The sequence below is a fragment of the Streptomyces sp. NPDC048483 genome, assembly GCF_040651455.1.
In the GTDB taxonomy this organism is placed as follows: domain Bacteria; phylum Actinomycetota; class Actinomycetes; order Streptomycetales; family Streptomycetaceae; genus Streptomyces.
Map to the genome: position 1 here is coordinate 57672 of NZ_JBEZJZ010000017.1, position 57671 is coordinate 115342.

General features: G+C 71.9%; 51 protein-coding genes and 1 tRNA gene (1 of these 52 only partly in view). 39 read left to right on the top strand and 13 right to left on the bottom strand.

The annotated features are described in order from the left end of the window. From hpnD to AB0D04_RS12120, 10 genes are all read left to right on the top strand, one after another. A protein-coding gene (gene hpnD, locus AB0D04_RS12075) for a presqualene diphosphate synthase HpnD (RefSeq protein ID WP_362702074.1) crosses the window boundary here: on the top strand, positions 1 to 385 show its final stretch. The gene continues 569 nt to the left of window position 1, outside the view; only the last 385 of its 954 coding nucleotides appear in the window; its start codon lies beyond the left edge, outside the window; the stop codon is at positions 383 to 385. Between the two features lie 61 nt (positions 386 to 446). Next, entirely contained in the window at positions 447 to 1880 is a 1434-nt protein-coding gene (gene hpnE / locus AB0D04_RS12080) for a hydroxysqualene dehydroxylase HpnE (RefSeq protein ID WP_362702075.1), read from the top strand. 53 nt (positions 1881 to 1933) lie between these two features. Next, positions 1934 to 2998: a polyprenyl synthetase family protein gene (locus tag AB0D04_RS12085; protein WP_362702077.1), complete on the top strand. Its 1065-nt coding sequence runs from the start codon at positions 1934 to 1936 to the stop codon at positions 2996 to 2998. A gap of 106 nt (positions 2999 to 3104) precedes the next feature. Then, the gene (shc, locus tag AB0D04_RS12090; protein WP_362702078.1) at positions 3105 to 5081 is read left to right on the top strand and encodes a squalene--hopene cyclase; all 1977 of its coding nucleotides are present in this window, start codon (positions 3105 to 3107) and stop codon (positions 5079 to 5081) included. Continuing rightward, complete coding sequence (locus AB0D04_RS12095; protein ID WP_362702080.1) at positions 5081 to 5737, top strand: 1-hydroxy-2-methyl-2-butenyl 4-diphosphate reductase; 657 nt, start codon at positions 5081 to 5083, stop codon at positions 5735 to 5737. Before shc ends, AB0D04_RS12095 begins: the two co-directional genes overlap by 1 nt. A 5-nt stretch (positions 5738 to 5742) precedes the next feature. Next, the gene (gene hpnH / locus AB0D04_RS12100) at positions 5743 to 6768 is read left to right on the top strand and encodes an adenosyl-hopene transferase HpnH (RefSeq protein ID WP_362702082.1); all 1026 of its coding nucleotides are present in this window, start codon (positions 5743 to 5745) and stop codon (positions 6766 to 6768) included. Positions 6769 to 6885: 117 nt separating this feature from the next. Continuing rightward, complete coding sequence (gene dxs / locus AB0D04_RS12105) at positions 6886 to 8787, top strand: 1-deoxy-D-xylulose-5-phosphate synthase (RefSeq protein WP_362702084.1); 1902 nt, start codon at positions 6886 to 6888, stop codon at positions 8785 to 8787. Further along, positions 8784 to 10166, top strand: a complete 1383-nt coding sequence (locus AB0D04_RS12110) for an aspartate aminotransferase family protein (RefSeq protein ID WP_362702085.1) — start codon at positions 8784 to 8786, stop codon at positions 10164 to 10166. Before dxs ends, AB0D04_RS12110 begins: the two co-directional genes overlap by 4 nt. 82 nt (positions 10167 to 10248) lie before the next feature. After that, complete coding sequence (locus tag AB0D04_RS12115) at positions 10249 to 11250, top strand: hypothetical protein (RefSeq protein WP_362702086.1); 1002 nt, start codon at positions 10249 to 10251, stop codon at positions 11248 to 11250. A 129-nt stretch (positions 11251 to 11379) separates the two neighbouring features. After that, positions 11380 to 12594, top strand: a complete 1215-nt coding sequence (locus tag AB0D04_RS12120) for a serpin family protein (RefSeq protein WP_362702087.1) — start codon at positions 11380 to 11382, stop codon at positions 12592 to 12594. 57 nt (positions 12595 to 12651) lie between these two features. Here AB0D04_RS12120 and AB0D04_RS12125 read toward each other — a convergent pair whose 3' ends face one another. Next, positions 12652 to 13458 carry a tyrosine-protein phosphatase gene (locus AB0D04_RS12125; protein WP_362702088.1) on the bottom strand — a complete coding sequence of 269 codons (807 nt, stop codon included), beginning with the start codon at positions 13456 to 13458 and terminating at the stop codon, positions 12652 to 12654. Positions 13459 to 13727: 269 nt separating this feature from the next. On the opposite strand from AB0D04_RS12125, the gene AB0D04_RS12130 reads away from it, so the two are divergent. After that, complete coding sequence (locus AB0D04_RS12130) at positions 13728 to 14528, top strand: SGNH/GDSL hydrolase family protein (protein ID WP_362702090.1); 801 nt, start codon at positions 13728 to 13730, stop codon at positions 14526 to 14528. Positions 14529 to 14581: 53 nt separating this feature from the next. Here AB0D04_RS12130 and AB0D04_RS12135 read toward each other — a convergent pair whose 3' ends face one another. Further along, positions 14582 to 14965 (bottom strand): ATP-binding protein, encoded by a 384-nt coding sequence (locus AB0D04_RS12135; RefSeq protein ID WP_362702091.1) that lies wholly within the window; start codon positions 14963 to 14965, stop codon positions 14582 to 14584. A 214-nt stretch (positions 14966 to 15179) separates the two neighbouring features. On the opposite strand from AB0D04_RS12135, the gene AB0D04_RS12140 reads away from it, so the two are divergent. The 3 genes from AB0D04_RS12140 to AB0D04_RS12150 are packed head-to-tail and all read left to right on the top strand — an operon-like array spanning position 15180 to position 17233. Beyond that, positions 15180 to 16046 carry a helix-turn-helix transcriptional regulator gene (locus AB0D04_RS12140; protein WP_362702093.1) on the top strand — a complete coding sequence of 289 codons (867 nt, stop codon included), beginning with the start codon at positions 15180 to 15182 and terminating at the stop codon, positions 16044 to 16046. A gap of 6 nt (positions 16047 to 16052) precedes the next feature. Next, the gene (locus AB0D04_RS12145; RefSeq protein ID WP_362702095.1) at positions 16053 to 16331 is read left to right on the top strand and encodes a DUF397 domain-containing protein; all 279 of its coding nucleotides are present in this window, start codon (positions 16053 to 16055) and stop codon (positions 16329 to 16331) included. Continuing rightward, positions 16328 to 17233, top strand: coding sequence for an SAM-dependent methyltransferase (locus AB0D04_RS12150; RefSeq protein WP_362702097.1), 906 nt, complete (start codon positions 16328 to 16330; stop codon positions 17231 to 17233). Before AB0D04_RS12145 ends, AB0D04_RS12150 begins: the two co-directional genes overlap by 4 nt. Before the next feature lie 24 nt (positions 17234 to 17257). Here AB0D04_RS12150 and AB0D04_RS12155 read toward each other — a convergent pair whose 3' ends face one another. Then, positions 17258 to 18892, bottom strand: a complete 1635-nt coding sequence (locus tag AB0D04_RS12155; RefSeq protein WP_362702098.1) for an FAD-dependent monooxygenase — start codon at positions 18890 to 18892, stop codon at positions 17258 to 17260. A gap of 248 nt (positions 18893 to 19140) precedes the next feature. Here AB0D04_RS12155 and AB0D04_RS12160 point away from each other — a divergent pair, with 248 nt between their 5' ends. The 7 genes from AB0D04_RS12160 to AB0D04_RS12190 are packed head-to-tail and all read left to right on the top strand — an operon-like array spanning position 19141 to position 24418. Next, on the top strand, positions 19141 to 20259 hold the full coding sequence (locus AB0D04_RS12160; RefSeq protein ID WP_362702099.1) for a SchA/CurD-like domain-containing protein: 1119 nt from the start codon (positions 19141 to 19143) through the stop codon (positions 20257 to 20259). Positions 20260 to 20319: 60 nt separating this feature from the next. Further along, a complete protein-coding gene (locus tag AB0D04_RS12165) occupies positions 20320 to 20754 on the top strand; it encodes a cupin domain-containing protein (protein WP_362702100.1) in 435 nt (144 codons plus the stop codon). Then, entirely contained in the window at positions 20751 to 22016 is a 1266-nt protein-coding gene (locus AB0D04_RS12170) for a beta-ketoacyl-[acyl-carrier-protein] synthase family protein (protein ID WP_362702101.1), read from the top strand. Before AB0D04_RS12165 ends, AB0D04_RS12170 begins: the two co-directional genes overlap by 4 nt. Beyond that, positions 22016 to 23287: a ketosynthase chain-length factor gene (locus AB0D04_RS12175; RefSeq protein ID WP_362702102.1), complete on the top strand. Its 1272-nt coding sequence runs from the start codon at positions 22016 to 22018 to the stop codon at positions 23285 to 23287. Before AB0D04_RS12170 ends, AB0D04_RS12175 begins: the two co-directional genes overlap by 1 nt. Positions 23288 to 23303: 16 nt before the next feature. Continuing rightward, entirely contained in the window at positions 23304 to 23561 is a 258-nt protein-coding gene (locus tag AB0D04_RS12180; RefSeq protein ID WP_362702104.1) for an acyl carrier protein, read from the top strand. A 1-nt stretch (position 23562) separates the two neighbouring features. Further along, positions 23563 to 24033 carry an SRPBCC family protein gene (locus AB0D04_RS12185; protein ID WP_362702105.1) on the top strand — a complete coding sequence of 157 codons (471 nt, stop codon included), beginning with the start codon at positions 23563 to 23565 and terminating at the stop codon, positions 24031 to 24033. A 52-nt stretch (positions 24034 to 24085) separates the two neighbouring features. Further along, complete coding sequence (locus AB0D04_RS12190) at positions 24086 to 24418, top strand: TcmI family type II polyketide cyclase (RefSeq protein ID WP_362702107.1); 333 nt, start codon at positions 24086 to 24088, stop codon at positions 24416 to 24418. A gap of 100 nt (positions 24419 to 24518) precedes the next feature. Here the strand turns inward: AB0D04_RS12190 and AB0D04_RS12195 are convergent, their stop codons facing one another. The 4 genes from AB0D04_RS12195 to AB0D04_RS12210 form a co-directional block, all read right to left on the bottom strand. Beyond that, positions 24519 to 25547 carry a methyltransferase gene (locus tag AB0D04_RS12195; RefSeq protein WP_362702108.1) on the bottom strand — a complete coding sequence of 343 codons (1029 nt, stop codon included), beginning with the start codon at positions 25545 to 25547 and terminating at the stop codon, positions 24519 to 24521. Beyond that, entirely contained in the window at positions 25544 to 26686 is a 1143-nt protein-coding gene (locus tag AB0D04_RS12200; protein WP_362702110.1) for a right-handed parallel beta-helix repeat-containing protein, read from the bottom strand. Before AB0D04_RS12200 ends, AB0D04_RS12195 begins: the two co-directional genes overlap by 4 nt. A 124-nt stretch (positions 26687 to 26810) precedes the next feature. Further along, positions 26811 to 27002, bottom strand: coding sequence for a hypothetical protein (locus AB0D04_RS12205; protein ID WP_362702112.1), 192 nt, complete (start codon positions 27000 to 27002; stop codon positions 26811 to 26813). 94 nt (positions 27003 to 27096) lie between these two features. After that, positions 27097 to 27306: a hypothetical protein gene (locus AB0D04_RS12210; protein WP_362702114.1), complete on the bottom strand. Its 210-nt coding sequence runs from the start codon at positions 27304 to 27306 to the stop codon at positions 27097 to 27099. A 241-nt stretch (positions 27307 to 27547) separates the two neighbouring features. Between AB0D04_RS12210 and AB0D04_RS12215 the strand changes: the two genes are divergently transcribed. From AB0D04_RS12215 to AB0D04_RS12240, 6 genes are all read left to right on the top strand, one after another. After that, the gene (locus tag AB0D04_RS12215; RefSeq protein WP_362702116.1) at positions 27548 to 28735 is read left to right on the top strand and encodes an MBL fold metallo-hydrolase; all 1188 of its coding nucleotides are present in this window, start codon (positions 27548 to 27550) and stop codon (positions 28733 to 28735) included. Positions 28736 to 29001: 266 nt separating this feature from the next. Beyond that, a complete protein-coding gene (locus AB0D04_RS12220; protein WP_362702118.1) occupies positions 29002 to 30831 on the top strand; it encodes an ATP-binding protein in 1830 nt (609 codons plus the stop codon). After that, positions 30821 to 31270 carry a roadblock/LC7 domain-containing protein gene (locus AB0D04_RS12225; RefSeq protein ID WP_362702120.1) on the top strand — a complete coding sequence of 150 codons (450 nt, stop codon included), beginning with the start codon at positions 30821 to 30823 and terminating at the stop codon, positions 31268 to 31270. Before AB0D04_RS12220 ends, AB0D04_RS12225 begins: the two co-directional genes overlap by 11 nt. A gap of 2 nt (positions 31271 to 31272) precedes the next feature. Beyond that, on the top strand, positions 31273 to 31677 hold the full coding sequence (locus AB0D04_RS12230) for a DUF742 domain-containing protein (RefSeq protein ID WP_362702122.1): 405 nt from the start codon (positions 31273 to 31275) through the stop codon (positions 31675 to 31677). After that, positions 31655 to 32275, top strand: coding sequence for an ATP/GTP-binding protein (locus tag AB0D04_RS12235; protein WP_362702124.1), 621 nt, complete (start codon positions 31655 to 31657; stop codon positions 32273 to 32275). The genes AB0D04_RS12230 and AB0D04_RS12235 overlap by 23 nt, the downstream gene beginning before the upstream one ends. Further along, positions 32272 to 32892 carry a GAF domain-containing protein gene (locus AB0D04_RS12240; protein ID WP_362702126.1) on the top strand — a complete coding sequence of 207 codons (621 nt, stop codon included), beginning with the start codon at positions 32272 to 32274 and terminating at the stop codon, positions 32890 to 32892. Before AB0D04_RS12235 ends, AB0D04_RS12240 begins: the two co-directional genes overlap by 4 nt. 64 nt (positions 32893 to 32956) lie before the next feature. Here AB0D04_RS12240 and AB0D04_RS12245 read toward each other — a convergent pair whose 3' ends face one another. Next, positions 32957 to 34237, bottom strand: a complete 1281-nt coding sequence (locus AB0D04_RS12245; protein WP_362702128.1) for an acyl-CoA dehydrogenase family protein — start codon at positions 34235 to 34237, stop codon at positions 32957 to 32959. Between the two features lie 301 nt (positions 34238 to 34538). Continuing rightward, complete coding sequence (locus AB0D04_RS12250) at positions 34539 to 37781, bottom strand: amidohydrolase family protein (RefSeq protein ID WP_362702130.1); 3243 nt, start codon at positions 37779 to 37781, stop codon at positions 34539 to 34541. Positions 37782 to 37961: 180 nt separating this feature from the next. Between AB0D04_RS12250 and AB0D04_RS12255 the strand changes: the two genes are divergently transcribed. After that, a complete protein-coding gene (locus AB0D04_RS12255; RefSeq protein WP_362702131.1) occupies positions 37962 to 38885 on the top strand; it encodes an alpha/beta hydrolase in 924 nt (307 codons plus the stop codon). Between the two features lie 44 nt (positions 38886 to 38929). Here the strand turns inward: AB0D04_RS12255 and AB0D04_RS12260 are convergent, their stop codons facing one another. The 3 genes from AB0D04_RS12260 to AB0D04_RS12270 form a co-directional block, all read right to left on the bottom strand. Next, positions 38930 to 39832 carry a transketolase gene (locus AB0D04_RS12260; protein WP_362702133.1) on the bottom strand — a complete coding sequence of 301 codons (903 nt, stop codon included), beginning with the start codon at positions 39830 to 39832 and terminating at the stop codon, positions 38930 to 38932. Between the two features lie 125 nt (positions 39833 to 39957). Further along, positions 39958 to 40668 carry a transketolase gene (locus AB0D04_RS12265; RefSeq protein ID WP_362702134.1) on the bottom strand — a complete coding sequence of 237 codons (711 nt, stop codon included), beginning with the start codon at positions 40666 to 40668 and terminating at the stop codon, positions 39958 to 39960. Between the two features lie 116 nt (positions 40669 to 40784). Continuing rightward, on the bottom strand, positions 40785 to 41078 hold the full coding sequence (locus AB0D04_RS12270; protein WP_362702136.1) for a YiaA/YiaB family inner membrane protein: 294 nt from the start codon (positions 41076 to 41078) through the stop codon (positions 40785 to 40787). Positions 41079 to 41247: 169 nt separating this feature from the next. Between AB0D04_RS12270 and AB0D04_RS12275 the strand changes: the two genes are divergently transcribed. The 11 genes from AB0D04_RS12275 (at position 41248) to AB0D04_RS12325 (ending at position 56734) form a co-directional block, all read left to right on the top strand. Then, positions 41248 to 41321: transfer RNA gene (locus AB0D04_RS12275), tRNA-Pro, on the top strand. A 298-nt stretch (positions 41322 to 41619) separates the two neighbouring features. Further along, positions 41620 to 44325, top strand: a complete 2706-nt coding sequence (locus AB0D04_RS12280; RefSeq protein ID WP_362702138.1) for a DUF4132 domain-containing protein — start codon at positions 41620 to 41622, stop codon at positions 44323 to 44325. A 205-nt stretch (positions 44326 to 44530) separates the two neighbouring features. Continuing rightward, entirely contained in the window at positions 44531 to 45637 is a 1107-nt protein-coding gene (locus AB0D04_RS12285; protein ID WP_362702172.1) for an AAA family ATPase, read from the top strand. A 15-nt stretch (positions 45638 to 45652) separates the two neighbouring features. Further along, positions 45653 to 48088: a DUF5682 family protein gene (locus tag AB0D04_RS12290; protein WP_362702140.1), complete on the top strand. Its 2436-nt coding sequence runs from the start codon at positions 45653 to 45655 to the stop codon at positions 48086 to 48088. Next, positions 48085 to 49275, top strand: a complete 1191-nt coding sequence (locus AB0D04_RS12295) for a VWA domain-containing protein (protein ID WP_362702142.1) — start codon at positions 48085 to 48087, stop codon at positions 49273 to 49275. Before AB0D04_RS12290 ends, AB0D04_RS12295 begins: the two co-directional genes overlap by 4 nt. Beyond that, on the top strand, positions 49272 to 51272 hold the full coding sequence (locus tag AB0D04_RS12300; RefSeq protein WP_362702144.1) for a hypothetical protein: 2001 nt from the start codon (positions 49272 to 49274) through the stop codon (positions 51270 to 51272). The genes AB0D04_RS12295 and AB0D04_RS12300 overlap by 4 nt, the downstream gene beginning before the upstream one ends. 196 nt (positions 51273 to 51468) lie before the next feature. After that, positions 51469 to 51954: a helix-turn-helix transcriptional regulator gene (locus AB0D04_RS12305; RefSeq protein WP_362702146.1), complete on the top strand. Its 486-nt coding sequence runs from the start codon at positions 51469 to 51471 to the stop codon at positions 51952 to 51954. 94 nt (positions 51955 to 52048) lie between these two features. Next, positions 52049 to 52669: a hypothetical protein gene (locus AB0D04_RS12310; RefSeq protein ID WP_362702174.1), complete on the top strand. Its 621-nt coding sequence runs from the start codon at positions 52049 to 52051 to the stop codon at positions 52667 to 52669. Further along, a complete protein-coding gene (locus AB0D04_RS12315) occupies positions 52662 to 53888 on the top strand; it encodes an MAB_1171c family putative transporter (protein WP_362702148.1) in 1227 nt (408 codons plus the stop codon). The genes AB0D04_RS12310 and AB0D04_RS12315 overlap by 8 nt, the downstream gene beginning before the upstream one ends. Before the next feature lie 162 nt (positions 53889 to 54050). Then, entirely contained in the window at positions 54051 to 55304 is a 1254-nt protein-coding gene (locus AB0D04_RS12320; RefSeq protein ID WP_362702150.1) for a cytochrome P450, read from the top strand. A gap of 242 nt (positions 55305 to 55546) precedes the next feature. Continuing rightward, the gene (locus tag AB0D04_RS12325; protein WP_362702152.1) at positions 55547 to 56734 is read left to right on the top strand and encodes a serine hydrolase; all 1188 of its coding nucleotides are present in this window, start codon (positions 55547 to 55549) and stop codon (positions 56732 to 56734) included. A 47-nt stretch (positions 56735 to 56781) separates the two neighbouring features. On the opposite strand, the gene AB0D04_RS12330 is transcribed toward AB0D04_RS12325, so the two are convergent. After that, positions 56782 to 57459: a DUF309 domain-containing protein gene (locus AB0D04_RS12330; RefSeq protein ID WP_362702154.1), complete on the bottom strand. Its 678-nt coding sequence runs from the start codon at positions 57457 to 57459 to the stop codon at positions 56782 to 56784. Positions 57460 to 57671 lie beyond the last annotated feature (212 nt).

Below are 57671 nucleotides of genomic sequence, written 5' to 3' on the forward strand. Positions count from 1 at the left end.
CGAGGACGCGGACAACGGCCGGACGTATCTCCCCGCCGACGACCTCGCCAAGTTCGGCTGCTCGGGCGGGTTCCACGGCCCGTTCCCGCCGCCCGGCTCCGACTTCGCCGGCCTGGTGCACTTCGAGGTCAAGCGCGCCCGCGCGCTGTTCGCCGACGGCTTCCGGCTGCTGCCGATGCTCGACCGGCGCAGCGGCGCCTGTGTGGCCGCGATGGCCGGCATCTACCACCGCCTGCTGTCGCGGATCGCCGCCGACCCCGAGGCGGTGCTGCGCGGCCGGGTCTCGCTGCCCGGCCGGGAGAAGGCATTTGTCGCGGTCCGCGGGCTGTCCGGCCTCGACGCGCGCGCGATCGGCCGCCGCGAATCCGTCAGGAGGCGCGGATGAGCCGCCGGGCAACCCTCCCCGGGACACCTGCGTCCCTTTCAGCGGTACGGGGGGAGATCACATGACATCGGCAGCCAGGCCGTCCGGCCGTCCCGAGGGGGCGGCCGCCGTGGTCATCGGCGGCGGTCTCGCGGGCACCACGGCGGCGCTCGCGCTGGCCGACGCGGGCCTGCGGGTCACCCTCGTCGAGGGCCGGCCCCGGCTCGGCGGACTGGTCTTCTCCTTCCGCCGCGACAGCGCCGCCGGCGCGCTGACGGTCGACAACGGCCAGCACGTCTACCTGCGCTGCTGCACCGCGTACAGCGCTTTTCTGGAGCGCATCGGCGCCACGCATCTGGCGCCTCTCCAGGACCGCATGGACGTCCCCGTCCTGGACGCCGACCGGATGCGGCTCGGCCGGCTGCGCCGCACCGCCCTGCCCGTACCGCTGCACCTGGCGAAGAGCCTGGCGGTCTATCCGCACCTCTCGCCCGCCGAGCGCGCCGGAGTCGTCCGCGCCACCCTCGCCCTCAAGGGCCTGGACCCGGCCGATCCCGCCCTGGACGGCGTGGACTTCGGTAGCTGGCTGCGCCGCAACGGCCAGACCTCCCGCGCCGTCGAGGCGCTGTGGGATCTGGTCGGCATCGCCACCCTCAACGCCACCGCCGGCGACGCGTCTCTGGGCCTGGCCGCCAAGGTCTTCAAGACCGGCCTGCTCTCCGCGCCCGGCGCCGGCGACATCGGCTGGGCGCGGGTGCCGCTCGGCGACGTCCACGACACCCTCGCCCGTACGGCCCTGGAGAAGGCCGGCGTCCGGATCGCGCTGCGTACCCGCGCCGAGGCCGTCTCCCGTACGGACGACGGCTGGCAGGTCGCGGTGGCGAACGGCCCGCACGGCCGCGAGCGGCTCGCCGCGGACACCGTCGTCCTCGCCGTACCGCAGCGCGAGACGCACGGCCTGCTGCCCGACGGCGCGCTGGCCGACCGGGACCGGCTGCTGGACATCGGCACGGCGCCGATCCTCAATCTCCATGTCGTCTACGACCGCAAGGTGCTGCGCCGCCCCTTCTTCGCCGCGCTCGGCTCCCCGGTGCAGTGGGTCTTCGACCGCACGGACGCCTCGGGGCTCGCCGGCCTTCCCGAAGGGGCCGGCAGCCAGTATCTGGCCGTCTCGCAGTCCGCCGCGCAGGAGGAGATCGACGATCCGGTCGCCAAGCTGCGGGCACGCTATCTGCCCGAGCTGGAGCGGCTGCTGCCCGCCGCCCGGGGCGCCCGGGTCCGCGACTTCTTCGTCACCCGCGAGCGCACCGCGACGTTCGCGCCCACACCGGGCGTCGGCAGGCTCCGCCCCGCCGCCCGCACCCAAGCTTCCGGCCTGTACGTGGCCGGTGCGTGGACCGCCACCGGGTGGCCCGCGACCATGGAAAGCGCTGTTCGCAGCGGCACGGCCGCCGCTCGCGAGGCACTCAACGAACTCGGCTTCCCCCAGGGCCAGTTGCCTCAGGAGGCGGCATGACTACGAGTACGAGCGCTCGCACGAGCACGAGCATCGGAAACAGAGGAGAAACCGTGCATCCGGCTTCCCCAGCTATCGACACCGAGAGCGTCACCGCGCTGCTGGAGCGCGGGCGGACACTCGCCACTCCCGTGCTGCGTGCCGCCGTGGACCGGCTCGCTTCTCCCATGGACACCGTTGCCGCCTACCACTTCGGCTGGATCGACGCCGAAGGCCGCCCCTCGACGGGCGACAGCGGCAAGGCGGTACGGCCCGCCCTCGCCCTGCTGTCGGCCGAGGCCGCGGGCGTCGCCCCCGAGGTCGGCATCCCCGGCGCGGTCGCCGTCGAGCTGGTGCACAACTTCTCGCTGCTGCACGACGACCTGATGGACGGCGACGAACAGCGCCGCCACCGCGACACGGTCTGGAAGGTGCACGGCCCCGCACAGGCGATCCTCGTCGGCGACGCGCTGTTCGCCCTCGCCAACGAAATACTGCTGGAGCTGGGCACCGTCGAGGCCGGCCGGGCGACCCGCCGGCTGACCATTGCCACCCGCAAGCTGATCGACGGTCAGGCCCAGGACATCTCCTACGAGCACCGCGAGCGGGTCACCGTCGAGGAGTGCCTGGAGATGGAGGGCAACAAGACCGGCGCGCTGCTGGCCTGCGCGGTCTCCATCGGGGCGGTCCTCGGCGGCGCCGACGACCGCACGGCCGACGTCCTGGAGAAGTACGGCTACCACCTCGGCCTCGCTTTCCAGGCGGTCGACGACCTGCTCGGCATCTGGGGCGACCCGGAGGCCACCGGCAAGCAGACCTGGAGCGATCTGCGCCAGCGCAAGAAGTCGCTGCCGGTTGTCGCCGCGCTGGCCGCGGGCGGCGAGGCCTCCGAGCGGCTCGCCCGGATCCTGGCCGCCGACGCCAAGAAGACCGAGACCGAGATCGCCGACTTCACCGAGGAGGAGTTCGCCTCCCGGGCGGCCCTCATCGAGGAGGCCGGCGGCCGCGAGTGGACCTCCCAGGAGGCCCGCCGCCAGCACGCCACCGCCATCGCCGCGCTGGACGAGGTCGACATGCCGGAAAAGATCCGCGCGCAGCTGGTCGCGCTCGCGGACTTCGTCGTCGTACGGGAGAGATGATCACCATCGATACGCACTAGTTCGCAGTCGCCGGCCGGTGCCTGCCGGGCGCCGGCCGACGGAATCCCTGAACACGCATTGACAGTTCACTGCAGAAGGGGAAGCCATGACAGCGACGACCGACGGAAGCACCGGGGCGCTGCCGCCCCGGGCCCCTTCGGCCAGCGATGCCACCGCTGAGAAGACCGACACCACCGCCGCCCGGCGCGCCACCGCCCGCGCCACCGATCATCTGCTCGCCCTCCAGGATCCCGCCGGCTGGTGGAAGGGCGACCTCGAGACCAACGTCACGATGGACTCCGAGGATCTGCTGCTCCGTCAGTTCCTGGGCGTGCCGGACCCCGAGCTCACCGAGGCGGCCGCCCGCTACATCCGCGGCGAGCAGCGCGAGGACGGCACCTGGGCCACCTTCTACGGCGGCCCCGGCGAACTCTCCACCACCATCGAGGCCTATGTGGCCCTGCGCCTCGCCGGGGACGCCCCGGACGCGGCGCACATGGCCAGGGCCGCCGCCTGGATCCGCGAACACGGCGGAATCGCCGCCGCCCGGGTCTTCACCCGCATCTGGCTGGCCCTCTTCGGCTGGTGGAAGTGGGACGACCTCCCCGAACTCCCCCCGGAGCTCATCTACTTCCCCAAGTGGGTCCCGCTCAACATCTACGACTTCGGCTGCTGGGCGCGGCAGACCATAGTGGCCCTGACCATCGTCTCGGCCAAGCGCCCGGTCCGCCCGGCGCCGTTCGCCCTCGACGAGCTGCACACCGATCCGCGGCGCCCCAGCCCGCCGCGCCCGCTCGCCCCCGTCACCAGCTGGGACGGCATCTTCCAGCGTCTGGACAAGGCGCTGCACGTCTACCACAAGGTCGCCCCGCGCAGGCTGCGCCGGGCCGCGATGCGCTCCGCCGCCCGCTGGATCATCGAGCGGCAGGAGAACGACGGGTGCTGGGGCGGTATCCAGCCCCCCGCCGTCTACTCCCTCATCGCCCTGCACCTGTTGGGCTACGACCTCGACCACCCGGTGCTGCGCAGCGGCCTGGCATCGCTGGACCGTTTCACCGTATGGCGCGAGGACGGCGCCCGGATGATCGAGGCCTGCCAGTCCCCGGTCTGGGACACCTGCCTGGCCACCATCGCGCTCGCCGACGCCGGGCTGCCCGCCGACCACCCGCAGCTGATCAAGGCCGCCGACTGGATGCTCGACGAACAGATCGACCGGCCCGGCGACTGGTCGGTGCGCAGGCCCCAACTCACCTCCGGGGGCTGGGCGTTCGAGTTCGAGAACGACAACTACCCGGACATCGACGACACCGCCGAGGTGGTGCTTGCGCTGCGCCGGGTCGAGCATCCCGACCATCAGCGGGTGGATGCCGCGGTGCGCCGCGCGGTGCGCTGGAACCTCGGGATGCAGTCCAAGAACGGCGCATGGGCCGCCTTCGACGCGGACAACACCAGCCGTTTCCCCAACCGCCTGCCGTTCTGCGACTTCGGGGAGGTCATCGACCCGCCGTCGGCCGATGTCACCGCGCATGTCGTCGAGATGCTCGCCGATGTCGGCCGTACGCACGACCCGCGCACCCGCCGCGGCATCGACTGGCTGCTGGCCGAACAGGAGCCCAGCGGCGCCTGGTTCGGGCGCTGGGGCACCAACTACGTCTACGGCACCGGCTCCGTGCTGCCCGCGCTGGCCGCGGCCGGCATCCCCGCCTCGCACCCCGCCGTCCGACGGGCCGTCAGCTGGCTGGCCCGGGTGCAGAACGACGACGGTGGCTGGGGCGAGGACCAGCGGTCCTACCGGGACACGGCATGGGCCGGGCGCGGCGCCTCGACCGCCTCGCAGACCGGCTGGGCGCTGATGGCGCTGCTCGCGGCCGGGGAGCGGGAGAGCGAGACGGTGCGGCGCGGGGTGCGCCATCTGATCGACACCCAGCGCGAGGACGGCTCCTGGGACGAGCCGTACTTCACCGGCACGGGCTTCCCCTGGGACTTCTCCATCAACTACCACCTCTACCGGCAGGTCTTCCCGCTGACGGCCCTGGGCCGCTATGTCCACAGCGGACCGGCCGACGCGCCGTTGGGGGACTGATGCCGAGACCGGCCCCCGCAGACGCGGCACCGCCGTTGCTGATCGCCTGTGCGCTCGGCATCGAGCGGTTCGCGCTGCGGGGCGGTGGCGGCGGTGGCACGCGCCCGCCGGTGGTCACCCTCCGTACGGGCATGGGCCCCCAGGCAGCCGAACGCGCCCTGGAACAGGCGCTGCGCGAGGGCGCCGCCACCGCGCGTTCACCGGTTGTGGCCAGCGGTTTCTGCGCCGGGCTCGCCCCCGGGATGCGGCCCGGGGACGTGGTGGTCGCCGAGGCCACCCGCGACCACCGCCCCGATGCCCGGGACACCGTCTGCCGCGACAACGGCCCTCTTCTCCAGGCCCTGCGCGAGCGCGGGCTGACCGTGCACACCGGTCTGCTGCGCGGCTCGGACCACGTCGTACGCGGCGCGGAGCGGGCCGCGCTGCATGCCGCGGGGGCAGTGGCGGTGGATATGGAATCCGCGGCCACACTGCGCGCCGCACAGCGCGCCGGAACGCGTCCGGTTGCGGCCGTCCGGGTGGTCGTGGACGCTCCAGAACATGAACTCGTACGCATCGGCACGGTACGCGGTGGAATATCGGCCTTCCGTGTGCTGCGCTGCATTCTTCCTGTTTTTTTCGAATGGCACCGTTCTTTGCTGCTCCCCAGGAGGTGAGCCAGATGGCCATGCCGCTTCGCCAGACCATCCGGGTCGGGACCTATCTTTTTGAACAGAAAGTGCTGCGGCGGCGCGAGAAGTTTCCGCTGATCGTTGAGCTGGAGCCGCTCTTCGCCTGCAATCTGAAATGCGAGGGCTGCGGGAAGATCCAGCATCCGGCGGGCATTCTCAAGCAGCGGATGCCGGTGGCCCAGGCGGTCGGCGCGGTCCTGGAGTCCGGCGCTCCGATGGTCTCCATTGCCGGTGGCGAGCCCTTGATGCACCCGCAGATCGACGAAATCGTCCGGCAGCTGGTGGCCAAGCGGAAGTATGTCTTCCTGTGCACCAACGCGATGCTGCTACGCAAGAAGATGGACAGTTTCACACCCTCGCCGTACTTCGCGTTCGCGGTCCACATCGACGGGATGCGGGAACGCCACGACGAATCCGTCGCGAAGGAAGGCGTATTCGACGAGGCGGTGGCGGCGATCAAGGAAGCCAAGCGGCGCGGCTTCCGGGTCACCACCAACTCCACCTTCTTCAACACCGACACCCCGCAGACCATCATCGAGGTCCTCAACTTCCTCAATGACGACCTCCAGGTCGACGAAATGATGCTGTCGCCCGCCTACGCCTATGAAAAGGCCCCCGACCAGGAGCACTTCCTCGGCGTCGAGCAGACCCGCGAGCTGTTCAAAAAGGCCTTCGCCGGCGGCAACCGCCGCCGCTGGCGGCTCAACCACAGCCCGCTCTTCCTCGACTTCCTCGAAGGCAAGGCGGACTTCCCCTGCACGGCCTGGGCGATCCCCAACTACTCGCTCTTCGGCTGGCAGCGGCCCTGCTACCTGATGAGCGACGGCTACGTCCCCACCTACCGGGAGCTCATCGACGACACCGACTGGAGCAAGTACGGCCGGGGCAAGGACCCGCGCTGCGCCAACTGCATGGCGCACTGCGGCTATGAGCCCACCGCCGTCCTGGCCACCATGGGTTCGCTGAAGGAGTCGCTGCGGGCCGCCAGGGAGACCGTCGGCGGGAACCGCGGGTGACCGACGAGCGGTGAGTCCGCGACCTCGGGGGAGCACCGGGGGAGCGCTGCCCGGCGCTCCCGGCGCTCCCGGCGCCCCCGACGTCACCGTCAGCCGAACCCATGGAGGGGACCGAGCATGACCCTGCTGGAGCACATCCGCGAGCCGCGTGATCTCAAGGCGCTGCCCGAAGAACGGATGGACGAACTCGCCGAGGAAATCAGGGAGTTCCTCGTCCAGGCCGTCGCCCGCACCGGCGGCCACCTGGGACCCAACCTCGGCGTGGTCGAGCTGACCATCGCCCTGCACCGGGTCTTCGACTCGCCCACCGACCGCATCCTGTGGGACACCGGCCATCAGTCCTACGTCCACAAACTTTTGACGGGGCGCCAGGACTTTTCCAAGCTACGGGCCAAGGGCGGCCTGTCCGGCTATCCGTCGCGCGCCGAGTCGCCGCACGACATCATCGAGAACAGCCACGCCTCCACCGCCCTGGCCTGGGCCGACGGCCTCGCCAAGGCCAACCAGGTCCGCGGCAGGGACGACCATGTCGTCGCGGTCATCGGTGACGGCGCGCTGACCGGCGGGATGGCCTGGGAGGCGCTCAACAACATCGCCGCCGCCAAGGACCGCCCGCTGATCATCGTCGTCAACGACAACGGGCGCTCCGACGCCCCGACCGTAGGCGGCCTCGCGAGCCACCTCAACACCTTCCGTACCACCGAGGGCTACGAGAAGTTCCTCGCCTGGGGCAAGGACGTCCTCCAGCGCACCCCGGTCGTCGGCCGGTCGCTCTATGAATCGCTGCACGGCGCGAAGAAGGGCTTCAAGGACACCTTCGCACCGCAGGGCATGTTCGAGGACCTGGGCCTGAAGTACATCGGGCCGATCGACGGGCACGACATCGAAGCCGTCGAGTCCGCGCTGCGCCGTGCCGCCGGATTCCACGGCCCGGTGCTGGTGCACTGCCTGACGGAAAGGGGCCGTGGCCACCAGCCCGCCCTGGAGGACGACGCGGAACACTTCCACACCGTCGGCGTGATGGACCCGCTGACCTGCGCGCCCGTCACCCCGGTCGCCGCCCCCTCCTGGACGTCCGTCTTCGGCGACGAAATGGTACGCATCGGCGCCGAGCGCGAGGACGTCGTCGCCCTTACGGCGGCCATGCTGCAGCCGCTCGGGCTGGACAGGTTCGCCCGCGCCTACCCGGACCGGGTCTGGGACGTGGGTATCGCCGAACAGCACGCCGCGGTCTCGGCGGCCGGGCTGGCCACCGGCGGCCTGCACCCGGTCTTCGCCGTCCACGCCACCTTTCTCAACCGCGCCTTCGACCAGGTCCTGATGGACGTCGCACTGCACAGGTGCGGTGTCACCTTCGTCCTCGACCGGGCCGGCATCACCGGCACCGACGGCGCCTCGCACCACGGCATGTGGGACCTGTCGATGCTGGGCGTCGTGCCAGGCCTGCGGATCGCCGCACCGCGCGACGCCGACCAGCTCCGTGCCGAACTGCGCGAAGCCCTGGACGTGGCCGATGCACCGACCGTCATCCGCTATCCCAAGGAGACGGTGGGCGACCCGGTCCCGGCCGTGGCGCGGATCGGCGGCGTCGACGTACTGCACCGCACGCCGCAGCCGGACGTCCTGCTGGTCGCGGTCGGCGTGATGGCGCCGGTGTGCCTGCGGGTCGCCGAACTCCTTGCGGCACGCGGTGTCGACGCGACGGTCGTCGATCCGCGCTGGGTCAAGCCCGTCGACCCCGCCCTTGCGCCACTCGCCGCGCAGCACGCCCTGGTGGCCGTCGTCGAGGACAACTGCCGTACCGGGGGCGTGGGTTCGGCGATCGACCAGGCGCTGAGGGACGCCGACGTGGACGTACCGCTGCGGTCATTCGGCATCCCCGAGCAGTTCCTGGGCCACGCCAGGCGCGGCGAGCTGCTGGCCGACCTCGGGCTCACCCCGGCCGAGATCGCCGGCCGGATCAGCGCCGTACTGTCCCGCAGGAACGCCGCGTCGGCCCGGAAGGAGGACATCTCATGACCGGATTCGACCTGGCCGAGCTGCTCGCCGAGCGCGGCGGCGAGCGCTACGAACTGCACGCCCGCCACCTCAACCACCAGCTCCCGCGGATGCTGCACACCATCGGCTTCGACAAGGTCTACGAGCGGGGCGAGGGCGCCTACTTCTGGGACGCGGACGGCCAGGACTACCTCGACATGCTGGCCGGATTCGGCGTGATGGGCCTGGGCAGACACCATCCCGTCGTACGCAGGGCACTGCACGACGTCCTCGACGCCGGCCTCCCCGACCTCACCCGCTTCGACTGCCAGCCGCTGCCCGGCCTGCTCGCCGAGAAACTGCTGACCTACGCGCCCCACCTGGACCGCGTCTTCTTCGGCAACAGCGGCACCGAAGCCGTCGAGACCGCCCTGAAATTCGCCCGCTACGCCACCGGCAAGCCCCGCATCCTCTACTGCACCCACGCCTTCCACGGCCTGACCACCGGCTCGCTCTCCATCAACGGCGAGGACGGCTTCCGCGACGGCTTCGCCCCGCTGCTGCCGGACACCGCCATCGAGATGGGCGATCTGGCCGCGCTGGAGAGGGAGGTGAAATGCGGCGACGTCGCGGCCTTCGTCGTCGAGCCGATCCAGGGCAAGGGAGTCCACCCCACGCCACCCGGATTCCTGCGCGCCGCCCAGGAGTTGCTGCACCGGCACAAGGCCCTGCTGATCGCCGACGAGGTCCAGACCGGCCTCGGCCGCACCGGCGACTTCTTCGCCTACCAGCACGAGGACGGCGTCGAACCGGACCTGGTCTGTGTGGCCAAGGCGCTCTCCGGAGGCTATGTTCCGGTCGGCGCGACGCTCGGCAAGGACTGGATCTTCAAGAAGGTCTACTCGTCCATGGACCGGGTCCTCGTCCACTCCGCCAGCTTCGGCTCCAATGCCCAGGCCATGGCGGCCGGCCTCGCGGTGCTCGCGGTGATGGAGGACGAACAGATCGTCGCCCGCGCCCGGCAGACCGGCGATCTGCTGCGCAACCGCCTCTCCGCACTGATCGGCAGCTACGAGCTGCTGCACGACGTCCGTGGCCGCGGCCTGATGGTCGGTATCGAGTTCGGCAGGCCCAAGTCCCTTGCGCTGCGGGGTCGTTGGCGGATGCTGCAGACGGCCCGCAAGGGGCTGTTCGCGCAGCTGGTCGTGGCGCCGCTGCTCCAGCGCCACCGGATCCTCACCCAGGTCTCCGGCGACCATCTGGAGGTCATCAAGCTGATCCCGCCGCTGATCATCGGCGAGCGGGAAGTGGACCGGTTCGTCGAGGCGTTCACGGCCGTCATGGACGACGCCCACAACGGCGGCGGCCTGATGTGGGACTTCGGGCGGACGCTGATGAAGAGCGCCCTGCAGGCGAAGTAGGCGCCGGCGACCTGACTTCACCTGCACGCCGGGTTCACCACGCACCCGAGCTGTTGTCAGTCCTCTTCCCTACAGTGCCACCATGAGTGAGCCGTCAGCCCCCGACCGCGAGATGCGCCGACAACTCCGCAGCTGGATCAGCACCATGCCCGAAGAGCTGCGTTCTCTGCGCCGTCACCTGCTCCCCGCGGACTTCCCGCTCGACCACAGCCCCGCCTCCCTGGATGCCTTGGAAGCTCGTCTGCTGGAGCTCTACCCTCCGTACAACCCGGTCGAGAGGGGCAGGGGAACGGCGGAGAGCGCCATGGCCTACCTCGGTGAATCCCTCCTGGCCGTGGCCGGCGGATCGTGGGGGTGGAACCGGCGACCGGTCGGGGGCCAGGAGTGGAGGGGGCAGCCGGTCCTGTGCCCCGACCCCGAGCTGCAACTCCAGCCGATAGCACCCCTGTTGCTCATCTCGTCTGCGATGCGCAAACGCACCGGGAGCGCGTTCGCGGCCGAGGTTGCGCGGCTGCGCGGGGAGGTGGAGGCGCGGCAGGGGCGGGAACCGGGCTGGCAGCCGACGATCAGGCTGCATCCCGACCAGGAGCGGGCGCAATCCGAACTCGAGGTGTGGCTGGCCGATCGGTCTGCCGGCTTCGAGGAGTGGGCAAGGGAGACCGGCAGGCCGGATCGGTGGGACTTCGGCCCGGAGTCCCTGGACGCCCTCGAAGAGCTCGTCCGCAGCCGGTACACCGGCGAGAAGGAGATCGGCGCGGCGATACGGGGCCCGTTCCTTCAGGGCGCCGCCTGGTACATCGGAGAAGTGGTCTGCCGCACCAAGGGGGATGTGTGGAAGTTCGAGCCGTTCGCGGTGGGCGGCGGCCCGCTGCCTGCCCTGTTCGGCCCCGACGGGTCCGGCACCATCGATGAGCCGTGTGCGGGGCCACCCGGGGATGACGATGAGGCGGTGGTGTACCCGACGGGCCTGCTGCGCGGTCTGTTCTCGACGCATGACGAGCTGGACGACCCGATCGAAGTGCACCTGAGCGATGCGTGGGAGGACGCCGACCCGGACGACGCGGACGACGCGGACGACGACTAGAGTTGATCCCGGCCTGCTCCAGAAAGGTGCAGGTCAGAGTAGATGGCGGCAGTGTGCCAGAGCTCATCGACCACGCGCTGGTCAAGCAGGCTGTCGCCCACCGCTGAACGAATCCGGGGGAAGAGAACGATGGTTGCCGCAACGACGGTACGGGCCGTCAACGACCTGACGGCGCGCTGGGCGCAGAAGACGGTGGGGGAGGAGGGCACGGCCCTGACTGCCGCCGGGCTGTGGCCGCTGCTGGCACTGCTCGCCGGTCCGGCGGCCGGACCGGCCCGCAAGGAACTGGCCGACGCTGTCGGTACGGACGCGGAGCACGCCGTACCCGCAGGGCGCGAACTGCTCGCCGCGCTGGCCGCGGTGGACGGCGTCGATGTCGCGGTGGGCCTGTGGACCAAGCGGGTACTGCAGCTGCACCCCGACTGGCTGCGGAGCCTGCCGCTGGATGTGCACGGCGAGCTGACCGGGGACACCGCCGCGGACCTGGAGGCGATGAACGCCTGGGTGCGGCGGCACACCGACGGCCTGATCGAGGAGATGCCCGTACCGGTCGGTCCCGGCACGCTGTTGGTGCTGGCGAGCGCGCTGCTGGTCCGTACGACCTGGCGCGAGCGGTTCCGGGACTTTCCGCTGCGGGCGGAGGAAGGGCCGTGGGTTGGGCGGGAGGTGGCCGGGCTGTCGCGTTCCGGGACGGACCTGGACCAGATCCGGGTCCACCGCACCCCGGCCGGTGAGCTGACCACGGCGGAGGTCGCGGGCGACAACGGCCTGGACGTCCATCTGCTGCTCGGTCCGCCGGCGATGCCCGGCGGCGAAGTGCTGCGCCACGGCGTCGCGGCGCTGGCCGGAGCGTATCCGGCGCTGTCCGGTGGGGCGCTGGGCGACGGCGCCGGGCCGGGGGTCGGTGTGGACAGGATGACGACCCGGGACGGCAGGCCACGGATGCAGCTGACCTGTGCCGGCTTCAGCGTCGACGCGGATCACGATCTGCTGGAGCGGGCGGGGCTGTTCGGGCTCGCCACGGCCACCGATGCCTCGCGCGGGCACTTCCCCGGGATCAGCGAGCAGCCGCTGGCGGTGTCGTCCGCCCGGCAGACGGTCACCGCGACCTTCGGGGCGCTGGGGTTCCGGGCGGCCGCCGTGACGGCCATTGCGATGAACCCGGGAGGGGCGCCGCCCCAGAAGCGGTCGCAGGTGGTGTCGGCGACCTTCGACCGGCCCTTCGGGTTTCTCGCGGTGCACCGGGAGTCGGGGCTGGTGCTGGTCGCGGGCTGGGTCACCGACCCGGACGGGTGGGTGCAGCCTGAACAGCTGCCGGGGGGCCTTTGGTGGCGTAGGCGGTAGGCGGCATGCGAACGGCCCGGCGGTGATCCACCGGGCCGTTCGCGGGTCCTGCCGGGGTCAGTCGGTCAGCAGCTGGGCGCGCAGCTGCTCGCGGGTCGCGGGGGTCAGCTTGAGGCCCTTGGCGAGGTAGGTCTCCGTCGAGCCCCAGGTCTGCTCGATCGCGTCGAAGGCGGCCGTGAGGTAGTCGGTGTGCGCACCGAACAGGGGCGAGAGCAGCTCCATGACCTCCGCGGACATGCCGACGGGGGAGCTGTCGGAGCGGCGGATCTTGTAGCGGCGGTGCGGGTCGTTGGACTTGAGGTAGTCCGTCTCGATGGCGTCCCGCTCCACGCCGACCGCCAGCAGGGTCACGGCCACCGACAGGCCCGCGCGGTCCTTGCCGGCCGCGCAGTGCATCAGCGCGGGAACGCTGTCCTCGGCGATCGCATGCAGCACCCGGCTGTGGTCCTCGGTGCGGTGGGTGATGATGTGCCGGTAGGTCGCGGCCATCCGGGCCGCCGCCTTGCCGTCACCGAGCGCGACCCGCAGCTGGTCGAGCTCGCCGTCGCGCACCATCGCCCAGAATTCCGCACCGTCGGCCGGGTCGGTGAGCGGGATGTTCACATTCCGTACGCCGGGGAGCGTGACATCGGGGCCCTCGAGCTTGATGTCCGCGGCATTGCGGAAATCGAAAACGGTGTGCAGCCCGAGGCCGCCGAGGAATGCGGCATCCGCCTCGGTCGCATGGGCGAGATGGCCGCTGCGGAACAGTCGCCCCTGACGTATCCGACGCCCGTCCACGGTCGGCAGTCCGCCCACATCGCGGAAGTTACGGACCTCCGCGAGCTCGAACTGGTCCTTCGGGACCTGCGGCGTCTGCGTCACGGGCGCTCCTTCGGTTGGGCCGCCGACGCTTGGTCGTCGACGTGGCGCGGCACCTTCGACGATACGACATCGATGCAATGGGAAATCAGGCGGCAACGGTGCTGCCACACGACGCCGGAAGAGGACTGCTCGTGAAGCGATAATGGAGCAGTCTGTGATCGATCATTATTCCCACTTGGGAAGAATTTGACCTGGTGGCATTAATCACCACCCGTCAACCCCTGGTTACGGTGGCGTAAGTCACTTCGCAAGGTGAAGTATGTCCTGACGTGGCAGACGATTCGAAGAACATCAACAGCGGCGCCGGTGGCGCCATCGGGTCGTACGCAGCCGTCGGGGACAGCTTCACCGAGGGGGTCGGGGATCCCGGCCGTGACGGGGCGTACATCGGTTGGGCGGACCGCTTGGCGGTCCTCCTGTCGGACCAGCGGGAAGAGGGGGCCTTCCGCTACGCGAACCTCGCCGTAAGGGGGCGGCTGCTCGACCAGATCATCGAGGAGCAGGTGCCCCGGGCGAAGGAGCTTGCCCCCGCGCTGGTGACATTCTGTGCCGGCGGCAATGACATCCTGCGGCCGGGCTCGGACCCGGATGCGGTGGCCGAGCGTTACGAGCGCGCGGTCGCCGATCTGCGGACGTCGGTCGGAACGGTGCTGCTGTGCACCGGGTTCGACACCCGCGGAGTGCCGGTGCTCAGGCATCTGCGCGGCAAGATCGCGACGTATACGGCGCATGTGCGGGCCATCGCGGACCGGCACGACTGCCCGGTGCTCGACCTGTGGTCGCTGAAGTCGGTGCAGGACCGGCGGGCGTGGAGCGATGACCGGCTGCATCTGTCGGCGGACGGGCACACCCGGGTGGCGCTGCGCGCGGCGCAGGTGCTCGGGCTGACGGTGCCTGCCGAGCCGGACCAGCCGTGGCCCCCGGAGGCGGAGCGGTCGGCCGCCGACGCCCGGCGGGACAACATCCACTGGGCGCGCGAACACCTCGTCCCGTGGATCGGGCGCCGGCTGCGTGGCGAGTCCTCCGGCGACCATGTCGAGCCCAAGCGGCCCGACCTGCTGCCGCTGTAGCGGCGGGCGCGGCACGCCAAAGGCCCCGGTCTCCGCGGAAGCGGACCGGGGCCTCAGTGTGCCGCGGCGGTGTATGGCAGATCCGCCCAGACGACCCGGCCCCGGCCGCCGTCGTCGGGGCGCGTTCCCCAGCTCTCGGACAGTGCGCCGACGAGGAACAGTCCGCGTCCGCCTTCCTTGTCCACGCTGCCGGGCTGGGCGTGCGGTGCCGAAACGCCCGCGCCGCCCTCGTCGGTGATCTCGATGCGGATGTACGAACCGACGAGCGTCACCTCGCAGCCGACCTTCTCGCTGTCGGTGTGCCGTACCGCATTGGTGAACAGCTCGGACACCACCAACTCCACGTCGTCGCGGACTTGTTGATCCGCGCCCCATTCGCGCAGCAGCGCGATCACCCGTCTGCGCGCCTCGGGGACCGAGGTGCGCCTCGCCGGCAAATGGAACGCGTCCTGGGGGTGCTCGGCGGCAAAGCCGCACCAGCACCCTAACGAAGGAGCGTTTTTGGAGGAAGCCACCACGTAACTATGTGCGATGTTGGTCACCGATGGCAAGGATCACTCTGCAATTTGCAGAAACGCATATGCAGTCTGTTCGTCCTTCTGACGGCATGACACACTGCTGATCACATAAGTCAGTTGGAGGGGATCAGGCGTGGTGGATCCACGTTCGGCCGGAGCGCCGACCGTCCTGCGGGTGGTGCTCGGCAAGCGGCTGCAAGACCTGCGCGAGAAGGCGGGACTGTCCTTCGAACAGGCCGCGCGGGCCCTCGATGTCACCCACGGCACGATACGGCGGATGGAAAAGGCCGAGGTAGGCCTCAAGATCCCCTACGTAGAGAAGCTGCTGGCGACCTACGGCGTCGTCGACCAGGACGAGATCGAGGGCTTTCTCTCGCTCGCCCGCGAAGCCAACAAGCCCGGATGGTGGCACAACTTCCGCGACGTACTCCCCGAGTGGTTCAGCGCATTCGTCAGCCTGGAGAGCGAGGCCAACCTCATCCGGGCCTACCAGCCGCACTACGTTCCCGGCCTGTTGCAGACCGAGGACTACGCCGCCGCCGTCCTGCGGGCCGGAATGCCGCACGCCCCCGCCGCGGACATCGACCGCATCGTGGCGCTGCGCATGGAGCGGCAGTCGCTGCTGACCCGAGAGCAGGCGCCGCTGCTGTGGGCGGTGATGGACGAGACCGTCCTACGGCGCCCGATCGGCGGCCCGACGGTGATGCGCGACCAGATCACCCGGCTGATGGAGGCCACCTCGCTGCCGAACGTCCGGCTCCAGGTCATTCCCTTCGCATCCGGCCCGCATCCCGCGATGTACGGGCCGTTCCACATTTTCCGCTTCCCGATCCCGGAGCTCCCGGACATCGCGTACGCGGAAAGCCTCGTCGGAGCCGTGTACTTCGACCAGCGCAACGACGTCTCGCAGTTCCTGGAAGCGCTGGACCGGATGTGTGCGCAGGCCGCGCCGGCACACACCACCAGGGCCATTCTGGGTGGCTTTCGCAAGGAGATCTAACCCCACATGGATCGCATACGCATCTACAACGGCATGCCCGCCAATGAACTGGGCAACGAAGGCTGGCACAAGCCGTGGAGCGGCGGAAACGGAGGCGAGTGCGTCGAAGCCATGCGGCTGAAGGACGGCCGGGTGGCGCTGCGTCAGTCCACCGACCCCGACGGCCCGGCGCTGATCTACACCCACCACGAAATGGTGAGCTTCATCGAGGGCGCGAAGGCCGGGCACGCCGACTTCCTGCTCACCGCGGCACCGTGCCGGCGCGTGGAGCGGAGGACGGCATGAGCGGCCACGACTTTCCCCAGGAGGCGGCCGGCGCGGAGCTGCCGGAGATCGGACCGTACGTCAAAGGGCCCGAGCACTCGGGCTTCTCGGCCGAGGAGATCGACACCAGCAGGCCGCACCCGGCCCGGATGAACGACTACTTCCTCGGCGGCTGGGACAACTACGAGGTCGACCGGGAGGCCGGGGACCGGGTCCTGGCCATGCACCCCCCGGTCCGCGAGAGCGCCCTCGCCAACCGGGAGTTCCTGGGGCGGGCCGTCCGCGAGCTGGTCGGCGGCGGCATCCGCCAGATCATCGACATCGGCACCGGCATTCCCACCTCGCCCAACGCCCATGAGATCGCCCGCGAGGTCGCCCCCGACACCGTTGTCGTGTACGTCGACAACGACCCGATCGTCGCCACCCACGCCGGGGCCCGGCTCACCGACACCGAACGCACCTCCTTCGTGCTCGCCGACCTCCGCGACCCCAAGTCGGTCCTGGAACACCCCGCCGTCCGGGCGCTGATCGACTTCGACCGGCCGGTGCTGCTCGTGATGTGCATCGTCCTGACCTTCATCCCGGACGAGGAGGACCCGGCCGGCTGTGTCGCCGCCCTCGCCGACGCGCTCCCCTCCGGCAGCCACCTCGTACTGACCCACTCGACGTACGAGCCCTACGAGGGCTACGCCGACGGCCGGGTGGAGGAGTGGAAGCGGGTGGCGGCGGAAGAGGTCTACCGAGGGTCCACCGCCTCGCTCAACCTGCGCTCCAAGGCCGAGATCACCTCGCTCTTCGGCCCGTTCACCCTGCTCGGGCCGGGCGTCGTACGGGTGCCGCTGTGGCGGCCGGACGGCGTGGTGCCCGGCCCCGCCGAGCTCAACGACATCGTCTTCTACGGCGGAGTGGGCAGAAAGGACTGAACCGGCCCCGGCAGAGCACCGCCGTCAGCCCCGGCAGAGCACGGCCGCCAGCACCTCGTCCAGCGTCGCCTCCGGGTCGGCCACCATGCCCTCCGAGCGCCACGCCACGAACCCGTCCGGGCGCACCAGCACCGCGCCCGCCGGAGCCGTGCCGTGCACCTCGGCCCAGTCGGCGCCCTTCTCGGGGGCCAGGTCGTCGTCGGGGCGGGTGCCGATGCTGTACGCCGGGAGCGGGACGGACCAGCGCTCGGCGGCGTGCGCGGCGGCGGTGCGCCAGGGCTCGCCGGCCGGGCCGGTGAGCAGGACCAGCGACGACTCGTAGAGGTCCAGGGTCGACAGCCGTACCCCGGCGCGCTGGACCCACATGTGCGGGGCCCGGGTGCCGGGGGCACCCGTCAGCTGCATCCGGGCGGGGACGACGGGGAGTTCGGGGTCGGTGTTGACCACCGCGCCGTGCGGATAGCTGTAGCCGAGCGCGACGGTGAGGACGCCGCTCTGCCGCCCACCGCCCGCGCCCGGGGCCGCGGCATAGCCGGGGTGACTGTGCTCGGCGGAACGGGCCGAGGCGCGGGCGCTGGTCGCGCTGGCCACCGGGCGGCGTTCCGCCTCGTAGGAGTCCAGCAGGCCGGGGCCCGCCCAGCCGTTGAGCACGGCGGCAAGCTTCCAGGCCAGGTTGTGCGCGTCCTGGATGCCGGTGTTGGAGCCGAACGCCCCGGTGGGGGACATCTCATGGGCCGAGTCGCCGGCGAGGAAGACCCGGCCCGCCCCGTACCGCTCCGCGACACGTTCGGCCGCGTGCCAGGGGGCCTTGCCGGTGATCTCCACATCCATGTCCAGGACGCCGGTCGCCCGGCGGATGTGGTCGATGCACCGCTCGTCGGTGAAGTCCTCCAGGGTTTCGCCCCCGTCGGGGTGCCAGGGGGCGTGGAAGACCCACTCCGCCGCGTTGTCCACCGGAAGCAGACAGCCGTCCGCCTCGGGGTTGGTGAGATAGCAGGCGATGAAACGGCGATCGCCCACCGCAGCCGCCAGCGCGGGCGCCCGGAAGGTGATGCTCACGTTGTGGAACAGATCGCCGGGGCCCGTCTGACCGATGCCGAGCTGTTCCCTGGACGGGCTGCGCGGCCCGTCCGCCGCGATCACATAGTCCGCGAGGACGGTGGTGTGCTCGCCGGTCTCCCGGTTCTTCACCACCGCCGTCACCCCCTCCCGGTCCTGGTCGAACGAGAGCAGCTCGGCGTGGAAGCGCAGGTCGCCGCCGTGCTCACGGGCGCACTGCACCAGGACCGGCTCAAGGTCGTTCTGGCTGCACAGACACCAGCCGGCGGGGCTGAACCGCGCCAGCCCGCCCCCCGGGTCGATCTCCTTGAACAGCCACTCCTGCTCCTCCCCGGTCAGTGACGGGGCCTGCAGGATGCCGTGATTGTCCGCCAGGACGGATGCCGCCTCGCGGATCCGCTGCTCGGCGCCCGCCACCCGGTACAGCTCCATGGTGCGGACGTTGTTCCCCCGCCCCCGCGGGTGCCGTGACGTATCGGAGTGCTTCTCGACCAGGATGTGCCGGACGCCCAGGCGCCCCAGGAACAAGGACGCGGACAGGCCCACCAGGGAGCCGCCCACGACAAGTACCGGAATCCTGTCTTCGACCATTGGACTCATTGCCTGCTCCAGCTCCCGTGGCGGCCATGGAGAGGAAGTTTCCCCGGCCCGGCAAGCGCTCGATCATGGTTCACCCGCATGGCCCACAGATATCGCGCGCCCCCAGGGTCCCGGCCACGATCGATTCCGGGACGGCCACCCCCACCGCGGGGCCGGTCGTCCCGGTACGCCGGGTCAGTGCCCGGATCACCTCCGGACCTGACGACGCACCACAGGAGCCAGCCCGCTCCGAGGGAGATGCGTAGACGATGACAACAGTGTCGGAACGAATATCGCAGTCCGCGTTCGACGGCTCGAGACTCCGGGTCGTCCTCTTGCTGGACCTCCACGAAGGCGCCCAGCAGCGCTTCCTCGAAGCCTACGAATACCTGCGCAGCCAGGTGGCCTCCGTACCCGGTCACCTCACCGACCAGCTGTGCCAGTCCATCGAGAACCCCTCGCAGTGGCTGATCACCAGCGAGTGGGAGAGCGCACCGCCGTTCCTGGCCTGGGTCAACAGCGAGGAACACGTCAAGATGGTGCAGCCCCTGCACAGCTGCGTACGCAACACCCGGTCGCTGCGCTTCAGCGTGCTGCGCGAGACGTCGAGCGCCGCCACGGCCGCCCCCGAGCCCTCCAAGGGCCGGCTCCAGTCCGAGCCCCGCGTCGGTGACGGTGTGGTCCGGCACGCCCTGACCTTCACCGTGAAGCCCGGCAGCGAGTCGATGGTCGCCGAGATCCTCGCCGGATACGACTCCCCCCAGGCGCGGGTCGACGACACCACCCGGCTGCGCCGCACCTCCCTGTTCATGCACGGCAACCGCGTCGTACGGGCCGTCGAGGTGCAGGGCGATCTCGTCGCGGCGCTGCGCCATGTGTCGGAGCAGCCCGAGGTACGGGCCGTCGAGGAGGCCATCAACCCGTACCTGGAGCAGGACCGGGACCTCACCGACCCCAACTCCGCGCGGGTGTTCTTCACCCGGGCCGCGCTGCCCGCGGTGCACCATGTCGCGGCGGGCCAGGAGCTGCGGGACGACCTCCGGCACGCGCTGTACTACCCGGCCAAGGAAGGCTGCGGTATGGCGCTGGCCCGGATGCTGGCCAGGCAGGACGAGCTGGCCGCGGACGACCCGGACAGCCCGATCGACGCCAGCACCATCTTCCAGCGCGACGACATCGTCGTCCGGCTCATCGACCTCAGGGTCCCCCTCGACGACACCGAACCCGACCTCGTCATCGGCGTGCACGGTCCCCGCAAGCGGGGCGTCTTCAAGCGCCTCATGGACACCGACGCGGCCGGCGGTCTGACGACCGACCGGGAGCTGGCGCACTTCCTCGCCCGCTCCGACATGGACCTGATCACCGACCGCCGGGCTCCGGACTCCTGACCGTCCATCCGGCCGTCCCAGGCCCTCACCCGTCGGCCCCCGTACCTGGAGGAAGCAGCCATGACTTCGCACCGCCCACGCATCGTGGACCTCAACGAGACCAAGCCCAACCGCCGGCGCGGAGGAGACCTGCGCGCCATGCTGACACCCACCGCGGTGGGCGCCACCAGCGGCTTCATGGGCATGGCCCTGGTGCAGCCCGGCGAACGCATCGGCGAGCACTACCACCCGTACTCCGAGGAGTTCGTCTACGTCGTGAGCGGCGCGCTCGAAGTGGACCTGGACGGCGAGCCGCACACGCTGCGGCCGGACCAGGGCCTGCTGATCCCGCCGTATCTGCGGCACCGCTTCCGCAACGTCGGCAAGGCGGAGGCCCGCATGGTCTTCCACCTCGGCCCGCTCGCCCCGCGCCCGGACCTGGGCCATGTCGACACCGAGGAGACGGACGGCGGTGCGCCGTCAGGCCCACCCGAACGCACGGAGCCGGTGTCATGACGCGCCGAGTGGCGGTCACCGGTGTCGGGATCGTCGCGCCGGGCGGCGTGGGGGTGCCCGCCTTCTGGGACCTCCTGTCCGCCGGACGCACCGCGACCCGCGGCATCACCCTCTTCAACCCGGAGGGCTTCCGCTCGCGGATCGCCGCCGAGTGCGACTTCGACCCGGCGGCCCACGGGCTGCCCCCGGACCAGGTGGCCGCGCAGGACCGGTACATCCAGTTCGCGATGGTCGCCGCCAGGGAAGCCGTACGGAACGCGGGCCTGGACACCGGGACCGAGAACAGCTGGCGCATGGGGGTCTCGCTGGGCACCGCGGTCGGCGGCACCACACGCCTGGAGCACGACTACGTCGCCGTGAGCGGTGTCGGGCAGAAGTGGGACGTGGACCACCGGCCGGCCGGCCGACACCTGCAGCGGGCGTTCTCCCCCAGTTCGCTCGCCTCCGCGGTGGCGGAACAGATCGGCGCCCACGGCCCGGTACAGACCGTCTCCACGGGCTGTACCTCCGGCCTCGACGCCATCGGCTACGCCTTCCACTCCATCGAGGAGGGCCGGCTGGACGTGTGCGTCGCGGGCGCGTCGGACTCGCCGATCTCCCCGATCACGGTGGCCTGCTTCGACGCGATCAAGGCGACCTCCGCCAACAACGGCGACCCCGCGCACGCCTCACGGCCGTTCGACGCCAACCGCGACGGATTCGTCATGGGCGAGGGCGGCGCGGTCCTCGTCCTGGAGGAGCTGGAACACGCCCGCGCCCGCGGTGCCACCGTGCACTGCGAGATACGGGGCTACGCCACGTTCGGCAACGCGTACCACATGACCGGGCTCACCCAGGAGGGCCTGGAGATGGCCGAGGCGATCAACCGCGCACTCGCCCACGCGAAGGTCGACAGCTCCCAGATCGACTATGTCAACGCACATGGCTCGGGCACCCAGCAGAACGACCGTCATGAGACCGCCGCGGTCAAGAAATCGCTGGGTGAGCACGCGTACCACGTGCCCATGAGCTCCATCAAATCCATGGTGGGCCACTCGCTCGGCGCGATCGGGGCGATCGAGATCGTCGCGTGTGTGCTGGCCCTGGCCCACCAGGTCGTACCACCGACGGCCAACTACGAGACCCCGGACCCGGAGTGTGACCTCGACTATGTGCCGAAGACGGCGCGCGAGCTGCCGCTGCGGTCCGTGCTCTCGGTCGGCAGCGGGTTCGGCGGCTTCCAGTCCGCGGTGGTGCTGACCAGACAGGGTGGGAGGGCCTGATGAGCTCCCTGCAACAGCTGCCCCAACGTCAACCACGACGGTCTGTCGTCACGGGTATCGGCGTCATCGCCCCCAACGGGGTGAGCACCGAGGCCTTCTGGAAGGCGACCAGAGAGGGCATGAGCGTCCTCGACCTGGTCACCCGGGAAGGGTGCGAGAACCTGCCGCTCAAGGTCGCGGGCGAGGTCCGCGACTTCGACCCGGCGGTGCTCATCGAAGAGCGCTACCTGGTGCAGACCGACCGGTTCACGCACTTCGCCATGGCCGCCGCCAACCTTGCGCTGGACGACGCCCGGCTGGGCCGCGCCGACTACAACGACTCACCGTTCGCGGTGGGCGTCGTGACTGCCGCGGGCTCCGGCGGCGGCGAGTTCGGCCAGCGCGAACTGCAGCACCTGTGGGGCCAGGGCTCCAAGCACGTCGGGCCGTATCAGTCCATCGCCTGGTTCTACGCGGCCAGCACCGGCCAGATCTCCATCCGCGGCGGCTTCAAGGGGCCCTGCGGAGTGGTGGCCAGCGACGAGGCCGGCGGTCTGGACGCGCTCGCCCATGCGGGAAGGACCATCCAGCGCGGCACCGATGCCGTCGTCGTCGGCGCCGCCGAGGCGCCGCTCGCCCCGTACTCGGTCGTCTGTCAGCTCGGGTACGACGACCTCAGCAAGGTCGAGGACCCCTACCGCGCCTACCGCCCCTTCACCGACGCCGCCTGCGGCTTCGTCCCCGCCGAGGGCGGAGCGATGCTGGTGGTCGAGGAGGAGGCGGCCGCCCTCGAGCGCGGGGCGCAGGTCCGCGCCGTGGTGGCCGGGCACGCCGCGACCTTCACGGGGGCGGGGCGCTGGGAGGAGTCCCGTGAGGGGCTGGCCCATGCGATCACCGGCGCGCTGGAGGACGCGCGGTGCGCCCCGGAAGAGATCGACGTGGTCTTCGCGGACGCCTTCGGCGTGCCGGCGGCCGACCGCGCCGAGGCGCTCGCGATCGCGGACGCGCTGGGCCGCCACGCCACGTCGGTACCCGTGACCGCACCCAAGACCGGCACCGGCCGGGCGTACTGCGGCGCCCCCGTCCTGGACGCGGCCGCCGCGGTGCTTTCGATGGAGCACGGCGTCGTGCCACCCACCCCCAACGTCTTCGAGGTGAGCCACGACCTCGACCTGGTCATCGTCTCGGCCCGCCCGGCCGAGCTGCGGACGGCGTTGGTGCTGAGCCGGGGACTCATGGGCTCGAACGCGGCACTGGTGCTGCGTCAGGGATCCCCCGAGTCCCCCTCGTGAGAAGGAGAAACCCGTCATGACCGCTGAACTGACCTTCGACGAGCTGGCCTCGCTGATGAAATCGGCCGCCGGCCTCACCGTCGACCCGAAGGACTTGGCGGGCCGGCCCGGTGTGACCTTCGCCGAATTCGGCCTGGACTCGCTCGGCCTGCTCGGCATCGTCGGCGAGCTGGAGAACCGGCTCGGCCGGCCGCTGCCCAACGACGCCGAGCGCAGCAAGACGCCGCACGACTTCCTCGACCTCGTCAACACCGTGCCTACGACAGGAGCCTGACATGTCCGGCCACACCGAGAACGACATCAAGATCGCGGCCCCCCTCGACCTCGTCTGGGACGTCACCAACGACCTCGAGAACTGGCCCCAGCTGTTCAGCGAGTACGCCGCCGTCGACGTGCTCTCCCGCGAAGGCAACAAGACGACCTTCCGGCTGACCATGCACCCCGACGACAACGACACCGTCTGGAGCTGGGTCTCGGAGCGGGTGACCGACCGCAAGGGGCTCACCGTCCGCGCCCGCCGCGTGGAGACCGGCCCCTTCCAGCACATGGACATCCACTGGTCGTACCGCAAACTGCCCGGCGGTACAGGGATGTACTGGACGCAGGACTTCGCGATGAAGCCCGAGGCGCCGGTCGACGACAAGGGCATGACCGAGCACATCAACCGCAACTCCAAGATCCAGCTGGAGCTCATCCGGGACAAGATCGAGGCGCGCGCCGTGCGGGACTCGGCCGGCCCCAACTGACCCGGGCGGCCCCCACCGCCCCGGCCCGTCCCCAACCGAAGGGACCTCACCGATGCACCATGCCCTGATCGTCGCCCGGATGGCCCCGGAGTCGGCGCCGAAGATCGCCGAGGTCTTCGAGGCCTCCGACCGCACGGAACTGCCGCATCTGATCGGCGTCTCCCGGCGGAGCCTGTTCCAGTTCGGTGAGGTGTATCTGCACCTCATCGAGTCCGAGAAGCCGCCGGGACCCGAGATCGCCAAGCTGACGGACCACCCCGAGTTCCGCTCCGTCAGCGACAAGCTGTCCGCCTACGTCAGCGCGTACGACCCGCAGACCTGGCGCAGCCCGAAGGATGCGATGGCCCGCCGGTTCTACTGCTGGGAGCGCGACACCGCCGGCTGACGGGAGGCCGGGGGCGGCAGTCCGGTGCCCGCGATCGGCGTCGATCGCGGGCACAAGCGTGGGCCCCGCTCACCCGGGCCCGGCTCAGCACAGGCCGGGTTCAGCCCGGCACACTGCACTCGAAGGCGTGCAGATACGCATTGACCGGCATGATGTCGTGGACCAGCAGCCCGGCTTCGGACATCCGGCTGACCAGGCTCTCCTTGGAGTGCTTGGCCCCGCCGACGTTGAGGAGCAGCAGCAGGTCCATGGAGGTGGTGAACTTCATCGACGGACTGTCGTCGACGAGGTTCTCGATGATCACGACCCGCGCGCCCGGCCGGGCGACCTCCAGGACATTGCCCAGGGTCAGCCGGGTGCTTTCGTCGTCCCATTCCAGGATGTTCTTGATGATGTAGAGATCGGCCTGGACCGGGATCTCGCTACGGCAGTCGCCGGGCACGATCGTGGCGCGGGAGGCGAGCGGCCCGCCGTCCCGCAGTCGCCGGTCCGCGTCCGCCACGACGTGCGGCAGGTCGAGCAGCGTGCCTTCGAGATCCGGGTGCTTCTCCAGCAGGCTGGCCAGCACATGCCCCTGACCGCCGCCGATGTCCGCCACCGAGGACACCCCGGTCAGATCGAGGAGTTCCGCGACGTCCTGCGCGGACTGCCTGCTGGAGGTGGTCATGGCCCGGTCGAAGACCTGCGCCGAGTCCCGTGCGTCCTGGTGCAGATAGTCGAAGAACCCCTTGCCGTACAGGTCGTCGAAGACGCTCCGGCCGGACCGTACCGCTTCGTCGAGCCGCGGCCAGGCCTCCCAGGTCCAGGGTTCCGTGCACCACAGGGAGATGTACCGCAGGCTGTTGGGGGTGTCCTCGCGCAGCAGCCGGGACATCTCGGTGTGCGCGAACCTCCCGTCGTCGGTCTCCTCGAAGATCCCGTAGCAGGACAGGGCGCGCAGCAGCCGTTGCAGCGGGCGCGCCTCGGTGTGCACCGCGGCGGCCAGCTCCTCCGCGGTGGCGGGTGCGTCCCCCAGCGCATCCGCCACGCCGAGCCGTACCGCCGCGCGGACGGACGCCGCGCACGCGGCTCCGAAGACGAGTTCCCGCAGCCGCATGGCCGGCTGGGGCGTGGGACTTACGGTGGTCATTCCGCCTCGATTCTGCTGCTCGGTACTCCGGAGGTGCTGCCGCTGAAGAACCGCGCCCGAAGGACGGCACGCGCCTGCCGGCACAGGTCCGCGGGCTCCGAGATCCGGCACTCATTGCCGGCGAATCCGTTCCCGGAACCGTCCCGGTCCCGGTTGGCCAGGTCGGCCGGCTGGTTGCGCAGTGCGACATTGCCGCTGATGACATTGCGTTCGTTGGGGGCCTTCGCAAAGCTGGGGAACAGGACGATCCCCCCGGAGAGCGGGGACTTGCCGACGTTGTCGTTGACCCGGTTCGCTTGTACGCGGGTCTCCTCGGCGCCGGTGAGGACGATGCCGATGCCCTGGAGGAACGGCAGGCGCTTGGTGGCGGGGCAGTGCTTGTTGTTGTGCGACACGTCGTTGCCGTTCACCGACAGATCGCCCGCCCGGGGCCGCGACTCGTCGCCCACGACGAACACCCCGGCGCAGTTGCCGGTGACCGCGTTGCCGTCGACCCGCAGGTTTCTGGTCCGCCGCACCGTGATGCCGATCCGGTTCCCCACCAGGCGGTTCCCGCTGATCGCGGTGCCGTGGGTGTCCGTGGCACCGCCCTCCTCGTCGACCGTGTTCGCGAGAAAGATGCCCGCGTCGCCGTTGCCGCGGGCGGTGTTGTCCCCGATGGAGCTGCGGACGGACTTCTGCAGGGCGATGCCCCACTGGCCATTGTTCCGCGCGTCGACATCGCGCACCCGCAGCCGGCTGGTCCCGGTGGCCCAGATGCCGTTCTTCTTGAAACCCGAGACGGTCAGGGAACGGATGGTGACGCCCGGCAGGCGGTGTCCCGGGCTGCCGATGACACAGATGCCGTTGCCGTCGTGCCCGCAGGCGTTCTCCGCCCGTGAGGTCGGCGGCCTGATCACGGTGCGCCGGCCCGCTCCGCGCAGCGTCACCCGCGGCTCCTTGATCAGGACGCTCTCCCGGTAGCTGCCGGCCGCGACGAAGACGGTGTCGCCGGGCCCCGCCGCGTCCACCGCCGCCTGGATCGACTCACCCGGGTGGACGACGTGCCGGTCCCCGGCCTCGGCCGGCGGGGCCGTACCGAGGCCGCCGAGGGCGGCCGCGGCCAGGCACGTCATGTACTTGATCTGTTGCATCGCCATGAGGCGAAGCTATGGGCGCGCGCGGCCGCTCGCCACATGGGGTAACCCGATGACTGCGTTCGGTACGGCATTCAGTGCATCGGGTGGCTTCCGACGCACCGTCATACGGGTCCCCGACGCACCGTCAGGGCCGGTCCGCGGGCGCCGCCGGGCCCCGGTCGGCCTCGGCGTACGGCCGGCCGTCGGCGTACGGCCGGGCCGGGGACGGTGGCGGTACGGCCCACGGGGGAGCGGCCTGCCCGTCCGCGCACACCTCTGCCATCAGCACCGCGAGACTGGTCGGCAGAAACCACAGCCGGGCATGGGGGACGGTCACGGAACACCAACGCCGCGACCCCGGTCGACGACACCCGTACGGCGGCCGCGCGGCCGTTCCCTCACCCCAACGGCCCCCGCGGCACGGCACGGCGTCACGACCAGATGTCGTGATCGCCGCCCTGCCACTCGATCACCTCGCGGTCGTCGAGCGACACCATGTCCGTGTCCAGGCCGGCCCGGCGCAGGAATTCCAGGACATCCACGCTGCTGTAGGCACGGCCGACGCTCTCGCCCCCGATGGTCACCTGCCGCCCGCCGCCGGGGGACGGCGGATGCACGATGACGGGCGGATGTACAGCCATACCCCCAGCCTGCGACCGGGACGGCGGCGCCGCACGTCAGCCGCCGTCCACCGGGCCGGCCGGCTCACACCGTCCCCTCGGGAATTTCCCGGCCCCCCGCGCGGTTCGAGTCCAGAAGGTGACGATGACGTCCGGCCGCCAGGCTGCGGCCGCGCAAGCCGACGCCGCGTGGGACGGCGTGCCGGAACTTGCCTGTCGCGTGATCCGTTCACTCCGCGACCGCCCCGACCATGGAGGTGCCGTGACCGGTTCCCGACCCCGCCGTACGCCACTGCGTGCCCTGCGCCCCGCAGGCTTCGGCGCCGAGCCCACCGGCGAGCGGCTGGCCCGGATACGCAGATCGCCGCAGTTCCGGGACGGCCAGTTCCGCAATCCCCTCCCGACCCGGCAGCTGCTGCGGGGATCCGCGCTGCCGATGGCCCGTACGCAGCTGAGCCGCGAGGGCCGGGTGCGCAGGGCGCCGATCGGCCGGATTCCGGTGCATCGCCCGACGGACGCGGACTGGGGCCGGGCGCCCGCATCCGGGCTGCGGATCACCTGGATGGGGCATTCGAGTGCGCTCGCCGAAATTGACGGGCAGCGGGTGCTCTTCGACCCGGTCTGGGGCGAGCGCTGTTCGCCGTTCACCTGGATCGGGCCCAGACGGCTGCACCCGGTGCCGGTCGAGCTGGCCGCGCTCGCCCCCGTCGACGTCATCGTCATCTCGCACGACCACTACGACCACCTCGACATGCCCACGGTCCGGGCCCTGCGGGACTCCGGCGCGGCTTTCGTCGTGCCGCTCGGCATCGGCGCCGACCTGGAATTCTGGGGCGTACCCGCGGCGCGGATCACCGAGCTGGACTGGCACGAGTCCACCCAGGTCGGCGGGCTGACCCTGACCGCCACCCCCGCCCAGCACTTCTGCGGCCGCGGGATGCGCGGCCTCCAGCACACCCTGTGGGCCTCCTGGGTGGTGGCCGGACCCGAGCACCGCATATACCACAGCGGCGACACCGGCTATTTCTCCGGCTTCGCCGAAATCGGCGCGGCACACGGCCCGTTCGACGCGACGATGATCCAGATCGGCGCGTACTCGGACTTCTGGCCGGACATCCACATGACCCCGGAGGAGGGGCTGAGCGCCCACGCCGACCTCTCCGGCGGCACCCCCGAAGGTGTCCTGCTGCCGATCCACTGGGGGACGTTCAACCTCGCGCCGCATCCGTGGTCCGAGCCCGTCGAGCGTACGGTGGCCGCGGCGCGCCGGGCCGGCGCCAAGGTGGCCGCGCCGCCGCCGGGCAAGCCGTTCGAGCCCGCCGAGGAGCCGGTCGTGGAGCCGTGGTGGCGGGCGGTCGCCGTACCGCCCGTGCAGGGCTGGCCGGCCTGGCCCCCGGCGCGCGTCGCACCGCCGAGCGCCGTCGAAGAGGCCTCAACTCCCTCTGCGTGAACGCAAGTTCGCATCGAATCGCACTGTCGTCCGTGCGGCGCCTCTTAAGGAGGTAGCGAGGGGTAGCGAAACCTCGAAGTGGGTCCGAACCCCACCCCGGCAACAACTAGCGTGCATGCTCCGCGAACTGCCAACGGCCGATCCGGAGGGCGCCGATGCCTACCGCATTCCCCCAGGGGACCCAGACGTTCCCGGAGGTTCAGAGGTCCCCAGAGGTTCAGAGTTCCCCTGGGGACCAGCGTTCCCCGGGGAGCGTCCCCGTACCCATGCCCGGGCGACGGCGGGAGCGCGAGGGCGGACGGCACGGCCGGGCCGCGTTCCCCGAGTCGGCCGCCGATTCGGCGATACGGTCCCGCCTGGTCCGGCTCGTCGCGGTGCCCTGCCTGCTCGTCGCCGTCACCTGTACCGGCGTCGCCGCCTTCGCCGTCCAGGCCGGCGGCGCCCACCTCACCGGCCGCGAATGGCCGGTGCTGGCCGGCGGTCTGGTCCTGGTCTGCGTCATCGTGCTCACCGCGGCCGCCACCGCCAACTCCGAGGCCCGCGCCGCCGTCCTGCGCTACGCCCGCCTCCGCGAGGTCTGCGCCCGCAGCCAGTCCGACCTCTACGGCCTGCTGGACCGGGTACGGCAGGGCGAACGCCTGCACCACCGCGAGCCCGAGCCCGCCCCCATCCCCGTGTCCACCGGCGACACCCTCGACCTGCTCGCCCATGAAGTGACCGCCGCCGGACGGGCCGCCGAGGCCGCCGTCGTCGACGCCGTCGCCATCGCCCGCAGCAACGCCACCGGCAGCGAGCAGAAGGTCGAGGTGTTCGTGAACCTCGCCCGGCGCCTGCAGTCCCTCGTCCACCGCGAGATCCTGCTGCTGGACGAGCTGGAGCACCAGGTCGAGGACCCCGATCTGCTCAAGGGGATCTTCCACGTCGACCACCTGGCCACGCGCACCCGACGGCACGCAGAGAACCTCGCCGTCCTCGGCGGTGCCATCTCGCGCCGCCAGTGGACCCGCCCGATCTCCATGATCGAGGTACTGCGGTCCGCCATCGCCGAGGTCGAGCAGTACCCCCGGGTCAAGCTCGTCCCGCCGATCGAGGGCCATCTGCAGGGGCACGCCGTCGCCGACGTCGTCCACCTCCTCGCCGAACTCGTCGAGAACGCCTCCGTCTACTCCGCCCCCCAGACCCCGATCCTGCTGCGCGCCCAACTGGTCACGGCCGGTCTCGCGGTCGAGGTCGAGGACCGGGGCCTGGGCATGGACCTGGACGAGCAGACGCAGATGAACGCGCTGCTGGCCGACCCCGACAATGTCGATGTCGCCGAGCTGTTGAGCGACGGCCGGATCGGCCTCTTCGTCGTCGCCTCGCTCGCCCGGCGGCACGGCATCGTCGTCCAGCTCCAGAGCAACATCTACGGCGGCGTGCAGGCGGTGCTGATCGTGCCCCAGGAACTGCTCGGTGACGAGCCCGCCAAGCCGGACGACCAGGCCGGGAAGGGCGCGGCCGCCAACGGCGCGCCGGACACCACCCTGTCGCGTGAGCGGGACGACCGCTACGCCTACCACGACGCATACGACAGCGACCGGCCCGCCCCGGGCCACAAGAGCCTCGCCTCCGGCCCCGCCCGCGACCTCGCCCTGGAACCCCCGCAGCGGGGCTACGACGACGACCGCTCGGCGATGCCCCCCACCGGCCCTGTGGCCCCCACCGGCCCCGCGCACGCCCGCCCCGACGCCGCCCCCGGCCCCGTCCAGCTGCCACCCGCCCCGCCCGCGGACATGGACAACGGCGCCCGCCCCCGGCTGCCGCGCCGGACCAAGCAGACGCACCTGGTCCCCGAACTCCGCGGCGACCCGATTCTCCCGACTGCCGGCACGGGCCCCGAACGGGAACACGACCCGACCCTGATGGCCACCTTCCAGCGCGGCTTCAGCCTCGGCGACGACACCTACGCGGCCGGTCTTGCCGCCTACCGCAATCGCAACACCACAGGCCAGGGCGGCGACACCAGTGGCCCCGGCGACACCGAGCCGCCTGCAGACCGTGACCACGAGGCCCCGACGGCCCGCCCACGAGGAGACGACCACAACCATGGTGAGTGATGTCCACACGCAGCCGCATCCGCAGCTTGAGGCCCAGCAGCAGGGGGAACTCGCCTGGCTGCTGACCGGACTCGTGCAGCGCGTCCCGCACACCGGCAGCGCGCTCCTGCTGTCCTCCGACGGCCTGGTGAAGGCCGCCCATGGCTTCGACCCGGACAGCGCCGACCACATGGCGGCCCTGGCTTCCGGCCTCTACTCCCTCGCCCGCAGCACCGGAGCGCGCTTCGCCCCGGGCGACAAGGTCCTGCAGGTCGCCGTCGAGCTGGAGTCCAGCTTCCTGTTCGTCTCCGCCGCCGGATCGGGTGCCTGCCTGGCCGTCCTCGCCGGCCGCGACGCCGATGTCGGGGTGCTGTCGTACGAGATGGGGATGCTGGTCAAGAGCGTGCGGCCCTACCTGTCCACCCCGGCCCGCCACCAGACGCCCGCCGGCGGTCGCTGACCATGTCGCTGCGCCGCCGGATGCGGCAAGGCGGCCAGGAGCCGGCGTGGTACGACGACGCCGCGGGCCGGCTCGTCCGGCCGTACACCATCAGCAACGGCCGGACCCGCCCCACTGCGCACTTCGACCTGCTGACGATGGTGATGGCCACCGGACGGCGGCCCGATGCCTGCCAGGGGCCGGACTACACCCAGGTGCTGGGGCTGTGCGGCGGACCGGTCTCGGTCGCCGAGATCGCCGCCCACATACGCCTGCCCGCCGTGGTCACCAAGGTGCTCCTCGCCGACCTCGTCGACTGCGGGGCGCTCACCGCGCGGGCCCCCGCCGCCGTTTCGGCGGGGCCCGCGTCCCGTACCGACCGAGCCCTGCTGGAGGCGGTGCTGAATGGACTTCGCAAACGACTGTGACCCCCCGACCTCCGGGGACCCTGGGCCCGATGTGTTCCCGACCGCGCTCAAGATCCTGGTGGCGGGTGGATTCGGGGTCGGCAAGACGACCTTCGTCGGAGCGGTGAGTGAGATCGAACCGCTCAGTACGGAGGAACTGCTCACCCAGATCGGCATCGGCACCGACGATCTGGAGGGCATCGAGGACAAGAACACCACCACCGTCGCCATGGACTTCGGCCGGATCACCCTGAGTTCCGAGCATGTCCTCTACCTCTTCGGCACGCCGGGCCAGCAGCGCTTCTGGTTCATGTGGGACGAACTGTCCAACGGCGCGCTCGGCGCGGTCATCCTCGCCGACACCCGTCGCCTGGACCAGTGCTTCGCCGCGGTCGACTTCTTCGAGCGGCGCGGTATCCAGTTCATCGTCGCCGTCAACGAGTTCGACGGTTCCTATCACTACGAACCGGACGAGGTCCGCGCCGCCATAGACCTCTCGGCACGGATCCCGGTCGTGCTCTGCGACGCCCGCCAGTGCAGTTCGGCCACCAACATCCTGGTCTCGCTCGTCGAGCATCTGCTCACCCCCGCCCTAGCCGCCACCCCGGAGCTGCCATGAAGCATCCCGTCTCCCGTGTCCCGTACGTCTCCTACGACCCGACGCGACGGCTGCTGCTCACTCCCGAGGACAACGAGGCCCCGGCGCGCGTCGCCCGGCTGCGCGAACTGGGCATCGGCAGCTCCCCGTTGCCCGCGTTCGACGACTTCGCGCGCAAACTGGCCGGTACGACCAGGACGCCGTACGCCATGGTCAACTTCATCGACGAGAAGCGGCAGTACTTCGCCGGGCTCTACGCCCCCGACCTCGACCGGGCCGTCGAGCTGGGACCGGCGCCGCCCAGCGGCCGGCCGGGCCGGGTGATGGACCGTGACCACGGCTACTGCCCGCATGTCGTGGTCCGTCGCAAGGCCCTGGTCCTGGAGGACGTCTGCGACTATCCGCGGTTCGCGGGCAACCCCGTCGTGGACGAGATCGGCATCCGCTCCTACATGGGCGCGCCGCTGATCGACCGTACGGGGATGACGCTGGGCACCGTCTGCGTGGTGGACCTCGAACCGCGCCCGTGGGGGCGGGAGGGGCTGGCGACCATCAAGTCGCTGGCCGCGGAGCTCGTCGGGCAAATCCATCAGATGGAGCAACAGCAGCAGCAGCGGCAGCAGTCCGACGAGTCCTGAACGGGCGGCGGGGCGGCGGGCCGCGGCATCGGTGCCGGTGACCCGACAGCCGCGGCCCGGATGTTCATCTCTGCGGTGCGCACCAGGCGTAACCGTGCCCCGGGTCCCTGCGCTGGCCCGGCACCGTGGCCGGCGCGTCCTCCTCCGGCCGCTCGGCCGGCTCCAGCCGCAGCAGCTCCGCCAGCCGGCTCGACCACTCGCCCTTCACCTGGCCCAGGGCCAGTTCGCCCAGCCGTAGCAGCTGGACGTCGGAGGTCCCGGCCGGCGCGAAGATATGGTGCGCGTCCCGCAGGAACCGCTCCACCGGCCGGTCGGTGAACAGCCCGCACCCGGCATGGATGTCCATCGCGTCCCGCGCCGACTCCAGCGCCGATTCGACATTGACCAGCTTGGCGTTCATCAGCTCCGCGTCACAGGGCAGCCCCTGGTCCAGCAGATCCACGGCGTGATACGCGGACAGCCGGGCCAGCAGCAGCCGGGACTGGATACGCCCCAGCTTGAGCTTGATGTTGCCCAGCTCGGCCAGCGGCTTGCCGTAGCGCTGCCGCTCGGTGCAGAACTGCGAGGTCTCGTCCAGTACCGCCTGATGGATGCCCAGGGACACGGCGGTCAGGTTGGGCCGACCGTACAGCACGCTGGAGGAGTAGGCGACGGACAGTCCGTCGCCCTCGCGGCCCAGCAGATTGGCCGCCGGGACCCGGCAGTTGTCGAGGAACAGCTCGCCGAAGCTGAAGCCGTGCAGGCCCATCGCGGGCTGCTGCTCCCCGACCCGGAACCCGGGGGTGTCGGACTCGACGAGGAATGCGGACAGGCCCTTGGAGCCCTCGCCGGTGCGGACGACCACGCCGTGCAGATCGCCGACATGGCTGTTGCCGACGTAGATCTTGCGGCCGTTGAGGAGATAGTGGTCGCCGTCGCGGACCGCGGTGCTCTCCATGCCCAGGACATGGCCGCCGGACTGCGGTTCGGTCACGGCTATGGTCGGCAGGCAGTCGCCGGATGCGATGGCCGGCAGCCAGGTCTTCTTCTGTTCCTCGTTGCCGAAATGGACGATCTTCGCGACGCCCAGCTGGGACGCCTGCACCATGGCACCCATGGCGGCACTCACCCGCGAAAGCTCCTCGATGATGATGGTCTTGGCCACATGCCCGGCGCCCATCCCGCCGTACGCGCGGTGTACGGTCGCGCCGATCCACCCCTGACGGGCGATCAGGCGTGACAGGTCGTGGCAAACGGAACGGCTCGCCTCCATCTCGGCAATCCGGGGGCGGACCTCGCACTCGGCGAAGCCCCGCACCTGCTGCCGGAGCGCTTCATGTCGCTGGTCGGTGAAATAGCGATGCAAGACGAGCCCCTCCTCCGGGATCCTTCCCGCGCTGGTCGCACCCCGCCTCGGGACGGCACTGGCGATGCCGTCTACCTCGTCGCTTCGGATCGTGATCTGTCGATTACCATGTGCAATACCCGTTGGCATACCTACTGCGCGCCGTGCAAAACATCAACTGATGGGATTCAAGCGAAGAGTTGAAGCGCAAAGTGACTGCGCACAACCCCTCCCGAGCCCCCTCACCGAGAACGGCCGTGGCGCGGTCCCGGGCCGTCCCGGAACCGCGCCACCCCACGCCTCCCCGCCGCGTCCGGGCCGCTCAGTGCCCGGCGTCGCAGCAGGACTCGCGACGCTGCTGCCGGCCCACCTCCAGCCAGTCGACGGCCGCCCGCACCGACCGTTCGGCGGGCGCCGTGGACGGGGCGGGCGCCGGGAAGGAATCCACCAGCTCCCGCCGCGCGAAGACCCGTCCGCCGCGCAGCACCGCCGAGATCCGCACCAGTTCGGCGAAATCGCGGAACGGATCGCCGTCCACCAGCGTCATGTCGCCGAGCTTGCCGACCTCCAGCGTCCCCAGGTCCCGCTCCGCGCCGAACACCTTGGCCGGCAGCGCGGTCGCGGTCCGCAGCGTCCGGCTCACGCTGAGGCCGCCCCGGTGCAGCGCCCGCAGACACAGATGCAGGGACAGCCCGACGGGCGAGAGGGGCTGATCGGTGCCCAGCGCCACCAGCCCACCCCCGTCCAACACCCGCCGGTAGAGGCCGACTTCGGTCCCGATGTCGGCCAGCTGGGCCGGCGTGGGCCGGTGCCCGGCGTTCTCCCGCACAAAGGCGGTGTCCCAGGGCGGCATCAGCCTGCCCACCCGGTCGTCGTCCGCCAGCGACGGATCGTCGCCGAGCAGCGCGGCCGCCGAGAACGGGGTCGCCAGGAGGTGGAAGTCGGTGGCCGCGTAGACCTCCTCGACGTCCTGGTAGGAGTGCGCCGAACCCGAGACGGCGTGGCCGAACTCCAGTCGCTGGGTGGCCTGCAGATGCGTCGTCAGGTCCTGGCCCAGCTGTATGCCCGGGGTCAGCAGATGGCTGCCCGCGCGCACCCCCAGCCGCTGATGCGCAAAGCGCGCGGCCTCCGCCATCACCCAGCCCGGCGCCCGGACATACGTCTTGACGAAGTCCCAGTCCAGGGCCGCCCCCCGGTCCAGCGAACGCCGCAGCCCTGCGCGGGTCCGGTGCGCCCGCCCCATGCTGTACGCGACCCGCCCGCCGTCCAGCAGCTCCCCGCAGGTCAGCAGCCGCGGCCCGGCGAGCACTCCGGCTGCCACGGCCTCCCGGATGCGGGCCTGCTCGTAGGAGAAGCCGCCGCAGGAGACCGCCGTGGTGATCCCGTAAGCCAGCTGCAGCGCCGTCTGCCGCCCGCCGTACGTGGTCTGCCACGGGTGGGTGTGCGCATCCCACAGACCGGGCAGCACGGTCTGCCCGGAGGCGTCCACGGTGCGCGCCGTACCGCGCCGGGCCGGCCGGTGCGGTTCCACCGCCGTGATCCGCCCGTCCCGTACGACCACATCGACGTCCTCGCGGACCTCGTCCCCGGTGCCGTCCCAGAACCGTCCCGCGTGGACGACGGTGTCCCGGGCGCGCGCCCCGCGGTGCTCCAGCGACAGCGGTACGGTCCGCGGCGGGCCCCCGTCCACTCCGATCAGCCGCAGCTTCCCGGCCGAGAGATAGAGGAGGGTGCCCGAGTCCCCGGACCACGACGGATGGTCGGCACTCTCCTCGGTCAGCTGCCGCGGCGCACCGTCCGGTGTGCCGTCGGCCCGTACCGGCAGCACCCACAGCGCGGATTCGGCGACCACCGCCATCCACCGCCCGTCGGGGGACCAGACGGGGCCCGAGTCGTAGCGGTCGGCGATCGAGACATGCTCGGCGAGCGCGTACAGCCGGCTCTTCCCGGTGTCGGTGTCGAGGATCCGGATGACGTTGTAGCCCTCGCGGAAACGGCGGTTGAGGCGATTGCGGTCGCAGTACGCCAGATGGCGGCCGTCGGGCGACCAGCTGGGACGGCCCGGCAGCCCGCCCCCGCCCAGAGGGGTGGCCAGGACTTTCTCCGTACCGTCCGCCAGGGTCCGCACGACAAGATTCCCCGACATGTCGAGCGCGGCCAGCCGCCCGCCGTCCGGCGACAGCGCCGGCAGTACCCGGCCTCCTGTGGCCAGCACCGTCTCCCTGCCGGTGGCGAGCTCGTGGCGGCGCACCGCGAACAGCCCGTCCCGGTCGTCCGCATAGAGCAGCGCACGGCCGTCGCGCGACCAGCTCGGCGCGAGGACGTAGCGGGTGGCCGCGGCCCGGACGATCCGGCGCGGAGTGCCGCCACCCGAAGTGGGCGCGATCCAGAGGGAGTTCAGCGCGGCAAAGGCGACCCGGCGGCCGTCGGGGGACAGTGCGGGCAGATGCACCCCGCGCACCGGCCCCGCCTGGGCCCGCTCGAATCCGTAGTCCTTGACGCGGTAGCGCGGGCGGTCCAGCGGAAGCCTCGCGCGGAACGGGATGGTTTCGGCCCGCTGCGGAGCATCCACCGGGACGATCCGGAACTGGCCGTCGACCGTCAGAAGCAAGGTGTCCCGCGACACCCACCGCGGCGGCACCGGCTCCACATCCCCGTCGATCTCGACCCGCACGCCGTCCACCACCAGGGTGCAGGTCGGGCCCGGATAGTCGGTGGTCCGCAGATACGCCAGCCGCCCGATGGGGGACAGCGCGGGCACCATCACCTGGGCGGCGGCCGTCTCGGTGTGCTCGGTGCGCACCGCACCGCCGCCGTCGGCGGGCACCGACGCCACCGTACGGGAGGCCAGTGCCACGCCGGTGACCTTGCCCCGGACGAAGGCGATCCGGGAACCGTCCGCGGACCAGCAGGGGTCGAAGTCCTCCCAGGCGCCGTCCTGGTGGGGCCCGTCCTGACCGGGCAGCCCGGTCACCCGCGTCAGCCGTTTCGTCGCCACCTCCAGCACCCAGATCCGGTACGGGCCGCCCGCCAGCGGGTCGCCACCGCGCTCCGAGGCGAACGCGATCCGGGTCCCGTCGGGGGACCAGGCGGGGCCGCGGTCGTCCCAGGGGCCGTCGGTCAGCTGCGTCAGGCCGGTGCCGTCGGAGTGCAGCGTCCACAGATGGAAGCCGCCGCCCCGGTAGGCGCAGACGGCGATCCGGCGGCCGTCGGGGGAGTACACCGGGCGGGTGGGCTCCAGATCGGGCGGTGTCAGTGCCACCGCGTCGCCGCCCGCGCGCGGCAGCGACCACAGGACGTTCTGCACCTCGGCGATCAGCCGGTCGCCCGCCGGGGAGAGGCAGGCCGCGCCGTTCGTGGCGGCCGTGAAGGAGAGGGCCGTGGCGGCGGCCCCGGCGTCCTGCGCCCAGGCGGTGGGGGCCCCGGTCCCGGCCAGCCCCGCCATGGCGGCCGCCGTAGCCGTGCCCTGCAGAAATCCGCGGCGGGAAAGCGGCGAAGGGAGGAGAGGTGAGGCGGAGGAAACAGGGTCGCCGGGGGAGTTCTCAAAAGGGTCTGCGGTGTCCAACGGTCCTCCTGCGAAAGGGGGTTGCGGCACAGGCGCCAGGGAAGAACCGGCTGATCGTGTCACGGCGCGCGGGTACGGGGTCAACCGCCGCACGCGCGCCCCCTTGGCGCACCACCGTCCGGAACGGAAGAGTGGGCCCGACGAGATCAGCCATCGCCCCGGCAGTCAGGAGACGACGCCATGCAGGCCTTGCAGCAGGACTTCCACCAGGCCCCCGACGGTGCCCGCATCGCCACGTACACCTGGCTCCCGGAGTCCGGCCGGCCGCGCGCGCTCGTCCAGATCGCCCACGGTGCCGCGGAGCACGGCGGGCGCTACGACCGCTTCGCCCGCTTCCTGACCGGCCACGGCTATGGCGTCATCGCTTCCGACCACCGGGGCCACGGGGCCACCGCACCCTCCACCGGTGGGCGCGGCGCGGTCGGCGAGGACGCCTGGCGGGCGATCGTCGCCGACCTCAAGGGCATCGGCAACCACGCCGCCACCGCCCACCCCGGTGTCCCCCTGGTCCTGCTCGGCCACAGCATGGGCGCGATGCTGGCCCGCGACTACGCCCAGGAGTACGGCGCCGACCTCGCCGGCCTCATCCTCTCCGGCACCTTCCGCACGCTGCCCGGCCTGGACATCGAGGCCGCCGTCGCCGAGCTGGACCAGGAGATCGCCGCGCACGGCCGCACCTACCTCTCGCCCTTCATCCCCCGCAACTTCAGCTCCTTCAACGACGCGTTCCCCCACCGCACCGGCTACGAATGGCTCTCCCGCGACACCGCCGAGGTGGACCGCTACGTGGCCGACGACGACTGCGGCTTCCCCTTCTGCGCGGGCCTCGCCCTCGACTGGGTACAGGCCATCCGCAAGATCAACGACCCCGCGAACCTCGCCCGCATCCCCCGCGGGCTGCCCGTCCACATCGCCGTCGGCGACCAGGATCCCTGCCACCAGGGGATGACCCTGGTCCATGAACTCCTGGAGGACCTGCGCTACGTCGGCACCCGTGACCTGACCTGGAAGGCATACCCGGACGCCCGGCACGAGATCCTCAACGAGACCAACCGGGACGAGGTCCAGGGGGATCTGCTGGCCTGGCTCGACAAGCGCATCTGAGGCGGCCGGCACCGGGCCTCCGCCCCTGCCGCCCCCGCTTGCCCCTACTGCCCCAGGAACCCGGCGATCCGCTCCCGCAGGCTCTGCGGGTCGAGCCCGTGCCCGGCCAGGTGCTCGTCGATCCGGCCGTAGCGGCGCAGCTCCCGGCGGCCGACGCCGAGCCCCAGTACCCGGTGCGGGCGGTCCTCCAGAGCCTCGTTGACGAAGCGGGTCGAGGTTCCGGCGAGATACGGCTCCACGATCGCCACCTTCGCGGCGTCGGCCGCCCCGGTGGCGGCCCGTAGCGTCGCCGCGTCGAAGGGCCGCACGGTCGTCGCGTACAGCACCGTCACGTTCAGCCCCTCGGTCGCGGCGAGGACGGAGTCCAGCATCGGCCCGACGGCCACCACGACGCCGCCGCGCCCCTCGCGAAGGGTCTGGAAGCGGGCCCCGTCCACCGGCCGCGGAGCCTCGTTGACCTGCACGGACAGTCGTACGTACACCTTGTCGTCACCGGCCGCGGCGGCGTGCCGCAGCAGCGTCTCCGCCTCGTCCGGGTGGCCGGGCACATGCACCGTCCAGCCGTCGAGGGTGTCGAGCAGGCCGACATCGCCGGGCGCCATATGGGTGAAGCCGCCGCTGGGCCAGTCGTACGAGCCGCCGGCGCTCACCAGCACACCGCCCACGCCCTGGTGGCCGAAGTCCAGCTTCACCTGCTCGAAGGGGCGCTCCACCAGGAAGCCGGCGAAGGTGTGCAGGACGGGCCGGAGGCCGGTGAGCGCCAGCCCGCCGCCCACCCCGATCAGCAGCTGCTCCCTGATGCCCACATTCACCACCCGGTCCGGATGCCGCCGGGCTGCATCGGCGAATCCGTCCTTGCCGATCTCGGCGAGCACGACCGCGAGCCGCGGGTCCTCGTCGAGCAGCCGCGAGGTGACCGAGGCAAAACGCTCACGCATGGTGTCCATCACTGAACCCTTTCGAAGGATGAAGCGGGGGAGGGGAGGAGGCAGGGGAGAGGGGCAGAGCAGAGGAGGGGGGCAGAGCAGAGGAGGCAGGAGAACGGGCCCGGGCCCGGGCCCGGGGGCACCGGTCAGGCGTCCTTGGGCTCCACGCGGGCGACCACCGCATGCGGGCGGCCCGGGTGCGGCGCGCTGAAGGCCCCGTACAGCGCCTCGTGGTCGCGGCCGTCGACGGTGGCCACGGACCAGCCGGCGGCCCCGAAGCGGGCGGCGATCCCGCCGGGCCGGGCGTGCGAGGCGGAGGAATTGTCGATGACCAGGGTGTGCAGCCGGTCCAGCCCGGTGGCGCCCGCGTACGCCAGTGCCTCGTGGTTGCTTCCCTCGTCCAGCTCGGCGTCGCCGGTCAGCACCCAGACGGCCGGTGCCGTACGGCCCTGGGCCCGCAGTCCGAGGACGGTGCCGACGCCCAGCGGCAGCCCGTGCCCGAGCGAGCCGCTGCCGATCTCCGCGCCGGGCACGAGCTCCCGGTCGGGGTGATGGCCCAGCGGCGAGTCGTACGAGCCGAAGCCCGGCAGCCAGTCGGTGGGGAAGAAGCCCTTGGCGGCCAGCACGGCGTAGTAGGCCATCGGGCCGTGACCCTTGGAGAGCAGAAAGCGGTCCCGGTCGGGGTCCGCGACGGTGGCGGGGGAGACCCGCAGCACCCGGTCGTAGAGCACCCAGAGGGCATCGAGCGTGGAGGTGGCGGCCGGGCCGTGTTTCTCATCGCCCGTCATCAGGCCCATGAGGTGGGGGAGTTGAGCCAATCCGCTCGCGCCGGTTGTCGCGCTGGTTGCGTGCGTCATACGACGAGCGTGCAACCTCAAGTATCCTTGAGGTCAAGCCGGGGGCCGCGGACGCAGTGCCTCGCGAACCCCGGTCGCCGGAATCGGGCCGGGTTCCGGCCTGCCTCGGGCCCGCCTCAGACCTGGCCGGACTTGAAGACGTCCTGCTCGATGAGGATCTTGTCGATCCGGGCCTTGTCCACCCGGTTCGTCACCTCCTCGACCTCCTGCCGGTCACGGACGCACTTGGCCAGCGTGAACGCCGAGGACACCACGAAGACCAGGCCGAGTGCGAGGAACCCGCGCTCCCAGGGTCCGACCGGCAGCCTGATGATCCCGATGGTCAACGCCGCCAGTGACAGCCCGAACGAGATCGCCGCCTGCACGAAGAACGCCGTGGTCGTCGGCCGCTGAATCGATGGAGTAGTCATGCGCGTAGCGTGGCGGCGCCGTGACGCAGGCGCATGAGTACGGGTACTCATCTGCGCCGCCCGGCCGTCCGGTCCGCCGCGCCGGAATATGGCGGCGCCCACCCTCTGACATGGGGTATTGTTCTCGTGCACGGTCGGTCCGGGGATGTACCCGGCCAGGACGGGCAAACGGGACGTGGCGCAGCTTGGTAGCGCACTTGACTGGGGGTCAAGGGGTCGCAGGTTCAAATCCTGTCGTCCCGACGGACAGATAAGGTTCGTCGGTTTTCGGGAAGATCCCGAGCCGACGGGCCTTTTCTCATGCCGCGGGCAGCCCCGTGCTCGCCCCTGTTTCCACCACCGCCCCGTTTCCACCACCGCCCCGTTTTCGCACGCCGGGCGCCCCCTCCCTCCGATCCTGTCGCCGCCGTACGGCCACGACCGGTACGCCCGCGTCCGTCAGCCCTGCTCCGGCGGCCCTGCCTCTCCCCCGCGGGGCGTTGTCAGACCCCCCAACTAGTCTTGGTTCCCACGATGTTGATGTTCAACGGGGAGGCAGGAAATGGACCGGTCGGAGCGGGGGAGCGACGTCGGGGGCGGGGCTGTGGACGCGGAGACGTTCGTCGTTCCCGAGGCGTGGCGGGAGCGGGTCCATGTGCGGCGCGGGGGGATTGCCGGGCCGCCGGTCGAGATCGACACCCGTGCGGCGGGGGCCATCCGGCGCAGGCTGGCGAAGGTCCGGGGCGACCTGGACGGGGTGCTGGAGCACGCGTCGAGCGACAAGGAGATGGCGGACGCGGCGCGCGCCCATCTGAACGGTGAGCCGGACCCGTTGGGTGCGGCCGTGGTCGCGGCGATCGTCTGGTCGATGTCGGGGTGGGACGAGGAGAAGTGCGAGGGCTTCACGGATGCCTGGGCGGCGCAGCACGGGCTGCCGTTCGCCGCTGTGGCGACCGCGGAGCTCAGCCGCGTCCTCGTCCTGACACGGGAGAAGAAGCCGACCTTCGACGGCTGGGTAACGGTCCTCGGCGATGACAACTCGGCCTCCGGCTTCGAGGACATCGAGGGAGCCGCGCGCCGGACGCGGGAGCTGCTGGCGGCCGCCGACGAGACGGAGCACGAGCAGATTGTCGCGGCGCTGGCGGACCATCGCCTGACCCAGTATCAGCGGGTGGTGGTCTCCTACCTGGTGCCGACCCGGGGGGACTGGGCGGACGAGTTGGTGGCCACCCCGTTGACCGCGAATTATGCGCGGCGCTCGCACCTGCTGGTGTGTGCGCTCGGCTCGGGGGAGCAGCTCGCGCTGCTGCGGGAGCGGCAGAGCGAGGCCTGGCTGCAGATTCCGCCGGTGGCGCAGACGGTGGCCGAAGGGGTCGGCCCCGCGCTGGTGCCGACGCTGGTCGCGCTGCTCGACGAGAACCGCGTGCACGTTCCCTGGGACCTCAACCACGTGTACGGGGCGCTGGCCGCCATGCCCGGTGACGAGGCGTTCGGTGCGCTCGCCTCCCGGCTCGGGCGGCCGGGCGTCCATGCGGCCGTACTGGAAGCGAAGCAGCGGTTCCCGGTGCGGACGCTGCGGCTGCTGGCCGGCGCGGCCACCGGCGCGTCCCGTAGGGCGCGGATGGCCGGACGGCTGCTGCGGGAACACCTCAAGGCCCACCCCACGCTCGTCGAGGACGTCGTACCGACCCTCTCCGACCAGGACCGCAAGGCGATCGGGACGGCGCTGCGGGCGCGGGAATGGGTGGCGGAGGCCGCGCCGGACGCGCTGCCCGGCGTGCTGGTGGACCCGCCCCGGGGGCGCGGGGGCGAGGCCGGTGCGGAGCCCGTCCCGGGCGACGAGATCGATGTCCATCTGCTGCCGCAGGTGCTGGTGCGCGGGAGCCGCCAAGCGCTGCCGGTGTCGGCCGTCCGGCACCTGGTGCGGATGCTCGCCCTGGCCAAGCCCGGTGAGGAGGGCCCGGCGGGGGAGGCGTATGCGGGCATCGACGTCGTCAAGGAGCTGTGCGAACCGGCGTCGCTGGACGAGTTCGTCTGGGCGCTGTTCCGGCAGTCGGCCCAGGAACCGGCCTGGGCGCCGGCCGCGCTGGAACGGCTCGGCGGCGACGAGACGGCCCGCGAGCTCACCCATCTCATCCGCGCCTGGCCGCGGCGGGGCCACTACCGCAAGGCCATGGCCGGGGTGGATGTGCTGGCCGCCATCGGGAACGACGTCGCGCTGATGCATCTGAGCGGGATCGCCCAACGGACCAAGCACAGCAGTGTCAAGAAGACGGCCTGGGAGCACCTCGAACGGCTTGCCGGCGAGCGTGGGCTGACCGCGGAGCAGTTCGCCGAGCGGCTGGTGCCCGGCTTCGGGCTGGAGCAGAACGGCAGCCTGGTCCTCGACTACGGCAGGCGCCGGTTCACCGCCGGCTTCGACGAGCAGCTGCGGCCCTGCGTCACCGACGAGGACGGCAAGCGGCGCAAGAACCTCCCCCGGCCCGGCGTGCGCGACGACCAGGTCCTCGGGCCGCTGGCGCACCGGCGGTTCACGGGGCTGAAGAAGGACGTACGGGTGGTCGCCGCCGACCAGATCCGGCGTATGGAGCGGGCGATGGTCAGCCAGCACCGCTGGTCGCTGGCCGAATTCCGCGCGGCCTTCGCCGATCATCCGCTGCTGTGGCACCTCGCCCGGCGGGTGGTGTGGACCGGCGAGTACGGCGAGGTCCGCCGCGACTTCCGCCTGGCGGAGGACCGTACCCTCGCCGACGTCGACGACGAGACGCTGGCCCTGCCGGATGCGGCGACGGTCGGCATCGTCCACCCCGTTCATCTGGCCGCCGTGCACAACTGGGCGGAGGTGTTCGCCGATTACGAGATCCTCCAGCCCTTCGCCCAGCTCGACCGGCCCGTCCATGAGCTGACCGACGACGAGCGGGACGGCCCGGCACTCCAGCGCTTTCACGACATCACCGTGCCCACGGGCAAGGTCCTCGGCCTGGAAAAGCGGGGCTGGCAACGGGCCGCGCCCCGGGACGGCGGTGTCCAGCCGTGGATCTCCCGGGAGATACCCGGCAACCGCGCCGTGGTGGTCGCGCTGAACCCCGGCATCGTGGTCCGGGCGCCCTATGAACGGCCCGAGCAGACCATCACCAGCGTCCACCTCCGCGACCTCGCCACCGGCTCGCGGCGCGGGAGGGCTCGCGGCGCACTGCGCTTCGCCGGCCTCGACCAGGTGACCGTCAGCGAACTGCTCACCGACCTCATCGACCTGACCGCGACCTGACCGCGAACTCACTGCGGCCTGACGGCGGCCTGACCGCGAACTCACTGCGACCTGACCGCAAACCCACTACGACTGGCCGCGACCTGACCGCGCCGACCTGACCGCGCCGACCTGGCCACGTCGACCTGGCCTCGAACCGGCCGCGCCAACCTCCTGAACCGTGAGGCATCACATCGTGACACCACCACCCGATTCCGCGCCGAGGGTGCCCGCGGCGACCGCGACCCCGCAGCGGCCGCCCGCCGAAGTCCGGTTCGCGGACGAACTGGCCCGGCTCCGCGACACCGACGACGGTCACCGGCCGCCCGGCTGGGCCCTCAGCCTGGATGCCGCCCGGCGGTTCATCGCCGGGGACGACAAGCGCGGCATCAGCCGCAAGTTCGTGGGCGACCCCGCCCTGGTCGACCGCGCGCTGGTCACCCTGGCGACCAGCCGCGGTCTCATGCTGGTCGGCGAGCCGGGCACGGCCAAGTCGCTGCTGTCGGAGCTGATCGCGGCCGCCGTCAGCGGCGAGTCCACCCTCACCGTCCAGGGCGGCGCGGCCACCACCGAGGATCAGATCAAGTACTCCTGGAACTATGCCCTGTTGGTGTCCGAGGGGCCCTCCCTGCGGTCCCTGGTACCCGCGCCGATGCTGCGCGGAATGACCGACGGCAAGATCGTCCGGTTCGAGGAGATCACCCGCTGCCCGCTCGAGGTCCAGGACTCGATGCTCTCGCTGCTGTCCGAGCGGGCGCTCGCCATCCCCGAACTGACCGGCGCCGACGGCATGGTGTTCGCCGCCGAGGGATTCAACGTCATCGCGACCGCCAACACCCGGGACCGCGGCGTGAACGAGATGAGCGCCGCCCTCAAGCGCCGCTTCAACTTCGAGACCGTGTTCCCCATCGCCGACCTGGCCACCGAACTCGACCTGGTCGAGCAGGAGGCCAACACCCTGCTGCGGCGCTCCGGGGTGGCGGTACCCGCGCCCCGGGACGTACTGGAGGTGCTGGTCACCGCGTTCCGCGAACTGCGCACCGGCGGCGGGGAGACGGGACACGGCGCTGGGGCGACGGACCGGCTCTCGACGGTGATGAGCACCGCCGAGGCGGTGTCGGTCGCGCACGCCGTCGGGCTGCGCGGCTGGTATCTGCGGGGCGAGGCGGGCACGCCCGCCGACATCGTGGAGTGCCTGGCGGGCACGGCGGCGAAGGACAACGCCGAGGACCTCGCCCGGCTGCGCCGCTATCTCGAGCAGCGGGTGCCGCGCAAGAAGGGCGAGCAGTGGCAGGCCCTGCACCGCGCCCGGCACCTCCTGCCGGAGCGGTGAGGGGGTGACGGCCACGTGAGCGCCACGTTCGTCGGGGTCCGCCATCACAGCCCGGCCTGCGCCCGGTTGGTGGCCTCCACCATCGCCACGCTGCGCCCCGCGTTCGTCCTGGTGGAAGGGCCCGCCGACGTCAACGACCGGATCGACGAGCTGCTGCTCGGCCATGAACTGCCGATCGCGGTCTTCAGCTCCTACCGGGACGGCGAGCGGTACCAGAATTCCTGGGCGCCGATGTGTGCGTACTCCCCGGAGTGGGTGGCGCTCACCGAGGGCCGGGCGAGCGGCGCCGAGGTGCGGTTCATCGACCTGCCCGCCTGGCACCCGGCGTTCGCGCGGCGCCGCAACCGCTATGCCGACGCGGACCGTTGGGGTGCCGAGGCGGTCGCCCACCTCGGCAGGACCTTCGCGATCGACAACGAGGACGTCCTGTGGGACCACCTCTTCGAGGCCGACGGGGAACGGGGCGGCGAGGAGGGCGAGGAGAAGGGGCTTGCGGAGCGGCTGTCGGCGTACTTCGACCTGATCCGCGGGGAGCAGCGTGCGGGGGAGGACGACGAGGCCCGCGAGGCGTACATGGCGCGATGGGTCAGGGCGGCGGTCGCCGAGGCCGGTGACCGGCCGGTCGTGGTGGTCACCGGCGGCTTCCACCAGCCCGCCCTGCGCGCCCTGTGTGACCGGGAGGCGGCGGACAACGACTGGCCCGAGGTGCCGCGGCCGCCCGATGACGCGGTGGCGTCCAGTTTCCTCGTGCCGTACTCCTTCCGGCGCCTGGACGCCTTCACCGGCTACCAGTCGGGCATGCCGTCGCCGGAGTACTACCAGCGGCTGTGGGACGGCGGAGCGCAGGCCGCCGCCGACGGACTGGCCGAGGAATCCGTGACGCGGCTGCGGCGGCGCGGGCAGGCGGTGTCCACGGCGGATCTCATCGCGGCACGCGCCATGACCGAGGGCCTGGCCCGGTTGCGCGGCCATCGCACCCCGTCCCGTACGGATGTGCTGGACGGCCTGGCAGGGACGCTGGTCTCGGACGATCTCGGGCAGCGGCTGCCGTGGTCCGCGCGCGGCCCGCTGGCCCCGGACGCCCACCCCGTCGTGGCGGAGCTGACGGCGACGTTCAGCGGCGACCGGGTCGGCCGGCTCCACCCGGACACCCCGGCGCCGCCGCTGGTCCACGACGCCACCGCGCAGCTCGAACGCCTCGGGCTCGATCCCAGCGGGACCTCGGCCCTGACCCTGGACCTCGCCGACGACCGGAGCCTGCGCCGCAGCCGCGTACTGCACCGGCTGCGGGTGCTCGACATTCCGGGATACCTGCGGCAGTCGGGGCCGGACTCCGGAGCCGACCTCGTCCTGAACGAGCGATGGCAGCTGTCCCCGGCCGACCGCCGGCTGCCCCGGCTGATCGAGGCGGGGGCCTACGGCGCCACCTTGCGCGACGCCGCGGCGGCGCTGTTGCGGGAGCGGATCACCCTCGTGGGCGGCGACGCCGGGCTGCTTGCCCAGGTGCTGTTCGACGCCGCGCTCTGTGGGCTCGCCGAGCTCGCCGAGGGCACGGTCGAGGCCATCGGTGCCGGGGTCGCGCAGGCGGTGGACCTGGGCGAACTCGGCAGGGCGCTGGCCAGCGTGCTCGGCCTGTGGCGGCACGACCGCCTCCTGGGCGTGGCCAGGAGCCCGCTGCTCGGCGCCGTCATCGGCGCCGCCGTCACCCGGATCCTGTGGCTGGCCGAGGGGGTGCACGGCGGCCCCGCCCCCGCCGACCGGGCCAGGCTCTCCGCGCTGGCGGCGGTGCGGGACGCGCTGGTGTACGCCGGGCAGCAGCTCGGCCTGGACCGGGCGCCGGTCCTGGCCACCGCGCGCCGGATCAGCGCGGACACCACGGCGCCGCCCGATCTGCGCGGCGCCGCGTTCGGACTGTGCTGGTCCCTGGACGGCGACGGCACACCAGGCACGGAAGGGAACGGCGCCGGCGACGGCAACGGCGTAGGCAAGGCCGCCGACGGCAACCAGGCCGACCACGGCCACGGCCCTGGCGTCGACCCCGGCAGGGCGATCGCCGGGACGGCCGCCGGCCCCGCCGTGCTCGGTGACTGGCTCTCCGGGCTGTTCGCGCTGGCCAGGGCCGAGGTGCTGGTCGGCGGCGGCCAGAGCGTCCTGGGGGTGCTCGACACCGTGGTCGCCGCCATGACCGGGGACGAGTTCCTGGTGGCGCTGCCCGCCCTCCGCCAGGCGTTCGCGTACTTCCCGCCCCGCGAACGCGAGACGATCGCCCGCGGGCTGCTGGACCGCCGGGGGCTGCGTGGCTCGCCCAGGGCGCTGACCCGGACGGCGGCCGACCCCCTGGTGGCCGCCGAGGCCATGGCGCTGGAGGACCGCGTCACCCGCCTCCTGGCCAGAGAAGGGCTCGGCCCGGCCGCGGCCGCCAACTCACCCGCAGCAAAGGGGACATCATGACTGCACCGGACCCGGAGCTCGAACGCTGGCGTCTGATTCTCGGGGCCCCGGCCGAGCGCCGTACGGGTGCGCCGAAGGGCGAGGACACCGAGCGCGACGCCGCGCTGGAGTGGCTCTACGGCCGCGACCCGGACCTGGCCCGACGGCAGATACGGATCGGCGGGGTCCGCGGCGCCGACGGAACTGCCGGAGCCGACGGAACCGCCGGCGCGGCCGACCGGGATCGGGACGGCGGTTCCGGGCCCTCCGTGCTCACCACCGTGGAGTGGCTCGACAACATCCACCGCCTGTTCCCCAAGGAGACCATCGAACGGCTGGAGCGGGACGCCGTCGAGACCTACGGAATCCAGGAGGTGGTCACCGACCCGGACGTCCTGGCCCGTATCGAGCCCAACGCCACGCTGCTGCGCGCGGTACTGCGCACCAAGCACCTGATGAACCCTCAGGTGCTCGCGCTTGCCCGGCGTATCGTCGAAGCGGTGGTCCGCGATCTGATGGAGCGCCTCCGGCCCGAGATCCGGCAGGCGTTCTCCGGCACCCGAGCGCGCCGGCCGAGCCGTTTCCGGCAGGCCCGTAACTTCGACTTCCACGCCACGATCCGGGCCAACCTCGCCCACTACGACCCCGTCTCCCGCCGCGTGGCCATCGAGACCCCCCGGTTCTTCTCCCGGACCCGGCGCCATGTCGAGCAGTGGCAGCTGATCCTCCTGGTGGACCAGTCCGCCTCGATGGCGTCCTCGGTGATCCACTCCGCGGTGACCGCCGCCTGCCTGTGGGGCCTGCCGGGGCTGCGCACCCACCTCGTCACCTTCGACACCGGCGTGGTGGACCTCACCCAGGACGTCACCGACCCGGTGGAGCTGCTGATGACCACCCAGTTGGGCGGCGGCACGGACATCGCCAGGGCGGTCGCGTACGGCGCCTCGCTCATCGACACCCCGCGCCGGTCGATCGTGGCGGTGGTCACCGACTTCTACGAGGGCGGGGACGAGCAGTGGCTGGTCCGTACGGTGCGGGAGCTGGCACAGCAGGGCACGCAGGTGCTCGGGCTCGCCGCGCTGGACGAGGAGGCGAACCCCGACTACGACCGCCGCCTGGCGCAGCGGCTGGCGGACGCCGGCGCCCATGTCGGCGCCATGACCCCCGGGCAGTTGGCGGCGTTCGTCGCGGAAAGGCTGGGCCGATGACCCGCGACGACCTCCTCACCCTCACCCCGGACGCACTCGCCGCGCTCGCCAACCGCGGCCTGGTCAAACGCGCCGCCAAGGCCCTCGACGCCGGAACGGCACCGGCCATCGAGGTCGGCGAGGACGGGACCGTACACGGCCGGTTCGACGACGGTGTGACCGCCGCGCTGCCCCTGGACGCCGATCTCCAGACGGCGTCCTGCACCTGCGCGGCGCCCGGAGTCTGCCGGCACCGCATCGGCCTCGTCCTCGCCTACCAGCGGCAGTTCGCCCGGCCGACGGCCGACGAGGACTCCGCGCCCTTCACCCCCTGGTCGCCGGGCGCCGTCGACGACGACACCCTGACCGCCCTGTACGGCGCGCCCGCCCTCGCCGCCGCCCGCCGCACCCTCACCTCCGGGTTTCCGGCACGGCTGGTCCGCGCCACGCCCGCCGACCCCGTGGCGCGCGCCGAACTGCGCTCCTGCACGGTCCGCTTCCTGGTCCCCGGCGAGGTCCGCTACGCCCACACCGACGCCGCCGACGCCGCCCGGCACGAGATGATCGTCCTCGCGGTGTGGGCATTCCGGGCGGCGGACGAACGCGGCCTGGACGCCGGCGATGTCCCACTCGACGTCGGCGGCGCCCCGCAGGACCCCGCCGCTCCCGGCACCGACCCCGGTCTGGCAGCGGTGCTCGCCCTCGTCGACGATCTGCTGCTCGACGGCGCCCGGCACGCCGGCGCCGTGGCGACGGCCTCGCTCCGCCGCGCCGCCCGCGACCTGGACGGCCAGGGCCTGCGCTGGCCGGCCGCCGCCCTGACCGACCTCGTGGCGCAGCTGGACGCCTACCGCGACCGCACCACCGGCCACCGCCCCGAGCGCCTCGCGGAGCTGCTCACCGAGCTCCACGCCCGGCACCGGGCGACGGTCAACGGCGGCGCCGGCCCCCGCTCCCGGGTCCTGGGCAGCGACGAGCCCGTCGAAACGCCGCTGCGCCGGGTCCGCCTCACCGGCCTGGGCTGCCGGATCGGCGGCACCGACACCGAGCGCACCGCTGAGGTGTTCTTCGCGCACCCCGACAGCGGCACGGTCCTGGTGCTCCGCAAGCGCTGGCCGGTCCCCGAGCCGGCGGACGCGCCCCTGACCGGCGCCCAGCTCGCCACCCGCAGGCTCGGCGGCACACCGCTGCGCACCCTGGCCACCGGGCAGGTGGTGAGCGAATCCGCGGCCCGCAGCGCGAGCCGGGTCGTGCGCCTGGCATCCAGCAGGGTCGCCAGGACCCGCGTCACCCCACTGGGCGGCACCCGGCCCTGGGAGAGCCTGCCCGCCTCCGTAACGGCCCCCGACCTCGCAACGCTGGAGCGCCAACTGGCCGCACTGCCCCCGAGGTTGATACGCCCCCGAGTCGAGGCCGAGCTGGTGCGGGCGGTGCCCGTCGCCGAGGTACGGGCCATCGGCTATGACCCCGGTGACCAGCGCCTCGACGCCGTCATCGCGGACGCCGACGGTAGGACGGCGCTGGTCTCCGCCACCTACGACGGCGCCCGCCCGGCGGCGCTGGACTGCCTGGCCGCCGCCCTGGACGGCGAGTTCGGCACACCCCGCTACCTCAGCGGCCCGGTCCGCCGCGCCGGAGGCCGCATCACGATCAGCCCCCTCGCCGTACTCACCGACGACGGCCCCGTCCTCCCCGACCTCGCACCCGGCACCGGCGATACGGACCTCGCCGCCGCCCCCGAGGACGGGCAGGACCCGCCCGCCCCTCTGGACGACGCCCTGCGCGCCGCACTCACCGCCTGCGCCGACGCCGCCCACCACGGGCTGCGCCATGTCCCGGCCGGCGTCCGCCGTCGCCTCGGCGACGCGGCGGCCGGCCTCGCCACCGTCGGCCTGCACACCGCAGCGGGCCATGTCACCGCGCTGTCCAAGGCCCTGACCGACGACAGCCCCGAAGGGATGGTCGCCACCTGGGTCGAGGCCCAGATACGCCTGCTCACCACCGCGGAACTCTGCTGAGGTGACCGGTCCCGGATGCGCTGGGTGAACTCAACTCCCGGTTAAGTCGGCAGCCCTCACTGTCCGTAAGTGGACTGGTGCGGCGCGTTCCTCCCATGAAAGGATGAGAGGAGAAGTTCCGGCGTCCTTAACTGCTCGTTGGGCCAGGCCTGTCGGGCGCCATGCGGGACCCGGAGAAGTCCGAAGGACGGTGGGCATGACAGTGGGGGGCGACGGCCGGTCCAAGGGGGCGAGCGGCACGCTCGCGGAACGGCTCAACCATCTCTTCGCGCATATGCACCCGGCCGGGGCCCCGTACACCAACGCCTTTGTGGCCGACGAGATCAGCGGCGCGGCGGAGTACGGCGGGGTCAAGGTCACCGAGCAGTATCTGTCGATGCTGCGCAACGGCCGGCGCACCAACCCCGGCCCGGAACTGCTGCGCGCACTGGCGAAGTTCTTTGCCGTACCGGTCGGTTATCTGCTGGGCGACCTCTCGCAGCCGCAGGCCGCGCGGGTGGAGGAGGAGGTCCGCTTCCTGGCAGCCATGCGCGACCAGCGGGTACGGGCCATCGCGCTGCGCTCCGTCGGGCTGCCGCCGGAGGTGCAGGACAGCCTGACGACGATCATTTCCCAGTTCCGGCAACAGATGGACCTGCCGGCCGAGCCGCCGGGCCAGGACGGTGAGCCGCGTGCGGAGTGATCCGGCGGGGAGCGGTCCGGCAGGGACCGCCGAGTGCGACCAGATCTTCGCCTTCTGGCGGCGGGCCGGACACGAGGACGGGACGAGCATGCGAGTGGGGCAGATACGCAGGCGGTGCAAGCAGCTGATCAAGGAGCTGGCGCTGCCCGCCGCCACAGATCTGCGGGGCATGTGCGACATCGTCGCCACACGTGTGGAACGGCCGGTCCATATGGTGCCGATGAGCCTCGGCGGAGTGGTCTCGGGGATGACGGCGGCCACGGACGACGGCTACTGGATCTTCTTCGAGCTCAAGACGTCGCCCTGGCACCAGGCACACATCGTGCTGCACGAGCTGAGCCATCTGCTGCTCGGGCATGCCCAGGATCCGGCCATGACGGAGGACGCTCTGCGGATATGGACCCCGTCCGTCGATGTGGCCACCGCCATGCGCCGGATGGGGCTGACCGCGGGCCTCGCCCGGCACCACGGCTATGACAACCTCGCCGAGCGGGAGACCGAGGTACTGGGCACGCTGCTGATGGAACGGGTCGCGCCGTCGGCCGGTGAGCGCGAACTCCCGCTGGAGGGGCAGGCGGCCGAACTCGCGGCGGCCCTCGGGCCCGCCCTGCAGCACATCCGCACGCAGCAGGCCGCCGACGCAGGCGAAGACGGAGACGGTGACCCGGCCGGAGACGGTGACGCGGTCGGGAACGGGGGCCCGCGGCGTGTTTGACGTCATCTATCTCTCCTTCGCGGCCATCGCCTGGACCATCGTCGGGTACAAATCCGCCGCCTGGTTCCGGGACCGCGGCAACGCCGATCTGGGCCTCGCCTGTGTGATGAACGGCGGCGTGGCGACGGTCTTCCTGTTCTCCGCGCCCAGCCTCTACCGCTGGTTCGACCGCCTGGTCGGCGTGGCCAACCTCGCCATGGTCTTCCTCTACTCCGCCGTCGTGGTGTTCGCCGCGGGCGCGCTCGTCCTGCTGCTGCGCTGGACGGCAGGCGAGGGCGAGGCCGCGCGGGCCCGCGCACGGACCAGGGCGCGCCTCGCCGTCGGGGGCGTGGCCGCGCTGTGGGCGGTGGCTGTCGCCGGCTTCGCGGTCGGCCGCCCGGACGCCGTCGAGCACCCCCGCGACTTCAGCACCGCCTACACCAACTCTCCCGGCGTGATGCTTTTCCTGGTGCTGTATCTGGCCATCTTCGGCTCGAGCCTGGCGGGCCTGGGGACGCTCTGCCCGCGCTACGCCGCCCGGCTCGGCGCCACCTGGCTCGCGCGCGGTCTGCGGGTGCTGGCCGCCGGCTGCTGGCTCGGCCTGGCCTACTGCGCCTGCAAGGTCATCGGCTTCGCCCTGTCCTGGGCGGGCCACCCGGCGCTCTGGCTCTCCAACGGCGTCGCCCCGCTCAGCGCCTCGGTCGCGGCGATCCTCGTCCTCACCGGATTCGCCCTCCCGGCCGCCGGCCCCCGCGCCGCCGCCTGGCGCCGGCTGCGCCGCCTGTCCCCGCTCTGGCGGACCGTCACCGCACAGACCCCCGAGGTCACCATGGAACGGTCGAGCCGACCCCTGCGCTGGCCGTTCGCCGACCTCGAATGGCGCGCCAACCGGCAGATGGCCGAGATCCGGGACGTCCAGCGCGGTATCCGCGGCCATGTCGAGTCCGACGCCGTCGACATCGCCCGCGAACGCGCCCGCGCCGTCTCGCTCGACGACCGCCAGCTGGCCGCCGTCGCGGAGGCGGCCGCACTCCGCCGCGGCCTGGAGAACCGCGCGGTCGGCCATGTGCCCGTCCACGGCGCCGACAGTGTGGTGGTCAGCAGCGGTACGGGTACGGAAGGCGCCGAACTCGCCGCGGAGTACGAGCACTTGGCGCTCGTCGCGGATGTCTACCACTCACCGCTGATCGAGACCGTGCTCACCGAGCTGCGGCAGCGCAGCTCCGTACCGCGCGGCTAGGAGCGGCGCGACCACACAGACCGGGTGGCCCGGCACGGGGGTCCGGGCCACCCACCCGACCGGGGCCGCACCGGCCCGTGGGCGCCGGTGCCGTCCCGCCGTTGCGGTGCGCCGCGTCCCGCCCCCGACGCGCCCGGAGCCGTCCGTCTAGAGTCGGGCTCCATGCAGAACACCGCCGAGACCGGCCCCGACGCCCCCATCGACGTGACGCCCCTCCTCGACGATCCCCACGCCGGCTATGCCGCGCTGCGCGAGGCCGGCCCGGTGCACCGGATCACCGGGGCCGACGGGCAGCCCGCCTGGCTGGTCACCCGCTACGCCGACGTCCGCAGCGCCCTCGCCGATCCCCGGCTCTCCCTGGACAAGCGGCATGCCGCGCCCGGCGGTTACCGCGGTTTCGCGCTGCCGCCCGCGCTCGACGCCAACCTGCTGAACATGGACCCGCCGGACCACACCCGCGTACGCCGCCTGGTGGCCAAGGCCTTCACCCCGCGGCGGGTCGACGCCCTGCGGGAGCCCGTACGGCGGGTCGCCGACGAGCTGCTGGACGCCATGGAGGAGCGCGGTGGCACGGCGGATCTGATCGCCGACTACACGGGTCAGCTGCCGATCATCGTGATCTGCGATCTGCTCGGCGTCCCGCAGCGCGACCGGCGCGACTTCCGGGCCTGGACGGACGCCCTGATCACCCCCGACCCCACCAAGCCGCAGCTGGTGAAGGAGGCGATCGGGGCGATGCTGGCGTTCTACACCGGCCTGATCGCCACCAAGCGCGCGGAACCGGGCGACGATCTGCTCTCGGACCTGATCGCGGCGCGCGACGACGCCACCGGGACGGCGGGCGACCGGCTCACCGAGGACGAGCTGACCTCGCTCGCCTTCCTGATCCTCTTCGCCGGATACGAGAACGCCGTCCACCTGATCGGCAATGCGGTGCTCGCCCTACTGGAACGCCCGGCCCGGCTCGACCAGTTGCGCCGGAATCCGGCCGAACTCCCGGCCGCGGTCGAGGAGGCCATGCGGCACTCCGGTCCCGCGCCGCTGGCCATCCGCCGCTTTCCCATGGAGGACCTGGAGATCGGCGGCGTACGGATCCCGGCCGGGGAGAGCGTGCTGCTCTCCATCGCTTCCGCGAACCGCGACCCCGACCGCTTCCCCGATCCGGACACGTTCGACCCCGGCCGGGACCTCTCCGGGCACCTCGCGCTGGGGCACGGCATCCACTACTGCCTCGGCGCGCCGCTGGCCCGGATGGAGACGGAAACCGCGCTCGGCGCGCTTCTCGGCCGCTTCCCGGGCCTGCGACTCGCCGTTCCACAGGGCGAACTGCGGCGTCGGCGCTCGCTGCGCGCAGATGGCCTGATTTCGCTGCCGGTGGCCTGGGAATCGAGAAACGAACAAGCTTTTGAGGCGTAACTGCCGTCCGATGAGGTAGAAAGGTCTCAAGACCCGCCCGGTGTGCATCCCCCGTCGCACCGGGCGGGTCGCCGTTTGCAGGTGCGACGCGGCGCGACCCGATGCGTCCCGGCCCGACAGGCACCGGCCCGACAGGCCCCGGCCCCACGGCCCGGGACCGACACGCCGGACACCTCGTGGCCCCTTGGTCCGTCTGGCGCATCCACGCTGCGGGTCGCAACGGCCGTTCTTAGCGTGACGGCATGGCAACCGATGCGCTGTACCCGAGGAAGGCCGCCGCGGTGGCGGCACTCGCTCTTGCCGGTATCTCCCTGACCTCCATACCGGCCGCGGCCCACCCCGACGCCACCGGGCCGGGCAGCCGTCTCTCGCCCGCCTCGCCCGCCCCGCCCGCCTCGTCCGGACCGGGCGTCCAGGTCGCCGACGCGCCCGAGGTGCCCGCGCTGCCGCGCGACCTGTCCGCCCGCTCGTGGATGGTGTCCGACGCCGACACCGGAGACGTCCTCGCCGCCAAGGCGCCGCACCGCAGACTCCCCCCGGCCAGCACCCTCAAGGCCCTGTTCGCGGTCACCGTGCTGCCGAAGTTCCCGGCCGGCTCCGTCCGCCAGGTCAATGCCACCGACCTCGAGGGCGTCGGGGACGGCAGCAGTCTCGTCGGCATCGAGCAGGGCGGCCGTTACCGGGTCGCCGACCTGTGGCGCGGGGTCTTTCTGCGCTCCGGCAACGATGCCGTCCATGTGCTGGCATCGATGAACGGCGGCTGGGACGCCACGGCCCGGGAAATGCAGAAAACCGCCCGCAAGCTCGGTGCCGGCGACACCACGGTGAAGTCCCCGGACGGCTACGACACCCCCGGCCAGGTCTCCTCCGCGTACGACCTGACCGTCTTCGGCCGCGCCGGACTCGCCGATCCCGACTTCGCGCGCTACTGCGCCACCGCCCGCGCCCGCTTCCCCGGCAGCGACGGCGTCACCGAGATCGAGAACACCAACAGGATGCTGGCCGGCACGCACGGCCTGACTCCCTACCCCGGCATCATCGGCGTCAAGAACGGCTACACGACCCATGCGGGCAATACGCTCATCGCCGCCGCCCGGCAAAACGGCCGTACGCTGCTGGTCACCGTCATGAACCCGCGGTCCGGCGAGAACAACGCCGTCTACAAGGAGGCGGGCGCCCTCCTCGACTGGGGCTTCGACAGCATCGGCAAGGCCCGCCCGATCGACACCCTGCGCACGGCACGGACCGCCCCCCGGGACCGCGCCGTGGTCCGCCCGCTGGCCACCGACACCATCGACCCGAAGGCAGGCCGGGACTCCTCCGGGAACTCCGCCACCGCGGTGTGGGGAGGCGGCGCGGGCGCCGCGGCGCTCGCCCTGATCGGCGCCCTGCTCTGGCGGCGCCACGGTCGCCGGCGCAGTCCGGAGTGAGCAGTCCGGAGTGAGGGGCGCGGATCACACGGGAGTCATGCCTGCGCCTACCCGGCCGTACCCAGCCGGGGCGCCGTCCCGGCCGCCGGCACCGGGCCGGTCTCGCCGCTCACCCGTCCCGTCAACTCCCTTGCCCAGAGCGTCAGTCCGGCGATGTCGATGCCGTACGGGGCGGTGTCCGCGTACGGCGCGATGGCCGCCGCGCCCCGATCGAGCAGGGCCACGGCGCCGGAGGCGTTGCCGCGCGCCGCATGCGTGAGGCCCACCGCCAGCTGGGCCAGCCCGCGCCACAGCTGCCGCTCCGCCTCCGGTGCGGCTTTCCAGGCGTCCTCCAGCACCTCGTGTGCATGGAACGGCTTCCCGTCGTCGAGCAGCCGCTGCGCCTCGGCCAGCGCCTGTGCGGGCATACGGGGCACCCCCTCGGGCTGCCGCGCCACGCCGGGCGTGCCGTACGGCAGCGGGCGGCCCAGCCCGTCCCGCGGCCGGGCGTTACGGGCCCGGCCCTGCTCGTCCCGGTCCCGCCGGCGGGAGGCGGAATCGGAGGCGGCGACCGGGGGCGGTTCGGCTTCGCTCCCCGTCCCGGCGCCGCAGTGCTCGCACACCTCGCTGTCCGGGCGCTCGCGAACCCGCCCGCAGGCGTCGCACACCAGGTGCAGCCAGCAGGCCGGATCGCCGCCCGCGCCGGTCTCGCCGGGCCTGTCGTTGGTTTCCTCCGTGCCGTCCACCCTTCGATTGTGCGTCGTACGGCAGGCTCCCGTCGCCCTGGGGGCGGCCGCGGTCCCGTTGATCTCGAACCGCATCGTCCGGGTGTCCACGATCTCGGATGCGTCGGACGCGTGAGATCCGTCGAATGCGTCATACGGCCGATGGTGCCACCCGCCACTGACAACACCCCCGCCCCTGACGGGGCTTGGGGGAGACACCGGTACGCGGACGA

Coding starts and splice junctions, on each gene's coding strand:
- hpnE (WP_362702075.1), top strand. CDS start 447: ATGACATCGGCAGCCAGGCCGTCCGGCCGTCCCGAGGGGGCGGCCGCC.
- shc (WP_362702078.1), top strand. CDS start 3,105: ATGACAGCGACGACCGACGGAAGCACCGGGGCGCTGCCGCCCCGGGCC.
- AB0D04_RS12095 (WP_362702080.1), top strand. CDS start 5,081: ATGCCGAGACCGGCCCCCGCAGACGCGGCACCGCCGTTGCTGATCGCC.
- hpnH (WP_362702082.1), top strand. CDS start 5,743: ATGGCCATGCCGCTTCGCCAGACCATCCGGGTCGGGACCTATCTTTTT.
- dxs (WP_362702084.1), top strand. CDS start 6,886: ATGACCCTGCTGGAGCACATCCGCGAGCCGCGTGATCTCAAGGCGCTG.
- AB0D04_RS12110 (WP_362702085.1), top strand. CDS start 8,784: ATGACCGGATTCGACCTGGCCGAGCTGCTCGCCGAGCGCGGCGGCGAG.
- AB0D04_RS12115 (WP_362702086.1), top strand. CDS start 10,249: ATGAGTGAGCCGTCAGCCCCCGACCGCGAGATGCGCCGACAACTCCGC.
- AB0D04_RS12120 (WP_362702087.1), top strand. CDS start 11,380: ATGGTTGCCGCAACGACGGTACGGGCCGTCAACGACCTGACGGCGCGC.
- AB0D04_RS12145 (WP_362702095.1), top strand. CDS start 16,053: ATGGATCGCATACGCATCTACAACGGCATGCCCGCCAATGAACTGGGC.
- AB0D04_RS12150 (WP_362702097.1), top strand. CDS start 16,328: ATGAGCGGCCACGACTTTCCCCAGGAGGCGGCCGGCGCGGAGCTGCCG.
- AB0D04_RS12155 (WP_362702098.1), bottom strand. CDS start 18,892: ATGAGTCCAATGGTCGAAGACAGGATTCCGGTACTTGTCGTGGGCGGC.
- AB0D04_RS12160 (WP_362702099.1), top strand. CDS start 19,141: ATGACAACAGTGTCGGAACGAATATCGCAGTCCGCGTTCGACGGCTCG.
- AB0D04_RS12165 (WP_362702100.1), top strand. CDS start 20,320: ATGACTTCGCACCGCCCACGCATCGTGGACCTCAACGAGACCAAGCCC.
- AB0D04_RS12170 (WP_362702101.1), top strand. CDS start 20,751: ATGACGCGCCGAGTGGCGGTCACCGGTGTCGGGATCGTCGCGCCGGGC.
- AB0D04_RS12175 (WP_362702102.1), top strand. CDS start 22,016: ATGAGCTCCCTGCAACAGCTGCCCCAACGTCAACCACGACGGTCTGTC.
- AB0D04_RS12180 (WP_362702104.1), top strand. CDS start 23,304: ATGACCGCTGAACTGACCTTCGACGAGCTGGCCTCGCTGATGAAATCG.
- AB0D04_RS12185 (WP_362702105.1), top strand. CDS start 23,563: ATGTCCGGCCACACCGAGAACGACATCAAGATCGCGGCCCCCCTCGAC.
- AB0D04_RS12190 (WP_362702107.1), top strand. CDS start 24,086: ATGCACCATGCCCTGATCGTCGCCCGGATGGCCCCGGAGTCGGCGCCG.
- AB0D04_RS12195 (WP_362702108.1), bottom strand. CDS start 25,547: ATGACCACCGTAAGTCCCACGCCCCAGCCGGCCATGCGGCTGCGGGAA.
- AB0D04_RS12200 (WP_362702110.1), bottom strand. CDS start 26,686: ATGGCGATGCAACAGATCAAGTACATGACGTGCCTGGCCGCGGCCGCC.
- AB0D04_RS12210 (WP_362702114.1), bottom strand. CDS start 27,306: ATGGCTGTACATCCGCCCGTCATCGTGCATCCGCCGTCCCCCGGCGGC.
- AB0D04_RS12220 (WP_362702118.1), top strand. CDS start 29,002: ATGCCCGGGCGACGGCGGGAGCGCGAGGGCGGACGGCACGGCCGGGCC.
- AB0D04_RS12225 (WP_362702120.1), top strand. CDS start 30,821: ATGGTGAGTGATGTCCACACGCAGCCGCATCCGCAGCTTGAGGCCCAG.
- AB0D04_RS12230 (WP_362702122.1), top strand. CDS start 31,273: ATGTCGCTGCGCCGCCGGATGCGGCAAGGCGGCCAGGAGCCGGCGTGG.
- AB0D04_RS12235 (WP_362702124.1), top strand. CDS start 31,655: ATGGACTTCGCAAACGACTGTGACCCCCCGACCTCCGGGGACCCTGGG.
- AB0D04_RS12240 (WP_362702126.1), top strand. CDS start 32,272: ATGAAGCATCCCGTCTCCCGTGTCCCGTACGTCTCCTACGACCCGACG.
- AB0D04_RS12255 (WP_362702131.1), top strand. CDS start 37,962: ATGCAGGCCTTGCAGCAGGACTTCCACCAGGCCCCCGACGGTGCCCGC.
- AB0D04_RS12260 (WP_362702133.1), bottom strand. CDS start 39,832: ATGGACACCATGCGTGAGCGTTTTGCCTCGGTCACCTCGCGGCTGCTC.
- AB0D04_RS12265 (WP_362702134.1), bottom strand. CDS start 40,668: ATGACGCACGCAACCAGCGCGACAACCGGCGCGAGCGGATTGGCTCAA.
- AB0D04_RS12270 (WP_362702136.1), bottom strand. CDS start 41,078: ATGACTACTCCATCGATTCAGCGGCCGACGACCACGGCGTTCTTCGTG.
- AB0D04_RS12280 (WP_362702138.1), top strand. CDS start 41,620: ATGGACCGGTCGGAGCGGGGGAGCGACGTCGGGGGCGGGGCTGTGGAC.
- AB0D04_RS12295 (WP_362702142.1), top strand. CDS start 48,085: ATGACTGCACCGGACCCGGAGCTCGAACGCTGGCGTCTGATTCTCGGG.
- AB0D04_RS12300 (WP_362702144.1), top strand. CDS start 49,272: ATGACCCGCGACGACCTCCTCACCCTCACCCCGGACGCACTCGCCGCG.
- AB0D04_RS12305 (WP_362702146.1), top strand. CDS start 51,469: ATGACAGTGGGGGGCGACGGCCGGTCCAAGGGGGCGAGCGGCACGCTC.
- AB0D04_RS12320 (WP_362702150.1), top strand. CDS start 54,051: ATGCAGAACACCGCCGAGACCGGCCCCGACGCCCCCATCGACGTGACG.
- AB0D04_RS12325 (WP_362702152.1), top strand. CDS start 55,547: ATGGCAACCGATGCGCTGTACCCGAGGAAGGCCGCCGCGGTGGCGGCA.